The sequence below is a fragment of the Mangrovihabitans endophyticus genome (assembly GCF_014646155.1).
Taxonomy (GTDB): Bacteria; Actinomycetota; Actinomycetes; order Mycobacteriales; family Micromonosporaceae; genus Actinoplanes; species Actinoplanes endophyticus.
Window position 1 is genome coordinate 77,832 of the sequence record NZ_BMMX01000003.1, and the last position, 57,671, is coordinate 135,502.

Sequence of the window (57,671 nt, forward strand, 5' to 3'; positions counted from 1 at the left end):
TGCGCGGGTGCGCGGGTGCGCGGGTGCGCGGGTGCGCGGGTGCGCGGGTGCGCGGGTGCGCGGGTGCGCGGGTGCGCGGGTGCGCGGCTACTTGACGCCCGTGGCCCGTCCCATGGTGAAGAACAGGTCGGTCTGGTTGGTGACGCCCAGCACGTTGGCCGCCTGCGGGCCGCCGGCCGCGATGCGCACCTGGGTGCCGGTGTGCTGCTGCGAGGCGGAGATGTCCGCGGTGGCGTAGCTGATGGTCATGTCGGCGTCGTCCGCGGTGATCAGCGTCGCGGTGTAACCCATCGTCGGGGACTCGACGATCTGGCTGGTGTGACCGTGGTCGGCGGTCACCACCACCAGGGTGTCCGGGTGCGACTTCTGGTACTGCAGGACCCGCTTGACCGCGGCGTCGAAGGCCACCGTCTCACCGATCTGGCCGCACGGGTTGGCCGCGTGGTCCTGCTTGTCGATCGAGGCACCCTCGATCTGCAGGAAGAAGCCCTTGCGGCTGTACCGGGTCTGCTTGTCCAGCACCTTGATCGCCTTGTCGGCCATGTCGGCCAGGTGCGGCTGCGCCGCCGGGCGGGCGGTGTTGACCGCGCACTTGGCCGGCGCGGTGCCGGTCCGGGTCGGGGTCGGGCCGACCCACTCCAGGTCCATGTTGCCCGGTGCGAACGTGCCCAGGATCGGCTTCTTCGCGTTCGCCGACGACAGGCCCGCCGCGTCGGTGATGATCTGGTAGTCGCTCACCTGGGCCTGCTGCAGCACGGTCAGGCCCTTGTACTTGCCGGCCTTGACGGTCTGGTCGAAGTACTGCTTGCCACCGCCCAGCATGACGTCGGTACCGGAGGTGACCATCTGCTCGGCGATCGAACCCCGGCCGCCGTTCACCTTGTCGTTGACGGCGCAGTCGCCCATCGAAGCCGGGCCCTTGCAGTTGCGGCTGACCACGTGCGAGCCGAGCACCGCCGGGGTGGCGTCCTGCAGCTCCGCGGTGGTCACGTTGCCGGTCCGGAACCCGGCCTGCTTGGCCAGTTCCAGGATGGTCGGCACCGGCTTCTCGTTGGGCAGCACCGAGATCGCGCCGTTGTAGGTCTTGTGCCCGGTCGCCCAGCCGGTGCCGGATGCGGCCGAGTCCGTCACATAGTCCGGCTTGGCGGGCGCGTCCTTCTGTACGGCGTACGTGGTGTAGGCGCCGGTCAACGGGAGCTTGTCCATGGCCAGCCGGCCGTTCGCGCCCACCTGGTAGTTGCGGGCGATGGTGATCTCGCTGTCGCCCATGCCGTCGCCGATGAGCAGAATGACGTTCCGCGCCTTCCCGCCCTTGATCGCCTGGCGAGCGGCCGAAGTGTTGTCGTGATGGCCGTCAGCAGCCACCGCGACCGCCGGCAGCGCGACGATCGCAGTCGCGGCGAGGGCAACAGCCCCGCCTCGTCGGAAACGAAGATTCATGCGCGTCACGCCATCAGCCGAAAGTGAACGGTCGATGTCCGCCGGACGGTCAACTGGCAAACAAGCGAGGTCACCGGGGGCAAGGTGAACGGAGGCTGAAGACTTCAGGCCGGTAGCCGTACCTCGAACCGACAACCACCCCGCACGTTGCCGGCGCGCACCCGTCCGCCTTGCGCCTCCACCAGCCCCCGCACGATGGCCAGTCCGAGACCGCCGCCGGACTGGCCGGGGGTGCGCGCGCGGGAACCGCGGAACGCCACGTCGAAGACCCGGGGTAGATCCGACTCCGGGATGCCGCCGCAACTGTCCGAGATGGCGAACCACACGTCGCCCGCATCGCGTCCGGCGTCGATGGTGACCGTGCCGTCCGGCGGGGTGTACCGCACCGAGTTCATCAGCAGGTTGGCCACCACCCGGCTCAGCTCGGCCTCGCTGGCGGTGACCACCGGCCAGCCGGACTCGGCGGCAACGATGCGGATGCCGCGGCGCTGGGCGACCGGCGCGGCGGTGGCGATCGCGTCGGAGAAGACGTCGGCCAGCGGCACCGCCGACGGCACCAGGCGCAACGCACCGGAGTTGATGCGGGACAGCTCGAACAGGTCGTCCACCAGCCGGCTCATCCGGTCCGTCTCGACCCGGATGCGGCGGTGGTATTCGGCCACCGTGGCCGGTTCGGCGACCACGTTGTCCTCCAGCGCCTCGGCCATCGCCCGCATGCCGGCCAGCGGCGTCCGCAGATCGTGCGACACCCAGGCGACCAGGTCGCGGCGGCTCGCCTCGGCCTGCGCCGCCCACATCGCGGCGCGGGCCAGCCGCCGGCCGAAGGTCACCCCGACGGCCAGACTGACGACCGCGGCGACGGCCACCGTGATCAGCACGACCTGGAGGTCGTGTCCGGACAGGAACATCGCCCGGGCCACCGCCGCGACCCCGGCGGCCACCACGGCCACGGTGATGGCGACCAGCACGCTGATGTGCACGACGATCGACCGGCCGCGCAGCAGCCGCGCCGCACCGGCGCCGACCAGGCCCACCACGCCGCCGGCGACCAGCGCGTACAGGACGATCAGCAGCACGTCATGCATGGCTCACCGGCTCGTATCGATATCCGACACCCCAGACCGTGAGCAGCCGGCGCGGTGCCGCCGGGTCGGCCTCGATCTTCTCCCGCAGCCGCCGTACGTGCACGGTGACCGTCGACTGGTCGCCGAACTGCCAGCCCCACACCTGCTCCAGCAGTTGCGACCGGGACCAGGCGCGCGCCGGATGCCGCAGCAGAAATTCCAGCAGGTCGAATTCGCGGACCGTCAGGGTGAGCGGGCGGCCGTCCAGCTCGGCGATGCGCCGCCCGGTGTCGGCGACCAGGCCGGCGTCGCGCAGCATCACCGGCGGCGCGTCGTTCTCCGGCGGCATGGTGCGGCGCAGCACCGAACGCACCCGCAGCACCAGTTCACGCGGGGAGAACGGCTTGGTCACGTAGTCGTCCGCGCCCACCTCCAGGCCGACCACCCGGTCCGACTCCTCGCCCAGCGCAGTGAGCATCACCACGGGCAGACCGGGCCGATCCCGGCGCAGCCGCCGGCACACCTCCAAGCCGTCGATGCCGCCCAGCATCAGGTCCAGCACCACCAGGTCGGGGGTCTCCGCGTCGACCGCGGCCAGGGCGGCGTTGCCGTCCCCGACCAGGCGCACCCGGTAGCCGTCCTGTTCCAGGTAGCGGCGCACCACGTCGCTGACGGTCGGGTCGTCGTCCACGACCAGCACACGATGTTCCACACCGGTGACGCTACTCACCCGGCACACCCCGCCGTCCCGGCGCGTCCCGTCGGCCGTCCCGCCGGTGCCGGGCGACGGTGGCCGTGATTGCCACGCCGGCCCAGACCGCCGCGAGCACGGCGAGCAGGCCCCACCCGTACGGGCGCGGCAACGCGGACGGGTTGTCCGCGGCGCGGCCGAAGCCCAGCACCGGGGGTAGCCCGACCACCAGGACGGCGAGGCTGATCAGCGCGCCCGCCTGCACGGACCACCGAGCGCGGCGGGGTACGAACCGGCGCAGCGCAGCGCCGGCGCCGAGCACCGCGGGCAGGAACACCGCGTCGTGCAGCACCAGCACCACTACCAGGAACAGCGGTACGCCGAACTTGTTGACGTCGTTGTCGGTCAGCGCGCCGACCAGGGCATATCCGGCGATCGCCACCCCGGCGGCCACCAGCACCCGGCGCCACCAGCGGACACCGGCGCTCATGACATGCTCCGCAGGGTGATCCGGCTCAGCCACTTGGTCTGCATCACGCCCGGTCGGTTCGGGGCGATCAGCCGTGCCGGGTAGCCGTGGTCCAGGTGCAGGTCCGAGCCGTCCAGGCGCAGCGCGATCAAGGTCAGTGGGTCCCGCAGATGCGGCGCCGCGACCGATGACGTGCGGTACCGGCCCGCGGCCTCCAGCGACTCCACCTCGGCCACGGCATGCTCCGGGTCCACCCCGGCCATCTTCGCCAGATCGCGCAGCCGCACACCGGACCAGGTGGCCGACGCGCTCCACCCCTCCACACAGGTGATCGGGAGGGTGGCCGTGTGCTGCGGCAAGGCGGCCAGGTCGGCCAGTGACAGGGCGACCGGTCGCGGCCCGCTGATCCGCAGGCGATACCCGGGATCGAGGGCGGCGCGCCGCACCCGGGCGCCGGCGGCCGACTTGTTGACCGGCAAGCCCTGCGGGCCGGTGTCCGGGCGGCGCGGCGCGAGCAGCGAGATGCCGGACAGCGGCGCCACCGTCTGCCCCACCGTGGCCACGGTGATCACGCCGGCCGCCGCGCCGACCGCGCCGAGCAGCCGCCGACGGGTGGCGACCGGGCCGTCCGGCCCGCCTGCGTCCGGCCCGCCTGCGTCCGGCCCGCCTGCGTCCGGCCCGCCTGCGTCCGAGCCGCCTGCGTCCGAGCCGCCTGCGTCCGGGCGGTCCGCGACCAGGCCGTCGTTGGCCGACTTGGCCGGCGCCGGAGCGGGCGTCTCGGGCGGTGTGCGGCGCAGCGCCTCCCGCACCACCGGCAACTGGACACCGATGTGCGCCAGCAGGCCGCCGATCGTGAGCCAGGCGACCCAGTAGTGCGCGGCGGTGAAGAAGAAGGGCATCGGGGCGTACCAGCGATTGATGTTCAGCACGCCGCTGACCACCTGGAACAGGCCCCCGCCGACCAGCGCGACGATGCCCAGCAGTTCGATCGCCCGAGCCGGGCCGGGCACCGGCGGCCAGGAGAACAGCCGTGGATAGACCGACCACAGCTTCGCCCCCAGCAGCGGAATCATGGCGAGCCCGGTGGCCACGTGCAGGCCCTGGGTGACGCGATAGAGGCTGACCGGCCGGGACGGCCACCAGAACCAGCCCGGCGGATGCTGGATCAGGTGGCTTGTCACACCGGTGAGGAAGCAGATCGCGAAGGCGATGCCCAGCGCCACGCCGAGCTGGCTGGTCAGCCGGGTGGATCGCAACGCGGAGCCGAACGCACCGGGGCGGAACGGGCCGCGACGCAGCGTGTCCGGCGGGGCCTGCAACCAGGCGACCGCGGCGCGTGCCCGGCCGGTCACCGATGTGCCAGCGTCGCGAACCATCGTCCCGCCTCCGTCCACGTGGTCAGCGTGTGCATCGCCGCCCCGGCCGCTGCCTCCGCCACGTCGTCACGGGACAGCACGGCCCAGCGAAACGGCACCCGCGTGTCGCCCAGTGCGGCCGTGCCGGCCCAGCTACGGGTGCCCGGCATGGCGAGTTCCACATGCACCCGGCCGGTCCGGCTGATCAGCTCGCCGCAGCGCCGCAACAACGCCACCGGGTCGCCACCGATGCCCACGTTGCCGTCGGCCAGCAGCAGGTGCCGCCAGCGGCCGTGGCCGGGCAGCGGGCCGAAGACGTCGCGGCGCAGTGCGGTAGCTCCCCGCTCGCGCGCCATCCGCACGGCGGTGCCGCTGACGTCGATGCCGAGCGCGGGGCAGCCGAACCGGTGCAACAGCCGGGTCAGCCGGCCCGGCCCGCAGCCCACATCCAGGGTGGGTCCGTCGCACCGGGCCACCAGCCCGGCGTCGCCGGGCAGGTGGGTGCGGGTCCACGCGGTGGGGTCGAGCTCGTGCACGATGCCCAGGTCGTCGTGCAGCCTCAGCCGGGCCGACCGCCCACCGGCGGCGTGCCGCAGCGCGCGGTCGTAGACGGCCAGCGCCGCGGCGTCCGACCGGGAGCGGACGGGTGCCGGAGCGGTCACCGTGCGGCTCCCTGAGGCGCAGCCTCGCGCAGCGCCCGGATCTCGTTCACCGCGCGGGCGAAGCGACTGTCCGGCGGGCACAGCGCGGCCACCGCGCGGGCGTCCTGCGCGGTGTCCACGTCGCGCAGCTCGCTCAGCAGCCCGCAACGCCGGCCGGACAGCGCGGCAAGGGTGAACGCACCGGTCCGTGCGCTGGACATCGGCACCGAGCGCAGTGCCGCGGCGTCGGCCGGACGGGTCAACCCGAGCGCCCACCAGCCGCCGTCGCAGGCCGGACCGAGCAGCACCTCGCGTTCGCCCAGCCGGTTCGCGGCCTCGGTCAGCGCCGCGGTCGTGACCTGCGGGGTGTCCATGCCGATCAGCAGGCTCGGGACGCCCCGCAGGGCGCTGTCGGCGAATCCGTTGGCCAGCCGCGCGGCCAGCCCCGTGCCACGCTGCGGCACGACGTGCCAGCCGTCCGGGCACGGGTGGTCGCCGGCCAGCAGCAGGGTGCGGCGTACGACCGGAGTGGCACTGACCACGTCGAGGGTGTCCGCGAGTGACGCGGCGGCGATGGCGGCGGCCTGTTCCGGGGTGCACGGCGGGCAGAGCCGGGTCTTGACCCGTCCCGGCACCGGAGCCTTGGCGACGACGATGAGCTGGATCATCGGGCCAGCACCGCGCTCATGTCGCGGATGGCGCGGACGGTGCCGCGGACGCTGCCGGACACCTTGGACCGCGTGCCGGCGGCGCGCGGAAGGTAATCGACGTCCACTTCGCGTACCCGCCATCCGGCGCGGCCGGCCGCGATGAGCAGCTCCAGCGGGTAGCCGAAACGCCGGTCCCGCAGGTCCAGCGCGAGCAGCCGGTCGCGCCGGGCGGCGCGCATCGGCGCGATGTCGTGCACGTCCAGGCCGGAACCGGCCCGCAATCGGCGGGCCAGCACCACGTTGCCCAGCCGGGCGTGCAGCGGCCACACGCCGCGGCCCATCGGCCGGCGACGGCCCACCACCATGTCGGCCCGGCCGCCGCGAACCGGGTCGGCCACGCGCGGCAACTGGGCCGGATCGAACGAGCCGTCGGCATCCATCACGCACACCACCCCGTCGTCGGCCGCCTCGACCCCGGCATGCACGGCCGCGCCGTACCCGGGCTGCGGCACCTCGACCACGCGGGCGCCCAACGAGCGAGCCAGGTCGGGGGAACCGTCCGTGGAGCCGTTGTCGGCGACGATCGGCCGGTACCCGTCCGGCATCCGGCCCAGCAGCCACGGCAGGGCCGGCGCCTCGTTCAAGCAGGGCAACACCACATCGGTCATGTGGGGCAACGTATCGGTGCTGCGGCCTCGCAACCCTTACAGAACGCGGACGTCCACCACAGGCCTTACAAACCGCTGACGTCTGCGCCGGAACCGCCCCGCGGGAGCGTGACCGCCTCTACCGTGGGCCGCGTGACGCACATCCTCGTGACCGGCGGCGCCGGATTCATCGGCTCGCACGTGACCACGGCCCTGCTCGACGCGGGCCATGACGTGACCGTTCTGGACAGCGGCCATCCGGCCGCCCACCGGGGCCGAGCGCCGGAATCGGTGGCCGGCGTCCCGGTGCGCCGCGCCGACCTGCGGGATCGCGCCGCGGTGACGGACGCGCTGCGCGGCGTGGACGCGGTGGTCCACCAGGCGGCCATGGTGGGCATGGGGGTGGACCTGGACGACCTTCCCGAGTACGTGGGCAGCAACGACCTGGGCACCGCGGTGCTGCTGGCCGCCATGGCGCGCTCCGGTGTGCACCGGATGGTGCTGGCGAGTTCGATGGTGGTGTACGGCGAAGGCGCGTACCGCTGCCCGCGGCACGGTCCGGTGCGCCCGGCCGCGCGGGAAGTGTCCGACCTGGCCGCGGGCCGGTTCGAGCCGGGCTGTCCGTCCTGCGGCGAGGCGCTGGTCCCGGAACTGGTGGACGAGGACGCGCCGCTGGACCCGCGCAGCGTGTACGCGGCGACCAAACTCGCCCAGGAACACCTCACCGCCGCCTGGGTTCGGCAGACCGGGGGAGCGGTGGCCGCCCTCCGCTACCACAACGTGTACGGGCCGGGCATGCCGCGCGACACCCCGTACAGCGGGGTGGCGGCGATCTTCCGGTCGGCTCTGGAGGCCGGCCGCGTACCGCGGGTCTTCGAAGACGGTGCGCAGCGGCGCGACTTCGTGCACGTCGGCGACGTGGCGGCGGCCAACGTCGCGGCGCTGGCCGCCCCGGACGGATTCCGGGCCTACAACATCGCCTCCGGGCGGCCGGCCACCGTCGGACAGATGGCGCACGAGCTGGCCGAGGCGATGGGCGGCCCGGCGCCGGAGGTGACCGGGGAGTTCCGCCTCGGCGACGTGCGGCATGTGGTCGCCTCGCCCCGGCGGGCCGCCGACGAACTCGGCTTCCAGGCCCGGGTGGAACTCGCGGACGGGGTGCGCGAGTTCGCCCACGCGTCACTGCGGGCGTGACCGTGGCCTCCACGCGCACCGCCGCCGGAACGGACCGGCCGCTCGCACGGCCGCCGGCCCGGACGCGGTGGCGCGAGCACCGCGGCGACCCGGCCGCGGCGGTGGTCGCGGCGGGCCTGGTGGCGGTGGCCGCGGTGGTCGCCGTGGTGCTGCACGTGGCGGGCACGCCGGTGCACGCGTCGGCCGCGCCGCTGTTCGGTCATGTGCTGCCGCACGTGGGACCGGGCACCCCGCTGGCCGTCACGGTGGCGGCCCTGGTGGCGTGGCACGGACCGGTGGTGGCCATGCGGCTGCGCTGGTCCCGGCTTTTGATCACCGCGTACGCGGGAGCGGTCACGTGGATCATGGCGCTGGCCCTGGTGGACGGCTGGCAACGGGGGCTTGCCGGGCGGCTGACCACGCCGTACGAGTATCTCGCCGAGGTCGGGCAGCCGGTGGACCTGGGCGCCTTCGCCGGACGGATCCTGGGCGGCGCGCCGGACTCCTGGACCACGCACGTGGCCGGGCATCCGCCGGGCGCGCTGCTGGTGTTCGTCGGGCTCGACCGCCTCGGCCTGGGCGGCGGCGGATGGGCGGCGACGGTCTGCGTGCTCGCCGGGGCGTTGACCGCGGTGGCGGTGCCGGAGACGGTGCGCCGGGTGGCGGGCAGCCGGGCGGCGCGAGCCGTGCTCCCCTTCGCGGTTCTGTTCCCCGGCGCGGTGTGGATCGGCGCCTCCGCGGATGGCTTGTTCGCCGGGGTGACCGCGACCGGGATCATGCTGCTGGCGATCGCCCTGGCGAACCCGTCCGATGATCGGGGGCGGGCCGGGCGTGCGGTCGCGGTCCGGGTGGTCGCCGGGTTCGCCGGGGGGAGCCTGCTCGGCCTGGGCATCTACCTGTCGTACGGATTGGTGCTGATGGCGCTGCCGGCGCTGGCCGTGGTGCTGGCCGCCTGGCGGGCCGGGCATCGCGGGACGCCGGCCTTGCTCGCCGCCGCGGCCGGGGCCGCCACGGTGGCCGCCGCGTTCACCGCCGCCGGCTTCTGGTGGCCGGACGGCTACGAACTGGTGCAACAGCGCTACTACCAGGGCATCGCGAGCAGCCGCCCGTACGCCTACTGGGCCTGGGCGAACCTGGCCGCGCTGGCACTGTGCGCCGGTCCGGCGGTGGCCGCGGCGCTGCGCCGCGCCGGCCGGGCGCTGATGCCCCGCGGCGGGAGGCCGTGGTCGCGCCCGATGCCCGACGGTGGGGTGCCGTGGCCGCGCCTGCTGCTTGCGCTGGCGGCGGTCGCGGCGCTGCTGGCGGCGGACCTGTCCGGCCTGAGCAAGGCGGAGACGGAACGCATCTGGCTGCCGTTCGCGGTGTGGCTGCTGGCCGGGACGGCGTTGCTGCCGGCCCGGGACCGGCGGTTCTGGCTGGCCGCCCAGGCGGCGACCGCGTTGCTGGTCAACCACCTGGTGCTGACCGGCTGGTGAGCCGGCCACCCACCGCCCGCCCGCGACGCAAAGGGTGGGGGTTGCCGCTCAGTCCACCTGGACGGCCGCCTCCGCGAACTGGGCCGCATACAGCCTCGCGTACGCGCCCCCCGAGGCGATCAACTCGTCGTGGCTGCCCTGCTCGACGATCCTGCCGTCCTCCATCACCAGGATGGTGTCCGCGTCACGGATCGTCGACAGCCGGTGCGCGATGACGAAGCTCGTCCGCCCGGCGCGCAAGGTGGTCATCGCCCGTTGGATCAGCACCTCCGTGCGAGTGTCCACCGAGCTCGTCGCCTCGTCCAGGATCAGGATGCTCGGCTCCGCCAGGAATGCGCGGGCGATGGTGATGAGCTGTTTCTGGCCCGCCGAAACGTTGTCGCCCTCCTCGTCGATCAACGTGTCGTACCCGTCCGGCAGGGTGCGTACGAAGGAGTCCACGTGCGCCGCCTCCGCCGCCGCCGTCACCGCGGCCATGTCGAAGGTGTCCGCGCCGTACGCGATGTTCTCCGCGATGGTGCCCCCGAAGAGCCATGTGTCCTGCAGCACCATGCCCATGTGCTCGCGCAGTTCCTCGCGCGGCATCGTGGTGATGTCGACGCCGTCCAGCGTGATCCGTCCGGAGTCCACGTCGTAGAACCGCATCAGCAGGTTGACCAGCGTGGTCTTGCCGGCACCGGTCGGTCCCACGATCGCCACCGTCTGGCCTGGCTCGGCCACCAGGGACAGGTCCTCGATGAGCGGCTTGTCCGGCAGGTAGCGGAATGACACGTCCTCGAACGCCACCCGGCCGCGCGCCGCCGGCCGGTCTTCGCTCGCCGGCTCGGGGGACTGTTCCGGCGCGTCCAGGAGCTGGAACACCCGTTCGGCCGACGCCACACCGGACTGCACCAGGTTGGCCATGCTTGCCACCTGGGTCAGCGGCTGGCTGAACTGGCGGCTGTACTGGATGAACGCCTGCACGTCGCCCAGCGAGAGCGTGCCGGAGGCCACCCGCACCCCGCCGACCACCGCGACCAGCACATAGTTCAGGTTGCCGATGAACATCATGGCGGGCTGGATCAGGCCGGAGATGAACTGGGCACGGTAGCTCGACGTGTACAGCCGGTCGTTGTGCTCGGTGAACACCTGCGCGGCCTCGCGCTGCCGTCCGAAGATCTGCACCAGCGAGTGCCCAGTGAACATCTCCTCGATGTGCCCGTTGAGCTTGCCGGTGGAGCCCCACTGCGCCACGAACTGCGGTTGGGCGCGCTTGCCGATGCGCGTGGTGACCAGCAGGGACAGCGGCACGGTGACCACCGCGATGAGCGCCAGCAGCGGCGAGATCCAGATCATCATGCCCAGGACGCCCACGAGGGTCAGCAGTGCGGTGATCATCTGGCTGAAGGTCTGCTGCAGGGTCTGCGCGATGTTGTCGGTGTCGTTGGTGGCCCGGCTGAGCACCTCGCCGCGCTGCTGCCGGTCGAAGTAGGACAGCGGCAGCCGGGACAGCTTGGCCTCCACGTCCTGGCGCAGCCGGTAGACCGTGGTCTGCACGACGCGGGCGGTGAGCCGCCCTTGCAGCACCCCGAAGGCCCATCCGCCGAGATAGACCGCGAGGGCCCAGAGCAGCAGATGCCACAGCCGGGTGAAGTCGACGCCCTGGCCAGGGACGATGTCCATGGCGGCCAGCATGTCGGCCCGGTTGTTGTCGCCTTGGGCGCGCAGTTGCGCCACCGCCTGGGCCTTGGTGACGCCGTCGGGCAGCATCTTGCCGACCACCCCGGAGAAGACGACGTCGGTGGCGTGGCCGAGCAGCCGCGGGCCGAGCACGGTGAGGGAGACGCCGGCGACGCCGAACAGCAGCACCACCCCGACCAGCAGGCGCTGCGGCTTCATCAGGCCGAGCAGGCGCAGCATGGAACCGCGGAAGTCCTGCAGTTTCTCGGCCGGCATGCCGGCCGCCATCATCCGGCCGGGCCCGCCCATCGGCGGGCCCTGCGGCCTGCGGACCGGAGCGGTCATAGCGCAGCCTCCTGCTCGGTGAGCTGGGAGAGAACGATCTCCCGGTACGTGTCGTTGGTGTCCATGAGCTCGGCATGCGTGCCGGTGCCACACACCCGGCCGTCGTCCAGCACGATGATCCGGTCCGCGTCCCGGATGGTGCTGACCCGTTGGGCCACGATCACCACGGTGGCGTCGGCGGTGTGCTGTGTCAGCGCGGCGCGCAGGGCGGCGTCGGTGGCGTAGTCCAAGGCGGAGAAGGAGTCGTCGAACAGGTAGACCTCCGGGGCGTGCACGAGCAGCCGGGCGATGGCCAGGCGCTGGCGTTGTCCGCCGGAGACGTTGGTGCCGCCTTGGGCGATCGGCGCGTCCAGGCCGCCGTCCATGCGTTCCACGAAGTCGCGGGCCTGCGCCACGTCGAGGGCCTGCCACAACTCGTCGTCGCTGGCGTCGGGGTTGCCGTAGCGCAGGTTCGACGCCACCGTGCCGGAGAACAGGTACGGCCGTTGCGGGACCACGCCGACGGTTCGCGACAGCAGGTCCGGGTCGAGCTCGCGGACGTCCACGCCGTCCACGAGCACCGTTCCGTCGGTGGCGTCGAACAGCCGGGGCACGAGGTTGAGCAGCGTGGTCTTGCCGCTGCCGGTGCTGCCGATGATCGCGGTGACCTCGCCCGGCCGGGCGGTCAGTTCGATGTCGTGGAGCACCGGCGCGTCCGCACCCGGATAGCGGAATCCGACGCGGCGCAGGTCGAGCGTGCCGTGCTGGGTGACTTCCCGGATCGGCGACGCGGGGATGATCACCGATGACTCCGTCTCCAGCACCTCGGTGATCCGCTCCGCGGAGACCTCGGCCCGCGGGATCATGATGAACATGAAGGTGGCCATCATGATCGACATCAGGATCTGCATCAGGTAGCTGAGGAACGCCACCAACGCTCCGACCTGCATGCTTCCGGAGTCGATGCGGTGACCGCCGACCCACAGCACGGCCACGCTGGAGAGGTTGATCACCAGCATCACGGTGGGGAACATCAGCGCCATCAGGCGGCCGGCGCGCAGCGCCACGTCGGCCAGCTCCTCGTTCGCCAGGCCGTAGCGGTCGCGTTCGCGTTCGTCGCGGACGAACGCGCGGATCACCCGGATGCCGGCGATCTGCTCGCGCATCACCTGGTTCACCCGGTCGATGCGCTCCTGCATGGACCTGAACAGCGGCCGCATCCGTGTCACCACCGCGCTGACCACGGCGACCAGCACCGGGACGATGATCAGCAGGAGGCCGGACAACGGCACGTCCTGCCGCAGGGCGAGGATGATGCCACCGAAGCACATGATCGGGGCGGACACCATCATCGTGAACGTCAACAGGGTCAGAATCTGTACCTGCTGGACGTCGTTCGTGGTCCGGGTGATCAGCGTCGGCGCGCCGAACTGGCCCACCTCACGGGCGGAGAACTTCTGCACGGTGGTGAAGATCGCGGCGCGGGTGTCCCGGCCCACGCCCATCGCCACGCGAGCGCTGTAGTAGACCGCGATGACCTGCGCGACGATCTGCAGCACCGTGATGCCGAGCATGCCGGCGCCGACGTCGATGATGTAACCGATGTCGCCGACGACTACGCCGCGGTCGATGATGTCGGCGTTCAGGGTGGGCAGGTACAGCGTGGCGAGCGTTTGCAGGAACTGGAAGATCACGATGAGCGCGATCTCTTTCCGGTACGGGCGCAGGCGTGCCCGCAAGAGGCGGAACAGCACTATTCGACTCCCCGTTCGTGGGCCGGTGGAGTGACCGCGGGGCGGCCTCCGCCGGGAACAATAAGAAGGCCGTCCAGCAGAAGCGACACGATTTCGGCGGCGTCGAAGCGTGCCGGGTCGCCGTACGGCCCGTGGGTGTCCGCGCCGCAGAAGAGCAACAGCAGGCGTGCGGTGTCGCCGGCTGAGCGGCGCAGCAGCGGCGCATCCGGCTCGATGAGCCGGGTGAGCGCCGCCAGTTGCCCGCGGCGCGCCTCGATGAGCTGCTGCCGCACCTCGGGCCACTGCGGGGTGATGTACCGCCGGGCGGCGTGCATCAGCGGTGCGCCGGCGAGGAACCGGGCGTGCACCAGGTCGGCGGCTTGACGCATCCGCTCGCGCAGGTCGGCGGACATGTCGACGGCGTCCAGGGCGGCCAGTGCGGGACGCGGGTCCAGCGCCGCCATCAGCGCCGCGGCGATCAGCGAGTCCTTGTCCCTGAAGACCCCGAACAGGGTGCCCTCGGCGACGCCGGCCGCCGCGGCGATCTGCCGGGTGCTGACGTCGGGGCCGTGGTCCCGCAGCAGCGGCACGGTGGCCGCGACGATCGCGGCGCGCCGTTCCTCGGGTGCCAGCGCGGGAACCCGCCGACGGCCCTGCGGCTGGCGGCCCCGATCTTGACTGCTCGGTGAGCGCGGTGACGTCACAGCGGAGAGTCTACTGAGCGAGCGCTCACTCATCCACTGACATTTGTCACGACCGGCGGCCGGATTGTCGGCGGCACTCTCAACTGCGGCCCCGGGCTGCCGATGGACGAGCCGTGCAGGCGACCGAGAAGCAGGACACCCGGTACTGGTCCCGCCAGGTGCGGACCGGTTCGATCATCGCCGCGTTCCTCACGGCGGTGGGCGCGTTCCGGGTGGCCGTCGACTGGGACCCGGCCCTACGCTGGATGGCCCCGCCGATCCTGGTCGCCGCGCTGCTGCAGGGGGCGGCGGCGTTCCTGCCCTGGCCTCGCTATCTGCGCGTGCAGCGTGTGCGGCGATGGCTGGTGCTGTGGTGGGTCGGGCAGATCCCGTTGCTGTTCTTGTTCGCCTGGTACGACGAGAACGGCTTGATGCTGTACCTGCCCACGGTGACGCTGCTGCTGGTGACCGCGGCCGCGCTGTATCCGCCGTCGGTGGTGATCGGGCTGGGCGTCTCCTGCCTGACCGGCTACCTGTTGCTGCTGCCCGACGAGCTGTCCAACAACGTCTTCTCCCTGCTGGCCCTGATGGGCATCATGGTGAGCCTGGTCGGGATGAGTGCCGGCAGCGCCCAGCGCCGTGGCTGGCTGGACGCGCACCGCCGGTCCGCCGAGCGGCGCACCGAACTGCTGCTCGAAGCGTCCTCCGACGCGGTCTTCGCGATCGGCCCCACGTTCGATATCCGGTACGTGAGCCCGTCGGCGCACACCCTGCTCGGCATGGACCTGCGCGGGGTGGCATCGACCGATCTCGGTGCGCGGCTGCATCCGGATGACCTGCCGGCGGTACGCGCCTGGATGCAGACCCTGCGGCAGGCGCCGGACGGGCACACCGCCCGAGCCGAGGCCCGGATGCGCCGCGCCGACGGATCCTGGGTCTATCTGGACGTCATCGGCACCAGCCGGATGAACGACCCGGACCTGCGGGCGATCGTGGTCAGCCTGCGCGACATCGGCACCCGCCGGGCGCTGGAGGAGGAACTGAGCCGGCAGGCGTTCACCGATTCGCTGACCGGACTGCCGAACCGGGCACTGTTCCGCGACCGCCTGGAACAGGCCGTGGCGCGCAGCGCCGGCCGCCCGGTCACCGTGCTGCTCATCGACCTCGACGACTTCAAACTGGTCAACGACGACCTCGGGCACAGCGCCGGGGACGACCTGCTGGCCGACCTCGCCGCGCGGCTGAGCCGGCAGATGCGTCCCGGCGACACGCTGGCCCGTCTCGGCGGAGACGAGTTCGCGGTGCTCGTGGAGGATCTCGACCCCTCGGCGGCCGCCGTGCTGGCCGAGCGTCTGGTGGCCGAGGGCAAGCGCCCGATGCGGCTGGGTAGCCGGGACATCACCAGCACGCTGAGCATCGGCGTGGCCACCAGCGCCGGTGCGCAAGACGTGCCGGCCGAGCAGTTGCTGCGCAACGCCGACCTGGCCATGTACGCGGCCAAACGGGACGGCCGGGACACCTATGCGATCTTCGACCCGTCGATGTATCGCTCGGTGCTGGAGGAGGCCCAGCAGCGCACCGAGATGGAACGTGCGCTGGAGGAGCAGCAGTTCCGGGTGCTGTACCAGCCGGTGGTCGACATGGCGTCGCAGCGGGTGGTCGGTGCCGAGGCGCTGGTCCGGTGGCAGCATCCGGTGCGAGGGCTGCTCGGACCGTACGAGTTCATCGCCGGTGCGGAGGCGAGCGGCCTGATCGTGCCGCTGGGTCGGTGGGTGCTGCGCGAGGCCTGCGCGCAGCTTGCCCAATGGCAGCGGGAGAACGCCGGGGCGGCGGATCTGAAGATGAACGTCAACCTGTCGGCCCGGCAGTTCCAGTACGCCGGGTTGGTGGAGGACGTGACCGCCGCGATCGCCGACGCCGGGATCGCGTCCGCCGCGCTCACCCTGGAGATCACCGAGTCGATGCTGATGCAGGACATCGACAACGCCATCGAGACGCTGCACGCGCTGCGCCGGCTCGGCGTCCACCTGGCCATCGACGACTTCGGTACCGGCTACTCCTCGCTGAGCTATCTGAAGCAACTGCCGGTCGATGTCATCAAGATCGACAAGTCGTTCGTGGATCAGGTGGAGACCGACAGCGGCGACGTGGCCCTGGTGGACGCCGTGGTGGGACTGGGGCAGGCGCTGAACATGCGTACCGTCGCCGAGGGCGTGGAAACCGACGGTCAATGGATGACGCTGCGGCGGATCGGCTGTGATCAGGCGCAGGGGTACCTCTTCGGCAGGCCGGGGGAGGCGTCCCAGGTGAGCCGGATGCTCCAGGCGGCGACCGACACGGTCGTGCCGTCGTGACGGGTGCGGCTCAGGCCACCGTCTCCATCGCCGGGTCGGCCAGCGGCTGCGGCCGGTCGCGGGAGATCCGCAGCCACACCACGAAACCCCAGATCACGAACGCGGCATAGACGGCGTAGAGGATCGCGGACGGGTAGTACCGGAAGTGCAGCAGCTCGGGCACGCCCACCAGATCGACGGCGATCCAGCACAGCCAGAATTCGACCCAGCCGCGGGCCATCGCGTACGTGGCGAGCATCGACCCCACGAAGATCCAGGAGTCGGCGAGGTAATACCACCACGGCACCGGGAAGCCCGCCCCGATGGCCCGGAACGCGAGGAAGCAGAGCCCCACCGCGACCAACCCGGCCACCGCCAGGACCGCACGCTGGCGGGCCGTGGCCCAGTGCGGAGTGACCGCGGGTTGCTCGCCGCCGTGCCGGTTGCGCTGCCAGCGCCACCATCCGTACGCGCTGGCGGCCAGGAAGAAGACCTGGCGGGAGGCTTGCCCGTAGAGCGGGGTGCCCTGGTCGTTGCCGAGCGCCTCGCCGAGGAAGACGGTGCACAGCAGCACGTTGCCGACGATGCCCACCGGCCAGGCCCACACGCTGCGGCGCAGCCCGAACAGCGCGGATCCGAGCCCGAAAGCGTTTCCGACGATCTCCCGGTAATAGATCGCCTGATCCGCGGTGACCTGCCACTTGGCGTCGTAGAAGGCGCTCAGCAGGTGATCGATCCAGTCCATGGTGACCGGAATCGTAGCGGGACGGCGGGTATTCCCGCGGGGTGCGCGCGGAGCGGCGAAGATCGGGGCAGACTCGGGGGCATGGCGCAGACGATGACCGGCTACGACCCAGATCCGGAGACGTACCCGCCGATCGACCCGAGCGAGCCGGTGCCGGACGACCCGGGCGAGTTGTCCCCGGACGCTCCGGACACGCTGCCGCCTCCGCCGGTGGAACCCGTGCCGGGCCCCGGCCCCGAGGGACCGGACGATCCGGATGATCCGGATGATCCGGACGGGCCGGGCGGGGTGCCGGAGCCCGCCTGACGGCGGTCGGTGCTCAGCCCGCCGGTGCTCAGCCGATCAGCGATCGGATCAGCACGATCCCGAAGAACACCACGATGAAGGCGAGGTCGATGGCGACCCCGCCGAACCGCAGCGGCGGCACGACCCGGCGTACCGGCGCGAGTACCGGCTCGGTCACCGCGTGCACACCCCGGGTGATCCGGGACCGCGCCGATCCCGGCATGCTCGGGCCGGCCAGCGCGACGCTCCAGTCGAGCACGGCACGGGCGATCAAGAGCACTTGGAACACCAGCAACGCCAAGCTCACGAGGCCGAGCAGGGCGGACATCGATCACCTCCGGGGAGCGTCTCTTCTGACACCCACTGTGACCTGCTTTGTTGTGAATTAGCTGAGTGGCCGGGTTTCCCGCCGCCTGCCGGGGGTTACACCAATGGCGAAGACCATCGGTCCCGACGAGAGGAAGCCATGCGATACGTGCGCCTGACCGCCCTCGCCCTTCTGGCCGCTGGCCTGGTCCTCAGCCAGCAGGCCTGCGACACGGCGGACGAGCCGTCCGCCGGCGCATCGGGGCCGCCCTCATCCGCACCGGCGACCTCCGCATCGCCGTCGTCTGCCTCGTCCCCGTCACCCTCCGCGTCGCCCAGCGCGGGCGGATCCGATGAGGACGACATCCTGGGCGGCGATCGCAAGGTGACGATCGTCCCGGTGCAGTCGCAGGAATCCGTCCTGGCGGTGAACGACGACGGCCGGCTCAACCCCACCGACGGCCCGAGCGACAGCACGCTGTTCGTGTTGGAACCGGCCGGTGACAAATACATGATCGAGACGTACGCGGCGGGCGACGACAGCCGAACCCGGTGCATGGGCGTGCACAAGAACGGGAGCGCGCCGCTGACCGTCGAGGCCGCACCGTGCGACAGGGGCCGGGACGGTCAACTGTTCTCCATCGTCGAGCGCGAGGAGGACACCGATGCCGGCGATCCCACTTACGCGATCTTCAACCAGGGCGCCTTCCTGCAGATCGTGCCCGGTCGCGGGCTGATCGCCGAGGAACTCGGCGACTCCCGGCTGCGCACCACGTACACCTTCGCCGACAACGGCCCGGCGAGCGACTGACCGCCCCTATCGGTAGGCCAGTTCCCCGGCCTCAATCGCCGCCTCGACCCGGTTCTCCGGCGGGGCGAGCGGGCACAGCCACTGATCGTCGTAGGCGCACGACGGGTTGTAGAGGTAGTTGAAGTCCAGCCGCACCCGGTCGCCGCCGAGCAATTGCACGCCCCGCCCGTGGGTGCCCTTGACCGTGTCGGTCAGATAGCGGCCACCCCCGTACGACCGGGTGCCGCACGAACCGTCGCGGACCGGCAGGAACAGCCCGCCGCCGTACGCGGCGATCCACCACAGCGAGAGCTCGCCCCACGGGGTGTCCAGCACGCCGACGCGGTCATAGCGCACCGCGCCGTCCGGTCCGCCGGTGTCGATCTCCAGCTCGCCGGGATCGGCGCGCACCGCCACCTCGGCAACCGCGTCCGGGTTCGGCGGGAAGTAGCGCAGCCCGGTGAACGCGGTCCCGTGCACCGGCGACTGGGGATGCCGGGCGAACAATTCGTCCCGGCGGCGCCGGAATCCGGCGAGGTCGGAGGGTTCCAGATAGATCCGGGCCACCGCGGCCCGGAAGTCGGTCAGGTCGAGCAGATCCACATGATCACGGTAGCTGCGGTCCTGCCGCGCCCGCCGGATAGGCATCGGTCTCGGTGGCCTTGACCGCGGCCCACACCGCACGACCCGGCTCCAGACGCAGTTGCACCGCCGCTGCGGCGGTCACGTCGGCGGCCACCACGACCGGCCCGGACAACTCGATGCGCAGGGCGTCGCCGTGCCGGGCGACCGAGGTCACGGTGGCCGGCCAGGTGTTGCGGGGGCTGCCCGCGGGCTGCTCGGCGAACAGCGCCACCGCGGACGGCGGGAACGCGACGAACACCTCACCGCGGTGCGGGGTGCCCACCCGCAGGGTGAAGCCGCCGGGCAGACGCACCGCGGTGCCGTCCGCGCGCCCCCGGTACAGGTTCAGGCCGACCAGCCGGGCGACGTAGTCGGTGCGCGGTCGGCTGGTCAGCGTGGCCGCGTCGGCGGCCTGCACGACCCGGCCGTCCTCGACCACGATCAGACGGTCGGCCAGCATCATCGCGTCCAGTGGGTCGTGGGTGACCAGGATCGTGGCCCCCGGATGGCCGGACAGATGCCCGCGCAGGTGGGCGCGCGTCTCCAGCCGGGTCCGGGCGTCCAGGGCGGCCAGCGGCTCGTCCAGCAGGAGCAGCCGCGGCCCGGTCGCCAGGGCGCGTGCCAGTGCGACGCGTTGCGCCTGGCCGCCGGAGAGCTGACGAGGCTTCTTGCGCCCGTGCTCGGCCAGTCCCACCCGTTGCAACCAGTCCCGTGCCACGGCGCGCGCCTGCGCCGTCGAGGCACCCCGGCAGCGCGGGCCGAACGCCACGTTGTCGATTGCGGACAGATGCGGGAACAACAGATATTGCTGAAACACCACGCCGATGTGGCGGCGCTCGGGCGCGACGAACCGTCGGTGCCCGTCGTCCAGGGTCTCGCCGCCGACCACGACATGACCGTCGTCCAGGCCCCGCAGCCCGGCGATGGCCCGCAGCGCGGTGGTCTTTCCGGCGCCGTTGGGGCCTAGCAGGGCGACCACCTCGCCGGGGTCGGCGGTCAGCCGGACATCGAGCGTGAAGTCGCCCCGGCGGACGACCAGGTGCGCGTCCAGGCTCATCCGGCGCCGCCCAGCCAGCGGTCGCGCAGCCCGGCGAGGATCGCCACCGAAACCGTCAGCAGCACCAGACTGAGCACGATCGCCGCGTCCACATCTTGTTCCAGAGCCAGGTAGACGGCCAGCGGCATGGTCTGGGTGCGGCCCGGGAAGTTGCCCGCGAAGGTGATGGTGGCGCCGAACTCGCCGAGCGCGCGCGCCCAGCAGAGCACCGCACCGGCCGCCACGCCGGGCGCGACCATGGGCAGCGTGACCCGGCGGAAGACGGTCCACCGCCCCGCGCCCAGGGTGGCTGCGGCCTCCTCGTAACGGGTGTCCGCCGCACGCAGCGCGCCCTGCACGCTGATCACCAGGAACGGCATCGCCACGAACGCCTCGGCGACCACCACCCCGGCGGTGGTGAACGGCAGGCTGACGCCGAACGCCGCGTCCAGCGGCCCGCCGACCAGCCCGCGCCGCCCGAACACCAACAGCAGCGCCACGCCGCCCACCACCGGAGGCAGCACCATCGGGACGGTGACCAGCGCGCGGACCAGTCGCCGCCCGGGGAACGAACCACGCGCCAGCAGCCACGCCAGCGGCACGCCGAACACCAGGCACAGCACCGTGGCCAGGGTGGCGGTGGTCAGCGACAGGCGCAGGGCGGCCAGCACGGCCGGTTCGGCGAGCCTGCGCGGCAGCGTGGCCCACGGCGCGCGGACGAGCAGCCCGAGCAGCGGTAACACCAGGAAGGTGAGCCCGGCCACCGCCGGCACGCCCAGGGCCAGCGGTGCACGGCGGCGGGTCCGGTTCAGGGTCGTTGGAATCCGGCCGCGGCGAGCGCGGCACGGGCCGGCTCGCTCCGCACGTACGCGACGAAGGCCGCGCCGCCGGACGGGTTGGGCGCGGCGCGCAACGCCACGATCGGGTAGTCGTTGATCGCGCTCGCCGATGCGGGGAACTCGATGCCGTCCACGTCGCCCGCGGCCCGCACGTCGGTGCGATAGACCAGCGCGGCATCCACCTCGCCGAGTTTCACCTTGGCCAGCGCCGCCTTCACATCCTGCTCCTGTGACACCGGCGTGACACGGACCCCGGCGGCCCGCAGCGCGCGCTGCGCCGCGGCGCCGCACGGCACCTGAGCGGCGCACAGCGCCACCTTCCGGCCCGGCGAGGCGAGCTGGTCCACGGTGGAGATGCCTTGCGGGTTGCCCTTGGGCACGGCGATGACGAGCTGGTTGCGGGCGAAGGTGACCGGCTTTCCCGCCGCGTCGCCGGCGTCGGTCACGGTGGTCATGGTGTCCGGGTTGGCCGAGGCGAACACGTCGGCCGGCGCGCCCGCGGTGATCTGCTGCGCCAGGCCGGAGCTGCCGCCGAAGGAGAAGCGCACGGTGGCACCGGGATGCGCCCGGTGGAAGGCGGCGCCGATGCGGGTGAACGACTCGGTCAGCGACGCGGCGGCGAGCACGGTGACGGTGCCCGCAACCGGCTGCCCGCTCGGTGTGCCGCCGGCCGTGTCGTGGTCGGCCGGACCGCCGCACCCCGCCACGACCGCGGTCGCCAGCAGGGTGACGAGTAGCCTGCGCCCCATCCGTCCCCTCCTCATCCGCGCCCCCTCCTCATCCGCGCCCGGTCCTCATCCGCGCCCGGTGCGCTCGACCACGACGGTGGTGGACTTGATCACCGCGGTGGCCCGCGAACCCACCTCCAGGCCGAGGTCGTCGAGCGCCTCCCGACTCATCAGCGACACCAGCCGGAACGGGCCCGCCTGAATGTCCACCTGCGCCATCACCGTGTCGCGCGCGATGGCCGTGACGATGCCGGGCAGCCGATTGCGCGCGGACGAGTGAGCGCTCCCCGGCTCGGCGTCGTCACCGAGCGACCGGGCGAAGGCAGCCAGGTCCGCGCCCGCGATGCTGCGGTGCCCCTGGGGATCGCGGCCGGCGTCGAGGCGTCCGGCGTCAATCCAGCGCCGCACGGTGTCGGCGGAGACGCCGAGCACCGCGGCGGCTTCCCCTATCCGGTACGCGGTCACGGCCAACACCATACTCGTGGATGCGATGCATTGGGCATCCTTGGCATCGCACTTGCACCACTATTGCTGATATGAATGCCGCATGTGCGGTTCACTTCCGGGCTCCCGGCCGTCCTCGATCGGGCGCGGCAGGTGCGGACCACGCCTCGCCGGGGTACGGGAGACCACATGAGCCTGAGCAATGGTCGGCTGGGCCTGGAGGACCCGGTTCGCGCCCCAGCCACGCGCGCCGTCCCGCTACCGCGCGCGGCGGCGCCACCCCGCGGCGACGCGGATCTTCCGCGGTACCTGCGGGAGCTGACGCACCTCGCGGACCGCGACGGCCTCGAAGCGGCGCACGCCGGATGCGCCGTCGCGATGGCCGAGGCCCGCCGGTGCGCCGACCCGTCCGCGCTGGCCGCGGCGCACTCCTTGCGGGCGTCGGTGGCGCGCCGCCGCGGGGACCTGCGAGCCGCCGGGCACGATGCGACGACCGCCGCGGACCTGCTGGATGCGGCCGGCGCCGGGGACCGCGAGGACGCCGCGATGCTGCTGCTCGCGCGTCGGCTGGCGGTGCTGCTGGACATCGGCGACGTGGCCACGGCCGAGACCCTGATCGACCGGTCGGGCGGCGCGCCGGACGACTCCCCGAGTGCCCTGACCCTGCGCTATGCGCGGGGCCTGCTGCACGCCGCCGCGGGCCGCCCGGGTGAGGGGGTGTCCGAGCTGTTCGCCTGCGGTGAGCGGCTCGGCGCGCGCGGGACGGATCATCCGCTGGTGCTGCCGTGGCGGTCCGCGGCCGCGCGGATCCTCGCCGGCATCGGTGCCGCGGAGGCGGCGTCCCGGCTCGTCGACGAGGAGATCGCGCTGATCCGGCGCGGCGGCACGCGGTCGGCTCTCGGGCGGGCGCTGCGCATCCGGGCGATGGTGCGCACCGGCTCCGATGCGCTGACACTGCTTGACGAATCGGTGCGGCTGCTGGCCGCCACGCCGCGCCGCTTCGAGTATGCCCAGGTTCTGGTGGATCAGGCGGTCCTGCTCACCGCCGCGCGCCGCCGGCCGCAGGCGCGCCGGCAACTGCGCGAAGGGCTGGCCCTGGCGCGTAGGTGTGGCTCGCCGGCTCTCGAAGAGCGCGCCCGCACGGCCTATGCGGCGGCCGGCGGCAAGCCCCGCCCTGCATAGGAGAGGCTGGCTCAAGCATCCCGGAGGCGACACCGCTCAGGCGACGAGCCGGTCCCGTCCCTGGCGTTTCGCGGCGTAGAGCTGGTGATCGGCCCGGTCGAACAGGTCCGCTCCGGTCATTCCCTCGGTGTAGACCGCGGCGCCCATGCTGAGCGTCACCCGCAAGCCCGGCGCCAGGTCGTTCCAGTTCCACCGCACCACGACCCGGCGGATGCGCTGCGCGATGACCGTGGCCGCGGTCAGATCCGCGTGCAGGAAGAGGGCGAACTCGTCGCCGCCGAACCGGACCGCGGTCTCGCCGCGGCGGCAGTGCGAACTGAGGATCTCCGCGACCGCGGTCAGCACGCCGTCGCCGACCCCGTGTGAATAGGTGTCGTTGATGGTCTTGAACCGGTCGACGTCGACCAGAATCAGGGCGGTGCCGTGACGCAGCGCGCCGAGCCGCTGGTCGAAGGTGCGGCGGTTGCCGAGGCCGGTCAGCGCGTCGGAGGCCGCCACCCCTTCGGCCATCTCGCGGGCCAGCTCCAGCTCGGCGCGGCGACGGGCCTGCTGCAGCATCAGCCGCCGGTCCAGCCGCTGCCGCCACAGATGCGACACCTGCTGCTGCAACGCGGCGAGCATGGTCGTGGTGGCCTCGCCGGGCGTCCGTGCGGCGGCCAAGGTGGCCAGCTCATGGTGGATGATCAGTCGCTGGCCTGTCTGCTCGGCGAGTTGCTCGGCGGCGACGAACTCTCGATGTGCGCCGGCGAGGTCGCCGAGGTGCCGCAGCGCGGATCCGTGCGCCAGATGCAGCAGGCGCGCCTCGTGGATCTGACCGGCCTCGCGCAGCGGCAGCAGGCTGCGGTCGACCAGTTCCAGCGCCTCCCGAGCCCGGCCGGTGCGGGCCAGCCCGAGGGCGAGCAGCGCGGCGCCGAGCGGGGTGTCCGGGTGGCGTTGCCGGTACGCCGTCAAGATAGCGACGCTGCGGTTGAGGCGCAGCCATGCCTCGTCGGCGCGGCCCACCTGTTCCAGCCGCAGCCCCCACTCCAGCAGCATCTCGGCGTGCTGAAGCTGGCCCGCGGACCGGAACAGGTCGTCCACGGCGAGCGCGTCGGCGGCTTGGCGTGCGCAGTCGTCGGCCAGTTCGTAGAGGTCGGCGGCCTGCGCGGCGTCACCGACCGAGCACAGCGCGGAGAAATATCGCAGGCTGCCGCGTGGCGTCGTCTCCAGCGCCGCGGTGGCGCGGGCCAGCCAGTGCAGCCCCTCGTCCACCCGGCCGAGCCGGATGAGCAACTCGGCCAGGTCGGCCTGGGCCTTCGCGGCGCTGGCACGCGGGCCGGTGCCCTGCCGCCGCTCGGCCAGCTCGTGAGCGATCACCAAGGCCTCGTTGAGCCGGCCGAGCGCGAGCAACGCGTACATCCGCCCCTGGCGGGCCACCATCGCAACCTGCCGGTCCCCGAGGATCGCCGCGACCGCTTCGGCCTCGTCGGCCAGGCGCAGCGCCTCCCGGTGGTGACCGTTCATCGTCCGGTCGTGCACCCCGCGACCCAGGTCGGTGAACACGCCGTACGGGTCGACGGGCACCGGCAGTCGGGAGGTCACGGCCACCATCATCGTCCATGACGGGCACCGGTTGAGGGCTCGCGCCCGATCGGGGCGACGGGGAGCCCGGTCAGTGCGCCGCGGCCACCGCCGGTGCCGACGCGTCGTCGGTCAGCGCCGAGGGCCGCACCACGAACAGCAGCACCGCGACCGCGGCGAGCATGCCACCGGCGATCACCGTGGCCATCGCGGTGGCACCGGTGCCCAGGGCGCCGACCAGCGGCGCGGCGACCGCACCCACGCCGAACTGCACCGCGCCGAGCAGCGCCGCTGCGGTGCCGGCGGCCTCGCCGTGCCGGGACAGGGCCAGCGCGGGCGCGTTGGGCAGGGCCAGCCCGGCCGAGGCGAGGACCAGCCACAGCGGCACCAGCACGCCCACGATGCCACCGGCGCCGGTGGCCGCCACCGCCACCAGCGCCAGACCCGCGACGCTGCCGGTGGCGAGCGCCAGGGTGAGCACCCGGGCCGGGCTCAGCCACCGCAACAGGCGCACGTTCAGTTGGGTGGCGGTGATCAGGCCGACCGCGCCCGCCCCGAACACCAGCCCGAACTGTTGCTCGTCGAGACCGTAGTGCTCCTGAAAGACGAACGAGGAGCCCGCCACGTAGGCGAACAGGGCCGCCATCGCCAGGCCGGCGACGAGGATGAGTCCCACGTAGGCCCGGTCGGTGAGGAGGCGGCCGTAGTCGCGGATCGTCCCCACCACCCCGCCGTTGCGGCGACGGGTGGCCGGCAGCGTCTCCGGCAGGGCCAGCGCGGTGGTGGTCCAGATGGCGACGCCGAAGATCGCGAGCACCACGAACACGCCGCGCCAGGACGTCACGCCCAGCACCAGGCCGCCGAGCGTCGGGGCGAGGATCGGCGCGGCGCCCATCACCAGCATCAGCCGGGACAGCAACCGGGCCGCCGCGAGGCCGGTGAACCGGTCGCGCACCACGGCCATGGCCACCACGGCCGCCGCAGCCGCCCCGAGCCCCTGCAAGACGCGCAGCGTGCCGAGGGCGACCAGATTGGGCGCCACGGCGCTGAGCAGCGACGCCGCGATGTGCACCGCGACGCCGGCCAGCAACGGACGCCGCCGGCCGAGGGCGTCGGACAACGGGCCCACGAGCAGTTGACCGACCGCGAGGCCGACGAGCGTGCCGGTCAGCGTGAGCTGTGCGGCGGCGGCGCTGATCTGCAGGTCGTCGGTGATCGAGGGCAGCGACGGAAGGTACATGTCGATGGTCAGTGGACCGATCGCGATCAGGAAACCGAGCACCAGGACGAGGCGCACGGCAGGCGTGGTCGGCGTGGTCGCAGCCGGTGTCGCGGCCTCCGGGATGGCGGCGGGTGGCGGACTGTCGGTGTCGGGCCCGATGAGTCGTTGTGGCGCTTGCGTCATGAGGGCCCCCAGTGTCGTCGTCCGTGCCGATGCGGTCAGCGTCCGGCACGGGTACGACAAGTTTCGCCCGCCGCGGGCCATTCCCCGCCGCCGATGATGGTGGGTGCCGTCACAACATGCCGGACGGCCATCTCGGCGACATCCGGAGGGCCACCTCGGCGACGCGACGGACCGCCGGCCGTTGCACGGCCGGCGGTCCGGAGGAGCGATGTCAGGCGGCGCGGGCGACTATCCGCGGTGCCACTTCTGGTTCGCGGTGCCCGCGCAGTCCCAGAGCTGCACCTTGGCGCCGTCGTTGCCGTTCCAGTCCTTGATGTCCAGGCACTTGTTGGCCTGCGGGTTCACCAGGTCGCCCGCGGCGCTGAGCACCCACTGCTGTGCCGGGTTGCCGCTGCACGTGGCGATCTGAATGATCGCGCCGTTGGCGGTCGAGCCCCACGGCACGTCCAGGCACTTGTTGTTGCTGGTCTGCAGGGTGCCGTTGACCGCGTTCCACTTCTGCGCGCCGGTGCCGTTGCAGCCCCACATCTGGACCTGGACACCGTCGGAGAAGTTGGAGCTGGGCACGTCCAGGCACTTGCCGTTCCAGTCGCTGATGACGGCATTGCCGCCACCGCCGCCGCCCCCACCGGTGGTGGTCAGGGTGAGGCCGAAGGCGCCGAGGATCTCGTTCACCGGCTGGAACCACATGGTGCCGCCGGACGTGCAGTTGCCGGAGCCGCCGGAGGTGACGCCCTGCGCCTGGTTGCCGGAGATCCACGAGCCGCCCGAGTCACCCGGTTCGGCGCAGGCGTTGCTGCGGCTGAGGCCGGAGACCGCGCCCTGCGAGTAGTTGACGGTCTCGTTCTTGCCCAGCAGGGTGCCGCAGCGCCAGCCGGTGGTGCGGCCGGACCGGCAGATGGAGCTGCCGATCGCTGCCTCCTGCGAGCCGCTGACCAGCACGTTGCCGCCCTGGTAGTTGTTCACCCACGGCTGTGGGGTCCAGTTGCTGTTGGTGCGGATCCACGAGTAGTCGTTGCCGGGGAAGGACGATCCGGCGAACGTGCCCTGGGCGACGTTGTTGTAGCCCAGGGTCGGGCTGCCGGTGCCGCCGCAGTGCCCGGCACTGACGAAACCACCGGAGACCGCGAAGCCGACCGAGCAGAGCGTGTTCCCGTTGATCACGTACTGGTCGCCGCCGCGGATGTCGTACATCGTCTTCGGCTGCTCGGCGAGCGTCTGCACGGTGATCGACCCGGCGCCGCTGGCCTTCGCGAACGCCTTCGCCTTCGCCTCCGCCCCGGGCTTGGCGTTGATCACCACGCTGTTGCTCTTCGGGTCGACGTACCAGCTACGGACCGCGTCGTCGGCCTTCTTGCTGTTCTTGTCCAGCTTCGCGCGATCGGCGTTCAGGTCGCTCTCGCCCCGCTTGACCAGCTTCGCGTCGGCACCCGCGGCGCGGACCTTCGCGGCGTCCTTGGCGCTGGTCACCGCGACGGTCAGCCGGGCGCTGCCGTCGGGGATCCAGGCACCGCCGAACTTCTTTCCGAGCTGCTGGCGCAGCCGCTTCTCGACCACCGGAGCGGCCGCTTCGGTGCGCAACCGGGTGGCGATCTCTTTGTCGTCCATGTGCAGGTCGCGACGCATCGCGGCGAGCATGCCGGGCGCCATGTCGAGTGTGGTGACGGCGGGGGCGGATTTCGCCGGGTCGGGTTTGTCGGCGGCGAAGCTCACGAACGGCGTCATGCCGACGGCGGCGAGGGCCACCGCGCCGACGACGATCGCCTTGACGGGCGGGCGAGGCATGAGAGGGGTCCTTTCCAAGGCACGCCTCGCGGCGCGTGCGGCGATGCCGGACGCGTCATGCGGACGTGCTGACGGGGATCAGCGGGGGACGGAGAGCGCTCTCGCGATCGGAGTCTCTCGATCGCCTGTAACACTGTCAAGAAAGTTCAGAGAAGCTTGCACTTTTCTCTCCGCCGGTACCGGTTCCGGACGGTACACACGGCGCAGTCGCCACTGGCGCGTCGGCGTGCAAGGCTGAACGGCGGCGGAGGGGGATTCATGGGAATGGTCAAGGTGGTCGGCCTGGTGCTGCACCCACGGCGCGACTGCGGGGCGGCGATCGAGGCCATCGTGCGGTGGGCGGCGGAGCGCGAGGTGACCGTGCTGGGGCTGCACGACGAGATCGATCGGATCGACTGCGCGGCCGAGCCCGTCTCCACGGCGGACATGGTCGACCGCGCCGGGCTGCTGGTAAGCCTCGGCGGCGACGGCACCATGCTGCGCACCATGCGCCTCGTGGAGGGTCGCAAGACCCCGGTGCTCGGGGTGAACGTGGGCCGCCTCGGCTTCCTGGCCGAGGTCGACCTGCCGGATCTGAGCACCGCGCTGTCGGCGATCGACCGGCACGACTTCATCATCGAGTCGCGCACCGCGGTGCGCGCCGTGCTGCCGGACGGCGAGGAGGTGTCCGCCTTCAACGACATCGCCATGGTCCGGGTGCCCGGCGACGGGCTGGCCGCCGTCGGCATCACCGTGGAGGGCAGCAACTTCGTCAACTACGCCGCGGATGCGGTGATCGTGGCCACCCCGACCGGCTCGACCGCGTACAGCTTCTCGGCGGGCGGACCGGTCGTCTCGCCGAACGTCGAGGGCCTGCTGGTCAGTGCGGCGGCGGCGCACTCCTCGTTCAACCGTTCGCTGATGCTGTCGGTGGACGAGAAGTTGCGCCTGGACGTGCTGCCCAGCAGCGGACGACTGGCGGTCGAGGTGGACGGCATCATCCAGGGGTACGCCAACCCCGGCGACCAACTGTCCATCCTGCCGATCCGCTCGGCCGCACAGGTGATCCGGTTCGGGCGGTCCACCTTCTATGAGCGCGCCCGCCGCAAGCTGCGCGTCGAGGGCAGCGCCCAGGTCGGCGTGCCGGACTTCGCCGAGGCGGTGGTGGTGGACAGCTTCGAGCAGTCACGGTACGAAATCCTGCTCGGCGGGGACGTGGCCGGCCGGCTCTATTACCACCGCGACGGCACCGACGTGGAACTCGCGCACACCGAGATCGACCAGGCGTTCGAGGGCCGGGGACTGGGCGGCCGGCTGGCGACCGCCGCCCTGGAGGACGCCCGCGCGCGGGCCACCCCGGTGCGGGTCAGTTGCCCGTTCGTCCGGGGCTATCTGCAGCGGCACCCGGAATATCACGATCTGCTGGCGAACAGGGAGATGTTCGGATGACCGCTTCGCTCTGCACCCACCTGGACCAGGCGCACGAGGTGGAGCCGTCCGGGCCGGGAGAGGACTGGTGGTGGTTCTACTTCGATGAGGTGACCTTCCGCGTCGGCGGGACGCCCTCGCACTCGTACCGCCGAGGTAGATGACATGGGCCATGCCGCGATCCTCACCGTCGATGACGACCCTTCGGTGTCCCGGGCCATCGCCCGCGACCTGCGCCGCCGCTACGGCGAGCAGTACCGGGTCATCCGTGCCTCCGCGGCCGCCGACGCGTTGCAGGCGCTCAAGGAGATCAAGCTGCGCGGCGGCCGGGTGGCGGTGATGCTTGCCGACTACCGGATGCCGCAGATGAACGGCATCGAGTTCTTGGAGCAGGCGATGGACCTGTTCCCGAACGCGCGCCGGGCGCTGCTCACCGCGTACGCGGACACCGACGCCGCGATCCGGGCGATCAACGTGGTGGACGTGGACCATTACCTGCTGAAGCCCTGGGACCCGCCGGAGGAGAAGCTCTATCCGGTGATCGACGCCCTGCTGGACGCCTGGCAGGCCACCGGCGACCGGGAACTGGAAGACATCCGGGTGGTCGGGCACCGGTGGAGCGAGCCGTCGTACCAGATCCGCGACTTCCTGGCCCGCAACCTGGTGCCGTACCGCTGGATGACCAGCGACGGTCCGGAGGGCCGTCGGCTGCTGGAGGCGGCCGGATGCGGCCCGGAGGCCATCCCCCTGGTGGTCACCGCCGACGGGCGGGCGATGGCCCGGCCCAGCAACCAGGAGGTGGCCGAGGCGGCCGGGTTGTCCACCGCACCGGGCCGAGACTTCTACGACCTGATCATCGTGGGCGGTGGCCCGGCGGGTCTGGGCGCCGCGGTCTACGGCGCGTCCGAGGGCCTCAAGACGCTGCTGGTGGAGCGGCAGGCGATTGGCGGGCAAGCCGGGCAGAGCTCCCGGATCGAGAACTATCTCGGGTTCCCGGACGGGATCTCCGGCGTCGACCTCACCACCCGCGCGCGCCGCCAGGTGGGCAAGTTCTCCGCCGAGGTGCTCAACACCCGCGAGGTGGTGGGGATGCGCGCCGACGGCTCCGCGCGCACGCTGCGCTTCGCCGACGGCGGCGAGGTCTCGGCGCACGCCATCGTGCTGGCCACCGGAGTCGCGTACCGGCCGCTGCCCGCCGAGGGCATTGCCGCGCTCACCGGGTCCGGCGTCTACTACGGCTCGGCCGCCACCGAGGGCCCGTCCTGCTCAGGCGAGGATGTCTACATCATCGGCGGGGCCAATTCCGCAGGTCAGGCCGCACTCTTCTTTTCCCGGTACGCGCGAAGCGTCACCCTGCTGGTCCGCGGCGACTCGCTGGAGTCGTCGATGTCCTTCTACCTGATCCAGCAACTGACCCAGACCGGCAACATCTCGGTGCGTACCCGAAGTGAAGTTGTCGCCGCGCACGGCAATGGCCATCTGGAGGCCATCACCATCTGCGATGGTAAGGATGCGACGCAGTCCACGGTCGGGTGCGGATCGCTGTTCGTCTTCATCGGCGCCGAGCCGCGCACCGACTGGCTGGGCGACGCGGTGGCGCGTGACGAGCGGGGTTTCGTCTTCACCGGCCCGGACCTGCTGAGCAACGGAAACCGGCCGGCGGGATGGGATCGCGACCGCGATCCGTTCTACCTGGAGTGCAGTGTTCCCGGCATCTTCGCCGCCGGCGATGTCCGGGCCAACTCGGTCAAACGGGTGGCCTCGGCGGTCGGCGAGGGCGCGATGGCCGTCACGCTGGTCCATCGGTACCTGGAGGCACAGTAGATGACTGACACCGACGAGGTGCGGCTCGAACCCTGCGAGCCGGGCACGTTGACGCCGGACGAGCTGCGGACACTCTTCCTCTTCGAGAAGCTCACCGAGGAACAACTGCGGTGGATCGCCGACCACGGCTGCACCCTGCACGCCCCCGCCGGGTCGCTGGTGCTGCGCGAGGGCGAGCCGGCCGAGCAGTTCTTCGTCCTGCTCAGCGGCACGATCGCGCTCACCCGCCGGGTCGGCCGGGACGACGTGCAGACGGTACGCACCGAGCAGCGCGGCGTGTACATGGGCGCGACGCAGGCGTACCTGCGCGACGACGGCGTCCCGCGCACCTACCAGGCGACCATGCGTGCCCTCGACGACGCGGACTTCTTCGTGCTGACCTCGGAGGAATTCGGCACCCTGATGCGCGAGTGGTTCCCGATGGCGATCCACCTGCTGGAGGGGCTGGCGCTGGGCATGCGCAGCTCCCAGGCGGCGATCGGGGAACGGCAGCGCCTGGCCGCCCTCGGCGCCCTGTCCGCGGGGTTGATGCACGAGCTCAACAACCCGGCTGCGGCGGCCTCGCGGGCCACCGGTTCGCTGCGGCAGCGGGTCGCCGGGATGCGCCACAAGCTCGGCATGCTGGCCGTCGGGAAGGTGCCCGCGGCCCAGTTGAACGCCCTGGTCGCGCTGCAGGAGGAGGTCATCGAGCGGGCCGCCAAGGCGCCCGCACTGACCGCCATGCAGGCCGCCGACCGGGAGGACGAACTGGGCGAGTGGATGGCGGACCACGGCGTCACCGGGAGCTGGGACCTGGCGCCCGTCTTCGCGCAGGGCGGCCTGGACATCGACTGCCTCACCGACATCGCGCAGAAGGTGGACACCGGCCTGCTCGACCAGGCGGTGCACTGGCTCGGGTACGCGTTGGAGACCGAGCAGTTGATGACCGACATCGAGGACGCCACCAGCCGGGTCTCGTCGCTTGTCGCGGCGGCCAAGCAGTACTCGCAGATGGACCGGGCGGCGCATCAGTGGATCGACGTGCACGCGGGGCTGAAGAGCACCCTGGTGATGCTCCACCACAAGATCGGCGACGGCGTGCAGGTGGTCAAGGAATTCGACCGCAGCCTGCCGGAGATCCCCGCCCACCCGGCGGAACTGAACCAGGTGTGGACCAACCTGATCGACAACGCGGTGCAGGCGATGCAGGGCGCGGGGACGCTCACCGTGCGGACCTACCGCGAGGACGACCACGTGGTGGTGTCCATCGGGGACACCGGTCCGGGCATCCCGGACGAGCTGAAGAAGCGGATCTTCGAGCCGTTCTTCACCACCAAGCCGGTCGGCGAAGGCACCGGCCTGGGCTTGGACATCTCCTACCGGATCGTGGTGAACGGGCACGGCGGCGACATCACGGTGTCGTCGCAGCCCGGTCACACCACGTTCGCGGTACGGCTGCCGACCCAGGAGCCGTCCTCCGCCTGACCGGCGGCGGGGGTGGTTCCCCGGCGGTCGTCCGTCAGCGGGGGAGCAGCCCGCGCACGTACGCCGCCTGACCCGCGTGCTGCACGTCGTCGTCGACGATCGACACCAGGCGCACGCCGCGAGTGACCGGCGGATCCCACGCCTCGTCGATCACCGCGTCCAGATCGTCGTCGGACAGCCCGGACAGATAGTCCGCGGTACGCGCGTGCACCGCGTGGTAATAGTCCGTGAGCGCCGTCCAGCTCTCCGGCGCCACCGCCGCCACCTGCGCGGCCGTGGCGCCGTAACCGGTGTCCGAGGGGCTGGGCTTGAGCCCGAACCGGGGTGCCCATTCGCCGCTGATGTAGACCTGCTCGGCATCCAACAGGTCGGCGATGTGGCTGTCCTGCACCCGGGCCAGGTGCCAGACCAGCCAACCGATGCTGTTCGCGCCGTCGGCCGGCACCCAGCGCAACTGGTCCGGTGTCAGGTCACGCACCGCCTGGCGGACCAGGCCGGGCAGGCGGCCGTGCGCTTCGGCGAGAACGGCGACGGAGTTCACGATGGCACTCTCCTCAGGCTGGGTCCTTCTGTCACTGGTCGCCCGTCGGCTGGGCCTGATCGCCATCGTGCGCCGCTTCGCCCTCCGGCGCCACCGGATCGGCTTGCGGCGACGTGGCCCCGGAGCCGTCCGCGTCCGGTGCGTCGCCGGTCGACGGGGTGTCCGGCTCGCCGGTCGCGCTCGCGGTGGGCGAGGTGTCGCCGGTGGAGCCGGTTCCTTCGCTGGGTGCTGCGGCACCGTCCGGGCTCGTCGAGGCGTCCTGCTCGGCGGAGCCGGTCGGCGTGGCCGTGGCCGGCGTGGCGGACCCGGTCGGCGCGGTGTGCTCGGCCGGCCGGGTCGGCCGGGGTGCCGGGGTCTCCTGTCCGCCGCGGAAGACCACGCCGAGCGTGGTGCCGCCGGACGGCCCGTGCCCGGTGGTCGACGCCACCGTGGTGCCGGTGACCAGTTCGGCGATCGTCAGCGATCCCATGGCCAGCACGAAGACCGCGCCGGCCAGCACCGCGACGCGTCGCCAGCGAAGCCGGTGCAGCAGCGGCGCGACCGTCGTGTCCGGCTGACTCGCGTCGGGCCGGGCCGTCTCAATCGGCGCGGTCTCAGGCTCATCCGCGTCGGGCCGGGACCCGCCTGCCGGGATCGCGTCGGCCTGATCGGCGCTCGCCGTCCGTGTCGCCGTGGCGTCCTCCGGCGTACCGGCGACGGTGTGCGACGGCGAGTCCACGGCCTGCGCCGCAGCCACCGCTGGGGTGCCCACCGCAGCCGGCGCGCGGACGAAGACCGGCGCGATGGTCCGGAGCTTCCGCGTGCCCTTGCGCAGCGAGCGGCTGTAGATCTCGGTGCCCACCGACCCGACGATGCTGAACAGCGCCGCTCCGATCACGGTGCCCGCCACACCTAGGTACGATCCGGCGAACGCGGCGCACACGGCTGCCAGGGCGCCGCCGACGGTCTTGGTGATGTCGATGCCGGACCAGATCCGGTCCGGGCTCTTCTCGGTCATTTCCCCCTCGGTCTTGCCTTGTCCGACGGTGATCCGGCGCGTCCCCCGCGCGTGCCGCGGCGGAACATTCCCCGGCGTGATTCGGTCTAACCTCGCTTTTGGCTGAGAACCTCACGGATCGGGCGGACCACGATACCTTCCTCCGCCAGTCGTTGCCGGGCGAGCCGACGGCTCCGCAAGATGCCCAGCACGCCGACGGCACCGACCAGGTATTGCACCGCCATCGCCACCCGGAAGTCCGACAGTTGATAGTCCGTGCCGCCGCCGGTGCGCAGGTCCAGAATCATCCCGACGAGCATGATGGTCAGCAGCGAGGCGGTGAACCCGCCGACGTTGACGATGCCGGTGGCGGTGCCCAGCCGGTGCGGCGGATTGAACGTACGGGCGAACTCGAACCCGATCATCGATCCCGGGCCGCCCAGTCCCAGCGCCACCACCAGCGTCACCAGCACGGGCAGCGGCGCCCGGCCGGGCCAGAGCAGCACCACACCCCACGCCGCCGCGTTCACCGCGATCACGCCGAGGACCAGCCAGGAACGCCGTAGTGGGTGACGTTGCACCAGGACACCGATCACCGGCCCGGCGGCCATGCCGGTCACCACGAACACGGTCAGCAGGGCGCTCGCGGTCGCGCGCGACACCCCCTCCCCGGCCAGCAGGAACGGGAAACCCCACATCAGCGCGAAGACCGTACCGGTGAATTGGGTGGTGAAATGCGACCACAAGCCGAGCCGGGTGCCCGGATGCCGCCAGGCGCCGCCCAGATCGGAACCTAGCTGCCGGACCGTGATGACCGGACCGGAGGTGACCCGCCGCGCGGGCGTGTCCCGCAGCAGCGTCACGGCGAGCACGGCGACGAGGACACCGGTGGCCGCGGCCGCGCCGAACGCCGTCGACCAGCCCGGCCCGGCGAGCAGGGCGGCCAGCGGCACCGCGCTCAGCACCTGACCGAGCTGGCCCATGATGCCGGTAAGCTGCGTGATCACCGGAACTCGACGCGCCGGGAACCAGTGCGGGACCAGGCGCAGCACACTGATGAACGTCATCGCGTCGCCGGCACCCACCATGACCCGGGCGACGATCGCGCCGGGCATGTCCGTGGTGACCGCCATCAGCGCTTGACCGGAGGCCATCAGCAACGCGCCGCAGACCACCAGCCGCGTCGACCCGAACCGGTCGAGCAGGAGTCCCACGGGCACCTGCAGCCCGGCGTACACGACGAGCTGCAGCACCGCGAACAACGCGAGCGCGCCGGCGCCGGCTCCGAAACGTGCCTGAGCGTCGAGTCCGGCGACACCGAGCGAGGTGCGATGCAGCACCGCGACGACGTACGCCGCGAGCCCGACCGCCCACACGGCCCAGGCCCGATCACCGGGTCGCAGAGCCATGTCCCGCCTTTCGCCGATTGCCGCCAGACGAATCCCAGCCTGGCTTTCCGGCCGGGGCATCGACAACGACGGCGATCACATCAGTGGCGTGTCCTATGCCACCTCACCCGATCGTGGCGGGTTGGGGGGTTGGGTTGTCGGCTGGGTGGGTTGTCGGCTGGGTGGGTTGAGACCTTGGAGACTTGGCGTGCCGTGGAGTCAGCAATTCTCCAAGGTCTCAAGATGGGCGGCGGTAAGCGGCGATAAATGGTTGGTGGCTGGACCGGTTGGTGGCTGGGCCGGCTGGTGGCTGGGCCGAGATCTTGGAGAGTTGATGTGTCGTCGAACCAGCAACTCTCCGAGGTTCAGTGAAGTCGGCACCACCAGCCCGCCAGCCCCGCTTGAGCGCTAGCACGCCTGAGCGCCTGACAGCTTGAATGTTGCCCAACCCCGCTGTTGACCGTCTGAGCGCCGGTCCGCCGGAGCGCGCCGACCTTACTGCTCGATCCGAGACTGCTCGATCCGAGACTGCTCGATCCGAGACTGCTCGATCCGAGCATGTCGATCTGAACGACCGCCGGCACATCGGGGCCGGGCCGGCCGGTCCGTCGGAGTGGGACGCCACGATTATCCACAACTGGTCGGTATCCACAGGCCGTACCGCAAAGGTCGGGGTGTTCTGCCACCGTCGTCGCGTGCGAATTCCCTCCGACGACGCCAGTGAGCTCGAATGGATCGCCTTCGAGCAGGCGCAGGTCATCACCACCCGCCAAGCCGGTGCCCTCATGAGTCCCGCTGCGATGCGCAGCGCCCTGCGCATCGGGCTGTGGCGGCGCCTCTGCCGTGGCGTGCTCATCATGCACAACGGGCCGTTGACGTATGAGCAGCGGCGCTGGGCGGCCGTGCTGGCCGCCGGGCGGGGCGCGCTGCTCGCCGGGTCCACCGCGGCGGCTGCCTCAGGGATGCACGGCCTGCCGCAACAGCCGTTGCACCTGCTGATTCCGGACAGCCGCCGGACGACTGCCACCGCGTCCCGGCTCGTCTCCGAGGTGGGGGCGATACGGATTCACCGGACCACGGTCATGCCGGTGCATCATCGGCGCTCGGGGAGCCCGCCGCGCACGACTGTCGCACGATCGCTGATCGACGCGGCGGCGTGGGCGCGCGCCCCGGACGAGGTGCGGTTTCTCCTTGCCTCGGGGTGCCAGCAGCGGCTGGTCACGCCGGCCGAGCTGGTCGTAACACTGGCGGAACTGCGCCGGATCCGGCGCCGGAGACTGATCGCTACCACCATCACCGATCTCACCGGTGGTCCGCTCGCGCTGTCCGAGATCAACTTTGTGAGGTTGTGCCGGGCCTCGGGCCTTCCTCCGCCGGACATGCAAGAACGCCGCGTGGATGCGGGCGGCCGGGTCAGATATCTGGACGCCTACTGGAAGCGGTGGCGCCTGCACGTGGAGGTGGACGGCAGTTGCCACATGGAGGTTCGGCAGTGGGCGGCCGACATGGCGCGGCACAACGCCTTGGCGGCCGATGGCGATCGGTTACTCCGGTTCTCTGCTTGGCAGGTGCGGAACTGCCCGCAAGCGGTCGCCACGCAAATCTACGAAGCGCTCGTGTCGCTCGGCTGGCATCCGGACGGACGGCGGCCGCAGAGCCGCCCGCCGCCTGACGCGGATCAGCCAACGATGCGCGGACGTGCATCAGATGAACGCCGGCTCCAACAGGTGGTTGCTCAGCCACTGCACCGTCTCGCGCAGGAACTCCGCCCGGGCGCCGCGATGCAGCAGCTCGTGCCCCTCTCCCGGGAACAGCAGGTACCGATGGGGCACGCCGCGCTCCCGCAGCGCCGCCACCACCTGTTCGGCCTCGACGACCGGCACGTTGCTGTCGTTCTCGCCGTGCACCACCATCAGCGGCGTGCGCAACCGGTCGATCCGGGTGATCGGCGACAGGTCGCGCAGCAGGGCGGCGTCGGCCACCGGATCGCCGTACTTGGACACCGCCGCGGAGGCGATCCACGGCTCGGTGTGCTCATAGAAGGTGGCAAAGTTCGACATCCCGCAGACGTCCACCCCGACCGCGAACATGTCCGGGAAGGCGGTCAGCGCGGCCAAGGTGAGGTATCCGCCGTACGAGCGGCCCATGCACCCCACCCGCGCCGGGTCGGCGACGCCGGTGTCGACCAGGTGCGCCACGCAGGACTCGACGTCCCGGATCGCGTCGTAGCGTCGGGGACCGTTGTCCGCGTTGACGAACGTGCGCCCGAAGCCGGACGAGCCGCGCACATTGGGCGCGAACACCGCGATGCCCCGGTCCACCAGCGACTGGAACAGCGGGCCGTGGCCGGGACGCTCCTGCGCCTCGGGGCCGCCGTGGAACCACAGCACGGTCGGGTGCGGCCCGTCGCCGGCCGGGCGGAACAGCCAACCGGTGAGCTCCAGGCCGTCGTGCGCGGCGAACCGTTCCAGGGTGGGCCGGGCGGCCTCCGGCGCGGCCGGGTCGGCCGACACCTCGTGCAGCCCGGCGTCGTCGTACGTCCAGGTGCCGTGCGGCTGCCCGGGCCCTTCGGCGGTGAAGGCCAGCGTGGTTCCGTCGGTCGACCACGACGGACCACTGATCACGCTCCCGGGCAGCGGGGTGACCAGGGTGCTGCGCCCGCCCTCGATGACGGTCAGCTCGGACAACCCGCCACGGACGTTCCACAGCACCGCGGTGCGCCGCCCGTCCGCGGTGAGTGCGAACGACTCCACCTCGGCGTGGTCCGCGGACGTGACCACCTCGGCGTGCCCGTCGAGCACCCGGAGCAGCACCGCGTACTCGCCGGCGTCGCTGCGTGCCCACACCGCGCCGTCCGGGCCGAACACGGCCTGCTCGCCGCTGGTGACGTCCTCCTCGGTGCCGGTGGTGAGATCGCGGACCACGATGTGCCGGTCGCCGCGGGCTCCGCGCCGCAGCAGCGCCCGGGTGCGGTCGCCGCTGACGTCGAACAGCGAGATCTGCTCGCCTTCCGCGATCGTCCAGCGCTCGCCGGTGACCGGGTCCACCAGCAGTGCGGTGGTCAGGTTCTCGGTGACCGCCAGCAGCGACCGGCCGGGCAGCCAGCGCATGTTGTCCGCGGTGTCGGTACCGAACCCGGCGACCTGGTGCAGCTCGGACCCGTCCGGGCGTACCAGCCATACCTCGTGGCGCGGTGCCCCACCGGGGGCGAGCTGGCAGGCCAGCCAACCGCCGCCGGTGGACCATTGCACCGCGGTGACCGGATGTTCCCCGGTGTCGACCAGGAACGCCAGCTCGCTGCCGACCGGCTGCACCCAGACCTGCGGGACGCCGCTGCGGTCGGAGACGTACGCCGCGTGCCGCCCGTCCGGTGACAAGCCGGGCGACCAGCTACCGGAGATCTCGCTCGCGAGGGACCCGGCGCGCAGATTCGTCCAGCCGAGGGGCAGTACGGTGACGTCGACACGGTTGAGCTGACCGGTCATACGGGTCCTCCTTCGTTTGCTAGATCCCTTTGTCCTGAAGCCACATCTCCAGGAGCGCAAGCTGCCACAACTGGTTAGCACCCAGCGTGGTGCGTGGAGTATTCGGGTCGGCGAGGAGCGCGTCAACGTACTCCGCCCGGAAGAGCCCGCGCGCCCGCGCCGCCGGCGCATGCAGCGCGTCCCGCACCTTCTCCAGCATGGGGCCTTCCAGGTGCCGGATGCCCGGAACCGGGAAGTAGCCTTTCGTGCGATCGATCACCTCATCGGGCACCACGCCGCGGGCGGCGTCCTTCAGCACGCCCTTGCCGCCCTGCGCCAGCTTGAGGTCCGGCGGGCAGGCGGCGGCCAGCTCGACGAGTTCGTGGTCCAGGAACGGTACGCGTGCCTCAAGCCCCCAGGCCATGGTCATGTTGTCCACCCGCTTCACGGGATCGTCGACGAGCATGACCTGCGAGTCCAGGCGCAACGCCGCGTCGACCGCCTCGGTGGCTCCGGAGCGATCGAAGCTGCTCGCCACGAACGCGCGGCTGACGTCGGAGTCGATCAGCCATTCGGGGGACAACTGGCGGGCCAGCTCGGCGTGCGGCCGGTCGAAGAACTCTCGCGCGTACGCGTCCACCGCCTGGTCGCGGGACACCTGGGCGAGCGGCGGGTACCAGCTATAGCCGGCCAGGATCTCGTCCGCGCCCTGGCCGGACTGGACCACCTTGACGTGCTGCGACACATCCTCGCTGAGCAGGTTGAAGGCGATGCAGTCGTGACTGACCATGGGTTCGCTCATCGCCGCGACCGTACGTTCCACCGCGGGCAGGAAGCGGTCCGCGCCGATCCGGATCTGGTGATGCCGGGTGTCGAACTGCTTGGCGATGATGTCCGAGTAGGCGAACTCGTCGCCGCTCTCGCCGCCCGCCGCCTCGAAGCCGATGCTGAAGGTGGTGAGCCCGCGCTGACCGTGCTCGGCCAGCAGGGCCACGATGAAGCTGGAGTCGATGCCGCCGGACAGCAACACCCCGACCGGCACATCGGCGACCATCCGGCGTTCCACCGCGATGCGCAGCTTCTCCTGGAGCGCGGCGGCCCACTCCTGGCGGCCGGACGGGCCGTCGCCGCGGGTGAAGGACGCCTCCCAGTAGACCCGGTCGGTGCTGGTCCCGTCCGCCCGCACGATCCGCACCGTCGCGGGCGGCAGCTTGCGCACCCCGGACACGATCGTGCGCGGCGCGGGCACCACCGAGTGGAACGTCATGTAATGCTGCAGCGCGACCTTGTCCAGCCCGGTGTCCACGTCGCCCGCGGCCAGCAGCGCCGGCAGGGTGGAGGCGAAGCGCAGCCGTCCCGGCGTCTCGGCGAGGTACAGCGGCTTGATGCCGAGCCGGTCGCGGGCGAGCATGACGGTGCCGCTGCCGTGCTCCACGATCGCGAAGGCGAACATGCCCTGCAGATGGGTGACGCAGTCGGCACCCCACCGGTGGTACGCCTTGAGGATCACCTCGGTGTCCGAGGTCGAGAAGAACGTGTAGCCGTACCCGCGCAGCTCCTCGCGGAGCTGCTGATAGTTGTAGATGCAGCCGTTGAAGACCATGGTGAGGCCGAGCTGTTCGTCGGTCATCGGCTGGGCGCCGGTCTCGGTCAGGTCGATGATCCGCAGCCGTCGGTGCCCGAGCGCGACCGGCCCGCGCTGCCAGAACCCGGCGCCGTCCGGACCCCGCGACTCCAGGCACGGCAGCATGCGGCGGACCGCATCGCCGTCCGCCGCCGCGCCGTCGAACCTGAGTTCGCCGCCGATTCCACACATGGTCCGAACCTCCTTGAGTGCAGGAGGAGACGCACCCCAAGATTCACCAGGGTGTGCCTCCCATATTTCATCGGTATGTCCTGGCCGTAACCTTCTTCAGCGGCCGGCCACGCGGGCGCGGCGGCGGTCACCCCATGAGCCACGTGTCCTTGGAGCCGCCGCCTCGCGACGAGTTGACGATCATGCTGCCCGCCGGGGCCACCCGGGTGAGCGCCGCCGGGGCGACCGTCGACGTGGTGCCGGTGAACACGAAGGCCCGCAGGTCCACGTGACGCGGAGCCAACTGGTGACCGTCGAAGACCGGATGCGTGGACAGGTTCACCACCTCCTGCGCCACCCAGCGATGCGGCGCCGCGTCGATCTGCCGGCGGACCGCCGCCAGATCCTCCGCGGAGGCGTGCGGCCCGATCACGATTCGGTCGCCGCCGTAGCCGTCGACCGGCTTGCAGACCAGCTCATGCAGCCGGTCCAGCACCTCGGCCCGTTGGTCCGGGATGCCGCACAGGTAGGTGGGCACGTCCGCCAGCAACGGCTTCTCACCCAGGTAATACTCGATCAGGTCATGCACGTACGCGTAGACCGCCTTGTCGTCGCCGATGCCGTTGCCGAGCGCGTTGGCCAGCACCACGGCATCCGAATGCAGCGCGGTGACCAGGCTGGGGCCGAGCGGCATGCCATCCCCGCCGGGGGAGTGCACCAGGCTGTCCTCGCCCATCCGCAGATAGATCACGTCGACCGGGGACTTCTTGCCGTGCTGCAGCCGGTGCACCCGGCCCCCGTCGACCAGCAGGTCGGTGCTGCGCACCAGCGGCACGCCCATCTCCTCGGCCAGCATCCGGTGCTCGAACCAGGCCGAGTCGTCCGGTCCTTGGCTGAGCACCACCACCGCCGGATCGTCGCCGGCCGCCGGTCCCGCCGCCTCCACCAGCGCCCGCTTAAGCAGCGCCGGCGTCGATTCGACGCTGATCAGGTCGTCCGGGCGGGGCAGTTCGGGCAGCACCGACCGGGTCAGCCGGCGGTTCTGCATCGCGTACGCGATCCCGGACGGCACGCGCAGGTTGTCCTCCAGCACGCACCAGCGCCCGTCGCCGTCGCGCACCAGGTCCACGCCCGCGACTTGGGCGCGGACGCCGTGCCGGCTCATCAACGCGCCGCTGGGCCGCAGCTCGGGAGAGTTGTCGATGACCCAGTCGGGCACCACGCCGTCCTTGACCACCTGCCGGGCGCCGTACACGTCGTTGACGAACGCGTCCAGCGCCCGCACCCGCTGCACCAATCCGGTCTGCAGTTGCGTCCAGTCCTCGGCCGGCACGACCCGCGGCACCAGGTCGAAGGGGAACAGCCGGGTGGCCGCCTCACCGGCGACGCTGAAGGTGATGCCACGGGCGCGCTGCTCGTCGTCCTTGGCGTCCTCGCGGCGGCGCAGCCCGGCCGGGCCGAGCGCGGCCAGCACGTCGACGATTCCCCGGTACGCGGAAAGCACCTCACCGGAGGGGAAGGCCTCGTCGCCGTCCGCCGCGTAGGGGGTGAGCCCGGCGGGCACGGTCTGCCCGTCCGGACCGATCCCGGTGGCTCCGCCCCGGGTGTCGGCGACCACCAGGTCGACCACGTCGGACAGCCGGCCCCGGCGGACCATCGCGCGCCGCTGCCGCGCCGCCGAGCTGCCCCGGCTCAGCGCGTGCACCGACAGGTCGAAGACCTGCTCCCAGTCGCCCAGCTCCTCCAGTTGCGGGCGCAGGTCGCCGATCAGCCGTTCCACCGCGACCGCGGCCGGCACCGGGACGGGGGAGCGGGGCAGATCCAGCAGATCGCCTTCCAGCCCGGAGCGCGCGGCTCGCCACATGGCCGCGCGGTGCAGCGGCGGCGGCGTACGCCGCACCGGCTCGCCCGCCCGGTGTTCTTGCCGGGCGCGCAGGGCCAGGGCGCGGAACAGGCCCGCGAGCAGCACCACGGTGTCCACATCCGGGCAGGAGTCGGTGACCCGCAACTCGACGGTGGGCAGGTGCGCGGAGGGGCGTACGTCGAAATAGACCATCTTGGGGTCCGTGATGGTGCCGGACGCGAGCAGTTCCTCCACCAGCGCGTCATAGTCGGCGGCCGAGGTCAGCCGGCCGCTGTCGCCGGCGGTGGGCCAGCGCAGCCAGATCAACGAGCGGGTGCTGGCGTACCCGGAGTCCTCGCCCATCCAGTACGGCGAACTGGCGGACAGGGCGAGCAGCACCGGCAGGGAGGGGGCGACCCGTTGCGCGACAGCCACCGCCTCGTCCCGGTCCGGAACGCCGACGTGCACCTGCGTGCCGCAGATCAACTGCTCGCGGACCAGGAGCTGATAGTCGTCCAACATCCGCCGGTACCGCGAGGTGGGCGTCACCGGCAGGGTGTCCAGGTCCACCAGCGGCACCGTGCCGGCCGCGATCAGGCCCAGGCCGAGCGACTCGGCGACGCCGATCGCCTCGCGACGCAACGCCACGATCGCCTCGCGCAGGCCGTCCAGCGTCGGCGCCACCGTGGTGTTGGTCTCCACCACCGAGCGGTGCAGCTCCGCCGAGAAGTGCCGGCCGTCGAGGCGGTCCAGCACGTCCGGCGCGCGCGGCACCAGCTCCCGCGTCTTCAGGTCGACGACATGCAACTCCTCCTCGACGCCGAGGTTGAGATCCACGTCGACAGCTCCATCGTCCTCGGTCACCGGCAGTGACTCCGTCATGAGACCGCCCATTCCGTCGTCGGTTGTGTCATATCCCTACCGCCGGAGCCTCGCCAGTCCGTATGCCATTCATGTGTCGTGCCCATTACCGGCGTCCACCAAGCACGATCCGCCGCACGTCCGCGGCCTCTCGTGCGCCTCGCCGACATGCCCGCCGGGACGTGCGGGCAGCAATCCGGCATATCGTCGCCGATCTTCGCTTCTTGTTGGGTTCGAGCAGGTCAGAGCGGTACCGTCCGACGCTGCTCGGATCATGACGAGGAGGGTTCCAGGCATGCCGCAGATGTCCCGGCGAGGCTTGCTCACACTCGCGGCACTTGCCGCACTCCCCGCGGGCTGTTCACGTGATTCGTCCGCTCCGTCGGCTTTGGCGCCATCTTCTCGGCAGCCCGGCACCGCGCTCGGCTCGGCAACATCCATCGCCTCGCCGCCCGTCGCTTCGCCATCCGCCTCGCCGTCGCCGTCACCGTCCGTATCGCCCGGCACGGCATCCTCCGGCACAGTGTCGTCCGACCCGGCCACCACCGGGCGCTCGGCCGGCTCCGATCGGGGCGGACCGGTGCCGGCCGAGCCCGGTCAGGTGATGCTCGGCGCCTACCTCGGCCTGAGCGGACACTCACTGGCGCAGAGCCTGGCGCTGCGGCGTTCCCAACTGGGCCGCGACCAGCGCATCGTGCACCAGTTCTGGGGCTTCGGCGAGACGCTGCCCCGGCGCCGCCCGGACATCGGCGGCGCCACCCTGATGATCTCCTGGCATGGCGTGCGCTACGCCGACATCACCGGCGGAGGATCGGACCGGCGAATCGCCGCGGCGGCCCGCAACCTGGCCGCCCAGGGCAAGCCGCTGCTGTTGCGCTGGGGATGGGAGATGAACGGAGACTGGTTCGCCTGGGGCGGCGCGGCCAACGGCAAGGACCCCGGCGGGTACGTGACGGTGTGGCGGCGTCTGCATCGCATCTTCCGCGAAGAGGGAGCGGACAACGTGGCGTGGGTGTGGAGCCCGAACTGGAACTCCAGCCCGGACGCATCATGGAACCGGATGCAGCGGTACTACCCGGGCGACGACTACGTGGACTGGGTGGGTGTGTCCGGCTACGACTTCTACCGTGAGTCGCCGTCCACGCTGTTCGACCCGGTGGTGAACACGTACGGCGACGACAAGCCGATCATCATCACCGAGACGGCGGGCATCGACTTCGGCGGGGACAGCAAGGCACGTTGGATCGACGACCTTTCCGGGTACGTGCGTCGCACGTCCCCGATCGAGGCGGTGGTGTGGTTCGACACGGACACCCACAACGACACGAATTTCCGGATCGACAGCACGGCGGGGGCGCTGGCGGCGTACCGGAAAATGGCGCGCAACGCCCGTTTCCAAGGCTGACCCACCCACCCCCTCCGACCCGCCGCCCCCCTCGGCCGCGCCCGCCCCCTCGGCCGCGCCCGCCCCCTCGGCCGCGCCCGCTCCCCTCGGCCGCGCCCGCTCCCCTCGGCCGCGCCCGCTCCCCTCGGCCGCGCCCGCTCCCCTCGGCCGCGCCCGCTCCCCTCGGCCGCGCCCGCTCCCCTCCGACGCGCCGCCCCCTCCGCCTCGCCGATCTTGTACTTTGTGTGCCCGATCAGCACGTATATACGGTGATTTTCCCGACCCTAAACCTCAAGATCAGCGCAGGCGCCCGGGGTCAGCCCGTCGATCTTGGACTTCCGGGTCGGACAAGTCGGTTTCGGCGGGTTGAATCGGCCACCCAATGTCCAAGATCAACTGGGCGGGGGCGGCGGCGGGGCGGGGCGGGGTGGGGCGGGGTGGGCAATCGCTGGCACTGACGGCACGGGGGTTGCTGCTCATTCGGGATATCCACAATGAGCGGCCGTCCACAGGGCTGATGGCGTGACACCGTAGCTTGCGAAGATGCTGTCGCGGTGAATCAGCCACTGTGGACTAGGCGTCAATTGTGTGCGGAGATCGGCGCTGAATCGCTGCGCGGTCGCGTCAGGTCGGGATCCGTCGTGCGGTTGGTCAGGGCGGTATATGCGGCGCAGGCACCCACCGTGGATGACCACTTGCGAGCCGTTCTCCTTCGTGCGCCCGAGCATGCACTGCTGACGCTGCATACGGCCGCCGGCTTGTTCGGGATGTACGCCCCGACGACGGGAGTTGTCCATGTCCTGGTGCCGCCCGGCAGTCCTAAGCCACGCATTCCCGGGGTGCAGATACACGAAGGTGTTCTCGGTGCCGGTCAGGCACATCTCGTACGTGGCCTGCCGTGCGTGTCCCCGGAGCGCTGTGCGATCGACCTGGGGCGGTCGCTCTCACGTTCGGATGCCGTTGGCGTACTCGACTCGGCGGTACGCCTCGACGGCGTGACGCAGGAGTGCTTGACGCTGGAGGCGCTCCGTCACCGTGGCCTTCGTGGTGTTCGTCAGGTCCGTGATCTCTTACCGCTGATCGACGGCGGTGCCGAGTGCGCGCAGGAAAGCCAGCTTCGTCTGCTGCTTGTCGATGGCGGATTGCCCCGGCCGGAGTCGCAGATAAGGGTGTGCGACGAAGGCGGCGTTGTTCGATATCGGCTCGATATGGGTTACCGAGAGCAGCGTGTGGGCGTCGAGTACGACGGTTCCAGTCACCTCGACCTTCGAGCGTTGGCTCATGATCGGGCGCGGAGCAACTTCCTGGCGATGCAAGGATGGAAAATGCGCCACTTCACGGCCTATGACATATATCGGCGTCCGGGCTATGTGGTGTCGACGGTCCGCGCTGCGCTCGGCGGCTGACCAGCTTGCCGGGTATCAACACGCAAGGGGTCTCGACGCGTCGATCTTGAACTTCTGGCCACCGAATAGAGAGATAAGAGGCGTACGTCCGCCCAGCAACCTCAAGATCGCCGAGCCGGGCCGGGCCGAGCCGAGCCGGGGTGGGGTGGGGCCGGGGTGGGGGCGGGCCGAGCCGGGGTGGGGTGGGGGCGGGGCGATCTGCGTCGATCTTGAGCTTTCGGTGGCCTTTTCGTTCTGGAAAGTGGCTTTTGTGGGCCCACGAATTTCAAGATCGGCGTGGCGTGGCGTGGCGTGGCGTGGCGTGGCGTGGGGGGCGGGGTGCGGCGCGGCGTGGTGGTGTGCGGCGTGGGGGCGGGGTGCGGCGCGGCGTGGTGGTGCGGCGTGGTGGTGCGGGGCGGGGTGCGGCGGTGCGGGGCGGTGCGGCGTGGGACGGGGGTGCGGCGGGGCTGGGTGGGGGCGTGGGGTGATCGTGGGCTGAAAGTGTGGTCATCTATATGTCGATCACTGCAAGGGCCCGTACAACTTTTGCAGTGGTTTGACGTAGGATTCCGACGTGACTAAACGTCTGGCTGAGGTGGCCAAGAAGGCCGGCGTGAGTGAGGCGACCGTCAGTCGCGTGCTCAACGGGCGCAATGGCGTGTCCGAGTCCACCCGCGCTTCGGTGCTCACCGCCCTGGATGTGCTCGGCTACGAGCGGCCCACCAAGCTGCGTGGCGAGCGCGGCCGGCTGGTCGGCCTGGTGCTGCCGGAGTTGCAGAACCCGATTTTCCCGGCGCTCGCCGAGGTGGTCACCGCCTCGCTGGCGCAGCGCGGATTCACCCCGGCGCTGTGTGCGCGCACCATCGGCGGCGTGCCGGAGCGGGACTACATCGAGATGCTGTTGGATCATCAGGTGTCCGGGGTGGTCTTCGCGGGCGGGTCGTACGCGCTGGCCGAGGCCGAGCACGATCACTACCGGCAGCTACTGGACCGCCGGATGCCGGTGGTCATGGTGAACGCCGGGGTGAATGCCGGCTTCCCGCACATCTCCACCGATGACGCGGTCGCCGTCGAGCAGGCGTACGGACATCTGCGCAGCCTGGGTCATGACCGGGTGGGCCTGGTGATGGGCCCGGCCGATCATGTGCCGTCGCGCCGCAAGTTGACCGCGCTCGCCGAGGTGGCGGGCTGGGAGGGCGCGGAGGCGCAGTGGCCGGTCGAGCGGACCAACTTCTCCATGGAGAGCGCGCGGCTGGCCGCGTCGCGGCTGATTCAGCGTGGCGTGACCGGGATGATCTGCGCGAGTGACGTGCTGGCCCTGGGTTCGATCCGGGCCGCCCGGCGGCTGGGCCGGGATGTGCCGGGGGACGTATCGATTGTCGGCTACGACGACAGTGCGCTGATGACGTGCACCGACCCGCCGCTGACCACGGTGCGTCAGCCTATCGAGCTGATGGGCCAGGCGGCCGTGGACATCCTGGTGAATCAGATCGAGGGCGCCGCGGCGACGACCGACGAGCTGCTGTTCGAGCCGGAGCTGGTGGTCCGTGGGTCCACCGGGCCGGCGCCGGTGGGCGCCCCGGGCTGAGTCCCGCTGTCCGCTGCTGACCAGGAGATTTATCGCCATGAAAGGGCGGGCCGTGACGGCCCGCCCTTTACTGTGTGTGCCCGGTCACTGCGGTCGTGTTTTTTCTGCTGCTCGTTCACTTCTTGCGTGCAACGGTTTGACTTTGTATCGTCATCGCCACGAAACATCCGAGAGTCAGGTCACATTCTCGCCACGCGCGCACTCCTTACCCCTCCAGGAAGGGCGATATCTCCATGTTCAAATCCAGGCTGCGCAGCGCCCTCGGGGTCCTGCTGGTCGCCGGCATCGGGTTGTCGACCGCCGCGTGCGGCGACGACGCCGACAGCTCGAACAGCGACGGTCCGGTCACCCTCGTCATCAACGGTCTGCCGCCGGCCACCGAGAAGGCCAACCACGACCGATTCCTCGCCAACGTCGCGGAGTTCGAGAAGGCGAACCCGACCATCAAGATCGACGCCCGCGAGGGCAAGATGGACCCGCAGACCTTCCCGGCCAAGCTCGCCGGCGGCCAGTTGGAGGACGTCTTCTACGTCTACTTCACCGACCCGGCCAACCTGATCGCCAAGCACCAGGTGTCGGACGTCAGCGACTACCTCAAGGACTTCCCGATCACCTCGCAGATCAAGCCCGAGGTGCTGCGCGTCTTCCAGGACGGCGACGGTCACACGTACGGCTTGCCGTACAAGAACTACTCGATGGGCCTGCTCTACAACCGCGACGTGTTCAGCAAGGCCGGACTGGATCCGGAGAACCCGCCCAAGACGTGGGCGGACGTGCGGACCGCGGCCAAGAAGATCTCCGACCTGGGCGACGGCTACATCGGGTACGGCGACTACAGCAAGAGCAACACCGGCGGCTGGCACTTCACCACCGAGATGTATTCCATCGGCGGTGACGTCGCGGTCAACCAGGACGGCACGTGGAAGGCCGCGTTCAACAACGCCAAGGGCAAGCAGGTCCTCCAGCAGTTGAAGGACATGCGCTGGACGGACAACTCGATGGGGCAGAAGCAGCTCTTGGAGTGGGCCGACCTGCTGCAGCAGATGGGCTCCGGCAAGCTCGGCATGTACCTGGCGACCGCGGACAACATCCCGACGATCGTCAACCAGTACAAGGGCAAGTACGAGACGTACGGGCTGGGCCCGATCCCCGGTGGGCAGGGCACCCTCGGCGGCGGCGAGGGCTACATGTTCAAGGCCGGCCTCAGCCCGGCCAAGATCAAGGCCGGCCTGAAGTGGCTGACCTTCTGGTTCACCTCGGCCGACCGGTACGCCGCGGAGGACAAGTGGTCGAGCGAGAACGATCTGCCCGTGGGGCTGCCGGAGCCGGCCATCTTCACCGGTGACGCGGCGCAGATCCAGGCCAAGGCGGACAAGCAGTACGCGAACGTGCCGCAGGAGAACTACGCGCCGTTCGTGGCGGACATGGGCTCCATCCCGGTGAAGCTGGAGCCGCCGAACGCGCAGCAGATCTACGCGGTGCTCGACGTCCCGATGCAGAAGGTGCTGACGGACAAGAACGCCGACATCGACCAGTTGCTGGCCGACGCGGAGAAGCAGGTCAACTCGATCCTCGCCGGCGTCAAGTGACGTGCGGTCGCCGGCGGGTCGAACCCGTCGGCGACCACAGCCGGCACCCTCATCCACCCCGATCACTTGTGACAGAGAGGGAAGCACGCGCATGGCGGTTCTCACGGCGGCACCGGCTCGCGAGTCGCGTACGGCCCGCCTGCGCCGGAGGATCAACGACAACCTCATGGCGTACGCGTTCATGGCGGCGGGCATTGCCTGCTTCGCCTTCTTCTCGTGGTACCCGCTGGTCAAGGGCGTGATCCTCAGCTTCCAGCAGGACAACTTCGTGATCCCGCCGTACTGGGTGGGCCTGGAGAACTACCGCACCCTGTTCGACGACCCGTTGTTCTGGACGGCGTGGAAGAACACGCTCTACTTCACCGTCCTCGCCCTGGTGTTCGGCTACGTCCTACCGTTCTTCCTGGCCGTGCTGCTGAACGAGTTCCGCCACTTCAGCGGCTTCTTCCGGGTGCTGGTCTACCTTCCGGTGATGCTGCCGCCGATCGTCAGCGTGCTGCTGTGGCGGTACTTCTACGACCCCGGCAACGGCCTGTTCAACACGGTGCTGCACGGCGTCGGCCTGCCCGGTTCCCAGTGGACCCAGTCGTCGCGCACCGCGATGATCTCCCTGGTCCTGGTCTCCACCTGGGCCAACCTGGGTGGCGCCACGCTGATGTACCTGGCCGCCCTGCAAGGCATCCCGGGCGACCTCTACGAGGCGGCCGAACTGGACGGGGCCGGCATCTGGCAGCGGCTGCGGCACGTCACCTTCCCGCAGATGCGGTTCATCATGCTGGTCCTGCTGCTGCTCCAGATCATCGCCACCATGCAGGTCTTCATCGAGCCGTTCGCGCTGACCGGCACCTCCAGTCCGGACACCATCACGGTGATGGTGCTCATCTATCGGTACGCGTTCACCGTCAACAACGACTTCGGCCTGGCCGCCGCGATGAGCGTGCTGCTCTTCGTGGTGCTCGGCGCCTTCTCCGCGCTGTACCTGCGACTCACCCGCAGCGGCGACTAGAGGAGCTGACATGACCCTGACCGCCCCGGCGACCGACAAGACCGGCACGGTTCCCGCCGCCCCGCCCGCGCCGCGCAAGCGTGCGACGCGCCTGAACACGACGCATGCCGGCGCCCGCACCCTGATATCCACTGTGGACCTTCAGCGGCACCGGGTGCGGTACTTCGTGGTGCTCGGGCTGACCATCGCCGTTTTCGCGCTGGTCTTCCTCTTCCCGCTGTACTGGATGGTGACCGGCGCGGTGAAGACGCCGCGGGAGTTCGCGCTCAACCCGCCGACCTTCGTTCCGCACTCGTGGCACCCGGAGAACTACGCGACCGCGTGGGGCAACATGCGGATCGCCAAGTACTTCACCAACACCGTGCTGTACGCGCTGGGCGGGTGGCTGTTCTCGCTGATCGTGGACATCGGCGTGGCGTACGCGCTGAGCAAGCTGCGTCCCGTGTTCGGCAAGATCGTGCTCGGGGCGATGCTGGCGAGCCTGATGCTGCCGGCCACCGCGCTGCTGGTGCCGGCCTACCTGACCGTCACCGACGTGCCGATCTTCGGCTGGAATCTGCTGAACACCCCGTGGGCGCTGTGGCTGCCGGCCGCCGCCAACGCGTTCAACGTGTACGTGCTCAAACGGTTCTTCGACCAGATACCCAACGACCTGCTGGACGCGGCGGCGATCGACGGCGCCGGACGGTTCCGGGTGCTGACGTCGGTGGTGCTGCCGCTGTCCCGGCCGGTGCTCGGCGTGGTGTCGATCTTCATCATCGTGGCCCTCTGGAAGGACTTCCTCTGGCCGTTGCTGGTGATGCCGGACCCGGAGAAGCAGACCATCAGCGTGGCGCTGGCCCGGCTCGCGAACACCAGTCAGGTGCCGCCGACGGACTTCATGGCCGGCCTGGTCATCGCCTCGGTGCCGATGATCGTCATCTTCCTGATCTTCCAGCGCAGCATCATCGGCGGCCTTTCGGCAGGCTCCATGAAGGGCTGACCGCACCCGCACGCCCCGGCGATCACGCCCACGACCGCCCGGCCCCGTGCGCCCGAGAACAGCCGGTGCATCCCCCTTTGCGGGCACGCTGAACAGCATGAAAGCAGGTAACAGTGGCTAACCCTTCCCCGTGGTGGCGCGACGCGGTGATCTACCAGGTCTACCCGCGAAGCTATTCCGACGGCGACGGTGACGGCATCGGAGACATCGCCGGCATCCGCGATCGCCTCGGCCACCTGCAGGACCTGGGGGTCGACGCGATCTGGATGAGCCCGTGGTACCCGTCCCCGATGGCCGACGCCGGATACGACGTCGCCGACTTCCGGGACATCGACCCGGTGTTCGGCACGCTGGCCGAGGCCGAAGTGCTGATCACCGAGGCGCATGCGGCCGGCATCCGGATCATCGTGGACATCGTCCCGAACCACATCTCCAGCGCGCATCCGTGGTTCCAGGCGGCCCTCGCCTCCCCGGACGCCCCGGAACGCGACTACTTCTGGTTCCGCCCCGGCAAGGGCCCAGACGGGGCGCAGATGCCCACCGCGTGGCGGGGCGAGTTCGGCGGCACCACGTGGACCCGCACCACCAACCCGGACGGCACCCCCGGCGACTGGTACCTGCATCTGTTCACGCCCGAGCAGCCGGACCTCAACTGGGACCACCCGGACGTCCGCGCGGAGTTCGAGGCGATCCTGCGCTTCTGGTTCGACCGCGGCGTGGACGGCATCCGCATCGATTCGGCCGCGTTGCTGCTCAAGGACCCGGCGTTGCCCGAGGTGCTGGACGAGGCGCCGCACCCGTTCCACGACCTGGACGGGGTGCACGACGTCTACCGCTCCTGGCGCCGGGTGGCCGAGGAGTACGGCGGTGACCGCGCGCTGATCGGCGAGGTGTGGATGCCGGAGGTGGAGCGGTTCGCCAACTATCTGCGCGCGGACGAACTGCACGCGGCGTTCAACTTCGACTTCCTGGGCTGCGCCTGGGATCCGAAGCTGATGCGGGCCTGCATCGAGCGCACCCTCGCCGCGCACGCCGCGGTCGGTGCGCCGGCCACCTGGGTGCTGTCCAATCACGACGTCACCCGGCATGTGACGCGGTACGGCCGGGCGGAGACCACGTTCAGCTTCGAGCTCAACCTCGACGGCACGCCGGTGGACGTGGAACTCGGCACCCGGCGGGCGCGGGCCGCGGCGCTGCTGTCCCTGTCGCTGCCCGGCGGGACGTACATCTATCAGGGCGAGGAGCTGGGCCTCTGGGAGAATGAGAACATTCCGCCCGAGCAGTTCCAGGACCCGATGTGGGGCCGCCGCGGGCACAGCCGTGACGGCTGCCGGGTGCCGCTGCCCTGGCGCGGCGACGAGCCGCCGTTCGGCTTCTCCCCGCCGGACAGTGCCGCGCCGTGGCTGCCCCAGCCGCCGGAATGGAAGGACCGCACGGCCCAGGCACAGACCGGCGACCCGAACTCGATGCTGGAGCTGTACCGATCGGCCATCACGCTGCGCCGCGCCGAACCGGGATTGCACACGGACGCGATGGGCTGGCTCGACGTCGGCCCGAAAGCCATCGGATACACCCGCGGACCGGCGTTCGCCTGCATCGTCAACATGTCCGGGGCGCCGCTGGCGCTGCCGGAGTTTCAGACCTGTCTGCTCGCCAGCAGCCCCCTCGACGGCGTCCTTCTCCCCCCGGACACCGCGGTGTGGCTGCGCCTGACCACCGAGGGCTGACAGGCACCGCACCACCGGGGGTTTGGCCACCTACGAAAGGATCCCCATGGCCAACCGCACCACCTCCGCCAGAAGAACCCGTGCGCGCCGGCCGCTGGCCGTGCTCGCCGGCACCGCCGTCGTCGCGGCGGCGGCCACCGCGGTCACCTGGGCGGCGTCGCCGGCCAGCGCGGCCGGATTGTCCCCGTTCGACATCGCCGGGCGGGGCGCCACCGTCCCCTTCACCGAGATCGAGGCGGAGAACGCCGCCACCAACGGCACCACCACCGGCACCAGCCGGTTGTACGGGACCCTGTCCTCGGAGGCGTCCGGCCGGGAGGCGGTCACCCTCGACGCGGTCGGCGAGTACGTGGAATTCACGCTCACCAAGCCGGCCAACGCGGTGACCTTCCGGTACAGCATTCCGGACAACGCCGCCGGCACCGGCCGGGACGCCTCCCTGGACGTACGTGCCAACGGGTCGGTGGTGAAGTCCGTCCCGGTCACGTCGAAATACGGGTGGTACTACGGCTCGTACCCGTTCACCAACACCCCGGGCAAGGACCCGCACCACTTCTACGACGAAGCCCGGACCATGTTCGGCACGACGTACGGGGTCGGCACCAAGATCCGGCTGCAGGTCAGCTCGACCGCCCAGTCGCCCAGCTTCACCATCGACCTGGCCGACTTCGAGAATGTGGCGGCCCCGATCGGCAAGCCGTCCGGGGCGATCGACGTGGTCGCCGATTACGGCGCCGACCCGACCGGTGCGACCGACTCCACCGCGAAGTTCCAGTCCGCGGTGAATGCCGGTGCCTCATCCGGGCGCACGGTCTATGTCCCGCAGGGCAACTACACCCTCTACAGCCACGTCATCGTCGACCGGGTGACGCTGGCCGGCGCCGGCCCCTGGTACACCGTGCTCGGCGGCCGGCATCCCACCCAGCGCAACCAGGCGGCGGGCATCTATGGCAAGTACAACAACGAGGGCGGCCCGAGCCAGAACGTCACGGTGAAGGACCTGGCGGTCATCGGCGACATCCGGGAACGCGTCGACGAGGACCAGGTGAACGCGTTCGGCGGGGCCATGTCCAACTCCACCATCGACGACGTGTGGATGCAGCACACCAAAGTCGGCGCGTGGATGGACGGACCGATGGACCACTTCACCATCAAGAACAGCCGGATCCTGGACCAGACCGCGGACGGAGTGAACTTCCACATCGGCGTCACCAACTCCACGGTCACCAACACGTTCGTCCGCAACACCGGCGATGACGGCCTGGCGATGTGGGCGGAGAACACGCCCAACGTCTCCAACTCGTTCACGCACAACACCGTGGTCGCCCCGATCCTGGCGAACAACCTGGTGAGTTACGGCGGCCGGGACATCACGATGACCGACAACGTGGTCTCGGACACCGTCACCAACGGCGGCGGCATCCACGTGGCCAACCGCTATCCCGGCGTGCAGGGCGGCGGCCCGACCGGCGTGCACGGCACCTGGACCCTGGCCCGCAACACCCTGATCCGCGCCGGGAACTCCGACTACAACTGGAACTTCGGCGTCGGCGCGATCTGGTTCGACGCGTTGCAGGGCAACTTCACCGACGCCACCATCAACATCACCGACACCGACATCCTGGACAGCTCGTACGCGGCGCTGGCCTGGATCGAGGGACAGACCAGCGGCATCAACCTGTCCAATGTGAACATCGAAGGCGCCGGGACGTTCGCGTTGCAGGTGCAGGCGCCCAGCCAGGTGACCTTCAACAACGTGCGGGCCAGCGGCATCGCGCAGGCCAACCCGTTCTACAACTGCGTCGGCTCGGCCTTCCAGGTCACCCGCACCGGTACCAACACCGGCTGGTACACCGACAATCCGTACTGCGGGCCGTGGCCGGACCCGAAGTGGGGCAACGGCCCCACCACGCCGCCGACCACCGGGCCGACCACCCCGCCGACGACGCAGCCGACCACTCCGCCTACCACGCCACCGGCCGACGGGAACCTGGCGCAGGGCCGCCCGGTCAGCGCCTCCAGCACCAACGCGCCGTACACGGCGGCCAACGCGGTGGACGGCAACGCCGGAACCTATTGGGAAAGCACCAACAACGCCTTCCCGCAGACCTACACCGTCGATCTGGGGTCGGCGCGCAACGTGGGGCGGCTGGTGCTGAAACTGCCCAGCGGCTGGGAGTCGCGCACGCAGAACATCGCGGTCGCCGGCTCCACCGACGGCAACTCGTGGACCACCCTGTCCGCGGCGGCCAACCGCACCTTCAACCCGAACGCCACCATCACCCTGCCCTCGGGCAGCCGGCGCTACCTGCGGCTCACCTTCACGGCCAACTCGGCCTGGCCGGCCGCCCAACTGTCCGAACTGGAGGCGTACGCCGACGGCGGGAGCAACCCGACCACGCCGCCCACCACCACGCCGCCGACCACGCCGCCCTCATCCGGCAACCTGGCCGCCGGGCGGCCGGTCAGCGCGACAAGCCACTCCGACGTCTACACCGAGGGCAACGTGGTGGACGGCAACGCCGGCACGTACTGGGAAAGCGCGAACAACGCGTTCCCGCAGTCGCTCACCGTCGACCTCGGCCAGGCCCGGTCGGTGTCCCGGGTGGTGCTGAAACTGCCGCCCGCGACGGCCTGGGAACGGCGCACCCAGACGCTGTCGGTGCTGGGCTCGACCGACGGCTCGTCGTACTCGACGGTCAAGGCGTCGGCGGGCTACACCTTCGATCCCTCCTCCGGCAACACGGTCACCGTCTCGTTCGCCGCCACTTCCCGGCGCTACCTGAGGCTGACCTTCACCGGCAACACCGGCTGGCCCGCGGGCCAGATCTCCGAGTTCGAGGTCTACGCGTCCTAGCCCCGCCGGGCGCGGGCCTCGTCACACCGGCGGGGCGGGCGGAGACCACCGACCTTCGTCCGCCCCGCCATCCACCGCCGCAGAAAGGGCGTGCTCCCACATGTCCAGATCAGTCCTGCCCCGCCTCCGACGATCCGCCATAGCCGTGGCGTCGGCCTCCGCCGTCGCCGCCGCGCTCCTGGCCGCCCCGCAGGCGGCCCAGGCCGCCGGTCCCAATTTGGCCGCCGGGAAGACCTTCACCGCCAGCAGCTACACCGACGTCTACCCGGCCGGCAACGCCGGCGACGGCAACGCGAGCACCTACTGGGAAAGCCGCAACAACGCCTTCCCGCAATGGCTACAGGTGGACCTGGGCTCCTCGGTCAGCGTCAACCAGGCCGTGCTCAAGCTGCCGCCGCCCAGCTCCTGGGAGACGCGTACCCAGACCCTGGCCGTGCAGGGCAGCACCACCGGCACCACCTTCACCGACCTGGTGGCCGGCACCGGTTACACGTTCAACCCGGCCACCGGCAACACGGTGACCATCAACTTCGGCGCCGCGACCACGCGCTATCTGCGGCTCGCCTTCACCGGCAACACGGCCTGGCCGGCCGGGCAACTGTCCGAACTGGAGGTGTACGGTCCGACGGCGGGGGACACCACCGCGCCGAGCGCACCCACCGGGCTCGCCTTCACCCAGCCGGCCTCCGGGCAGATCCGGCTCACCTGGAACGCCGCCACCGACAACGTCGGCGTCACCGGATACGACGTCTACGCCAACGGCCAGCTACGCACCAGCCTGGCCGGCAACGTGCTGACCTACACCGACAACCAGCCGGACAGCGCCACCGTCGCGTACTACGTGCGGGCCCGGGACGCCGCCGGCAACCAGTCGGGCAACAGCAACACGGTCACCCGCACCGGGCAGAGCGGCGACACCCAGGTGCCCACCACGCCGGGCACGCTCACCTACACCCAGCCTGCCAGCGGTCAGATCCGGCTGGCCTGGGGTGCGTCGAGCGACAACGTCGGCGTCACCGGGTACGACGTCTACGCCAACGGTTCGATACGCGCCAGCGTCGGCGGCAACGTGCTGACGTACACCGACAATCAGCCGGACAGCGCCACCGTGGCGTATTACGTGAAGGCCAAGGATGCGGCGGGCAACCAGTCGGCGGCGAGCAACACCGTCACCCGCACCGGAAGCCAGACCAACGGGACGAACCTGGCGGTGGGCAAGCCGATCGAGGCGTCCTCCAGCGTCTACACGTTCGTGGCGGCCAACGCCAACGACAACGACACCGCCACGTACTGGGAAGGCAGCGCGTACCCGGCGAACCTGACGGTGAAGCTCGGCGCGAACGCCACCACCGGGTCGGTGGTCGTCAAGCTCAACCCCGACCCGGTGTGGAGCACCCGCACGCAGACCTTCGCCATCCTGGGCCGGGAGCAGAGCGCATCCGGCTTCACCACGTTGAAGAGCTCGGCGACCTACACGTTCAACCCGTCCACCGGCAACACGGTCACCATCCCGGTCGCCGCCAC

The 57,671-nt window shown here is 71.0% G+C and carries 46 protein-coding genes and 1 pseudogene (1 of these 47 only partly in view); 20 read left to right on the forward strand and 27 right to left on the reverse strand.

All coding sequences use genetic code 11. The features are described from left to right. Positions 1-87: 87 nt before the first annotated feature. The 8 genes from phoA to IEY73_RS06620 all read right to left on the reverse strand — a co-directional run bounded on the left by phoA (position 88) and on the right by IEY73_RS06620 (position 6,987). Positions 88-1,440, reverse strand: coding sequence for an alkaline phosphatase (gene phoA, locus IEY73_RS06585; RefSeq protein WP_189078178.1), 1,353 nt, complete (start codon positions 1,438-1,440; stop codon positions 88-90). Between the two features lie 104 nt (positions 1,441-1,544). Next, complete coding sequence (locus tag IEY73_RS06590) at positions 1,545-2,525, reverse strand: sensor histidine kinase (RefSeq protein WP_189078179.1); 981 nt, start codon at positions 2,523-2,525, stop codon at positions 1,545-1,547. Further along, positions 2,518-3,216 carry a response regulator transcription factor gene (locus IEY73_RS06595; protein ID WP_189078376.1) on the reverse strand — a complete coding sequence of 233 codons (699 nt, stop codon included), beginning with the start codon at positions 3,214-3,216 and terminating at the stop codon, positions 2,518-2,520. Before IEY73_RS06595 ends, IEY73_RS06590 begins: the two co-directional genes overlap by 8 nt. A gap of 10 nt (positions 3,217-3,226) precedes the next feature. Beyond that, positions 3,227-3,685, reverse strand: a complete 459-nt coding sequence (locus IEY73_RS06600) for a hypothetical protein (RefSeq protein ID WP_189078180.1) — start codon at positions 3,683-3,685, stop codon at positions 3,227-3,229. After that, positions 3,682-5,040 (reverse strand): molybdopterin-dependent oxidoreductase, encoded by a 1,359-nt coding sequence (locus tag IEY73_RS06605; protein ID WP_189078181.1) that lies wholly within the window; start codon positions 5,038-5,040, stop codon positions 3,682-3,684. Before IEY73_RS06605 ends, IEY73_RS06600 begins: the two co-directional genes overlap by 4 nt. Next, positions 5,013-5,681: a class I SAM-dependent methyltransferase gene (locus IEY73_RS06610; protein WP_229715623.1), complete on the reverse strand. Its 669-nt coding sequence runs from the start codon at positions 5,679-5,681 to the stop codon at positions 5,013-5,015. Before IEY73_RS06610 ends, IEY73_RS06605 begins: the two co-directional genes overlap by 28 nt. Then, positions 5,678-6,328: a TIGR04282 family arsenosugar biosynthesis glycosyltransferase gene (locus IEY73_RS06615; RefSeq protein WP_189078182.1), complete on the reverse strand. Its 651-nt coding sequence runs from the start codon at positions 6,326-6,328 to the stop codon at positions 5,678-5,680. Before IEY73_RS06615 ends, IEY73_RS06610 begins: the two co-directional genes overlap by 4 nt. Continuing rightward, positions 6,325-6,987 carry a glycosyltransferase family 2 protein gene (locus tag IEY73_RS06620; RefSeq protein ID WP_229715624.1) on the reverse strand — a complete coding sequence of 221 codons (663 nt, stop codon included), beginning with the start codon at positions 6,985-6,987 and terminating at the stop codon, positions 6,325-6,327. The genes IEY73_RS06615 and IEY73_RS06620 overlap by 4 nt, the downstream gene beginning before the upstream one ends. Positions 6,988-7,110: 123 nt before the next feature. Here IEY73_RS06620 and IEY73_RS06625 point away from each other — a divergent pair, with 123 nt between their 5' ends. Together IEY73_RS06625 and IEY73_RS06630 are read left to right on the forward strand one after the other, a co-directional pair. Further along, positions 7,111-8,151 (forward strand): NAD-dependent epimerase/dehydratase family protein, encoded by a 1,041-nt coding sequence (locus IEY73_RS06625; protein WP_229715625.1) that lies wholly within the window; start codon positions 7,111-7,113, stop codon positions 8,149-8,151. Further along, complete coding sequence (locus IEY73_RS06630) at positions 8,148-9,605, forward strand: hypothetical protein (RefSeq protein ID WP_189078184.1); 1,458 nt, start codon at positions 8,148-8,150, stop codon at positions 9,603-9,605. The genes IEY73_RS06625 and IEY73_RS06630 overlap by 4 nt, the downstream gene beginning before the upstream one ends. Positions 9,606-9,653: 48 nt before the next feature. On the opposite strand, the gene IEY73_RS06635 is transcribed toward IEY73_RS06630, so the two are convergent. Genes IEY73_RS06635 through IEY73_RS06645 form a run of 3 tightly spaced genes read right to left on the reverse strand, consistent with a single transcriptional unit; the run spans position 9,654 to position 14,025 of the window. Then, complete coding sequence (locus IEY73_RS06635; protein WP_189078185.1) at positions 9,654-11,609, reverse strand: ABC transporter ATP-binding protein; 1,956 nt, start codon at positions 11,607-11,609, stop codon at positions 9,654-9,656. Further along, positions 11,606-13,342 carry an ABC transporter ATP-binding protein gene (locus IEY73_RS06640; RefSeq protein ID WP_189078186.1) on the reverse strand — a complete coding sequence of 579 codons (1,737 nt, stop codon included), beginning with the start codon at positions 13,340-13,342 and terminating at the stop codon, positions 11,606-11,608. The genes IEY73_RS06635 and IEY73_RS06640 overlap by 4 nt, the downstream gene beginning before the upstream one ends. Continuing rightward, positions 13,342-14,025, reverse strand: a complete 684-nt coding sequence (locus tag IEY73_RS06645; protein WP_229715626.1) for a TetR/AcrR family transcriptional regulator — start codon at positions 14,023-14,025, stop codon at positions 13,342-13,344. The genes IEY73_RS06640 and IEY73_RS06645 overlap by 1 nt, the downstream gene beginning before the upstream one ends. 113 nt (positions 14,026-14,138) lie before the next feature. On the opposite strand from IEY73_RS06645, the gene IEY73_RS06650 reads away from it, so the two are divergent. Then, a complete protein-coding gene (locus IEY73_RS06650; RefSeq protein ID WP_189078188.1) occupies positions 14,139-16,358 on the forward strand; it encodes a putative bifunctional diguanylate cyclase/phosphodiesterase in 2,220 nt (739 codons plus the stop codon). 10 nt (positions 16,359-16,368) lie between these two features. Here IEY73_RS06650 and IEY73_RS06655 read toward each other — a convergent pair whose 3' ends face one another. Continuing rightward, the gene (locus tag IEY73_RS06655) at positions 16,369-17,082 is read right to left on the reverse strand and encodes a nicotinamide mononucleotide transporter family protein (RefSeq protein ID WP_189078189.1); all 714 of its coding nucleotides are present in this window, start codon (positions 17,080-17,082) and stop codon (positions 16,369-16,371) included. A gap of 81 nt (positions 17,083-17,163) precedes the next feature. Between IEY73_RS06655 and IEY73_RS06660 the strand changes: the two genes are divergently transcribed. Further along, a complete protein-coding gene (locus tag IEY73_RS06660; RefSeq protein WP_229715627.1) occupies positions 17,164-17,388 on the forward strand; it encodes a hypothetical protein in 225 nt (74 codons plus the stop codon). Between the two features lie 28 nt (positions 17,389-17,416). Here the strand turns inward: IEY73_RS06660 and IEY73_RS06665 are convergent, their stop codons facing one another. Further along, positions 17,417-17,695: a YggT family protein gene (locus tag IEY73_RS06665; RefSeq protein WP_189078190.1), complete on the reverse strand. Its 279-nt coding sequence runs from the start codon at positions 17,693-17,695 to the stop codon at positions 17,417-17,419. Positions 17,696-17,833: 138 nt separating this feature from the next. Here IEY73_RS06665 and IEY73_RS06670 point away from each other — a divergent pair, with 138 nt between their 5' ends. Further along, positions 17,834-18,484 (forward strand): hypothetical protein, encoded by a 651-nt coding sequence (locus tag IEY73_RS06670; RefSeq protein WP_189078191.1) that lies wholly within the window; start codon positions 17,834-17,836, stop codon positions 18,482-18,484. 6 nt (positions 18,485-18,490) lie between these two features. Here IEY73_RS06670 and IEY73_RS06675 read toward each other — a convergent pair whose 3' ends face one another. Genes IEY73_RS06675 through IEY73_RS06695 form a run of 5 tightly spaced genes read right to left on the reverse strand, consistent with a single transcriptional unit; the run spans position 18,491 to position 22,155 of the window. Next, on the reverse strand, positions 18,491-19,066 hold the full coding sequence (locus IEY73_RS06675) for a DUF1684 domain-containing protein (protein ID WP_189078192.1): 576 nt from the start codon (positions 19,064-19,066) through the stop codon (positions 18,491-18,493). 4 nt (positions 19,067-19,070) lie between these two features. Continuing rightward, the gene (locus tag IEY73_RS06680; protein ID WP_189078193.1) at positions 19,071-20,144 is read right to left on the reverse strand and encodes an ABC transporter ATP-binding protein; all 1,074 of its coding nucleotides are present in this window, start codon (positions 20,142-20,144) and stop codon (positions 19,071-19,073) included. Further along, positions 20,141-20,935 carry an ABC transporter permease gene (locus IEY73_RS06685; RefSeq protein WP_189078380.1) on the reverse strand — a complete coding sequence of 265 codons (795 nt, stop codon included), beginning with the start codon at positions 20,933-20,935 and terminating at the stop codon, positions 20,141-20,143. Before IEY73_RS06685 ends, IEY73_RS06680 begins: the two co-directional genes overlap by 4 nt. Further along, entirely contained in the window at positions 20,932-21,711 is a 780-nt protein-coding gene (modA, locus tag IEY73_RS06690; RefSeq protein WP_189078194.1) for a molybdate ABC transporter substrate-binding protein, read from the reverse strand. The genes IEY73_RS06685 and modA overlap by 4 nt, the downstream gene beginning before the upstream one ends. 45 nt (positions 21,712-21,756) lie before the next feature. Continuing rightward, positions 21,757-22,155 (reverse strand): TOBE domain-containing protein, encoded by a 399-nt coding sequence (locus IEY73_RS06695; RefSeq protein WP_189078195.1) that lies wholly within the window; start codon positions 22,153-22,155, stop codon positions 21,757-21,759. A 168-nt stretch (positions 22,156-22,323) separates the two neighbouring features. Between IEY73_RS06695 and IEY73_RS06700 the strand changes: the two genes are divergently transcribed. Then, the gene (locus IEY73_RS06700) at positions 22,324-23,316 is read left to right on the forward strand and encodes a hypothetical protein (protein ID WP_189078196.1); all 993 of its coding nucleotides are present in this window, start codon (positions 22,324-22,326) and stop codon (positions 23,314-23,316) included. A gap of 36 nt (positions 23,317-23,352) precedes the next feature. On the opposite strand, the gene IEY73_RS06705 is transcribed toward IEY73_RS06700, so the two are convergent. The 3 genes from IEY73_RS06705 to IEY73_RS06715 all read right to left on the reverse strand — a co-directional run bounded on the left by IEY73_RS06705 (position 23,353) and on the right by IEY73_RS06715 (position 28,066). Further along, positions 23,353-24,897, reverse strand: coding sequence for a GGDEF domain-containing protein (locus tag IEY73_RS06705; protein WP_229715628.1), 1,545 nt, complete (start codon positions 24,895-24,897; stop codon positions 23,353-23,355). 70 nt (positions 24,898-24,967) lie between these two features. Then, positions 24,968-26,281 (reverse strand): multidrug effflux MFS transporter, encoded by a 1,314-nt coding sequence (locus IEY73_RS06710; RefSeq protein ID WP_189078198.1) that lies wholly within the window; start codon positions 26,279-26,281, stop codon positions 24,968-24,970. A 228-nt stretch (positions 26,282-26,509) separates the two neighbouring features. Then, on the reverse strand, positions 26,510-28,066 hold the full coding sequence (locus tag IEY73_RS06715; RefSeq protein WP_229715629.1) for a ricin-type beta-trefoil lectin domain protein: 1,557 nt from the start codon (positions 28,064-28,066) through the stop codon (positions 26,510-26,512). 258 nt (positions 28,067-28,324) lie between these two features. Between IEY73_RS06715 and IEY73_RS06720 the strand changes: the two genes are divergently transcribed. From IEY73_RS06720 to IEY73_RS06735, 4 genes are read left to right on the forward strand one after another with little or no spacing between them, the layout of a single operon-like run. After that, positions 28,325-29,494 (forward strand): NAD(+)/NADH kinase, encoded by a 1,170-nt coding sequence (locus IEY73_RS06720; RefSeq protein ID WP_189078199.1) that lies wholly within the window; start codon positions 28,325-28,327, stop codon positions 29,492-29,494. Further along, positions 29,491-29,637 carry a hypothetical protein gene (locus IEY73_RS06725; protein WP_189078200.1) on the forward strand — a complete coding sequence of 49 codons (147 nt, stop codon included), beginning with the start codon at positions 29,491-29,493 and terminating at the stop codon, positions 29,635-29,637. Before IEY73_RS06720 ends, IEY73_RS06725 begins: the two co-directional genes overlap by 4 nt. A 1-nt stretch (position 29,638) precedes the next feature. Next, complete coding sequence (locus tag IEY73_RS06730) at positions 29,639-31,297, forward strand: NAD(P)/FAD-dependent oxidoreductase (RefSeq protein WP_189078201.1); 1,659 nt, start codon at positions 29,639-29,641, stop codon at positions 31,295-31,297. Next, positions 31,298-32,761 (forward strand): sensor histidine kinase, encoded by a 1,464-nt coding sequence (locus IEY73_RS06735; protein ID WP_189078202.1) that lies wholly within the window; start codon positions 31,298-31,300, stop codon positions 32,759-32,761. Between the two features lie 34 nt (positions 32,762-32,795). Here IEY73_RS06735 and IEY73_RS06740 read toward each other — a convergent pair whose 3' ends face one another. The 3 genes from IEY73_RS06740 to IEY73_RS06750 all read right to left on the reverse strand — a co-directional run bounded on the left by IEY73_RS06740 (position 32,796) and on the right by IEY73_RS06750 (position 35,687). Continuing rightward, on the reverse strand, positions 32,796-33,302 hold the full coding sequence (locus IEY73_RS06740; RefSeq protein WP_189078203.1) for a mycothiol transferase: 507 nt from the start codon (positions 33,300-33,302) through the stop codon (positions 32,796-32,798). A gap of 31 nt (positions 33,303-33,333) precedes the next feature. Then, entirely contained in the window at positions 33,334-34,299 is a 966-nt protein-coding gene (locus IEY73_RS06745; RefSeq protein ID WP_189078204.1) for a hypothetical protein, read from the reverse strand. 86 nt (positions 34,300-34,385) lie between these two features. Further along, the gene (locus IEY73_RS06750; protein WP_189078205.1) at positions 34,386-35,687 is read right to left on the reverse strand and encodes an MFS transporter; all 1,302 of its coding nucleotides are present in this window, start codon (positions 35,685-35,687) and stop codon (positions 34,386-34,388) included. A gap of 1,358 nt (positions 35,688-37,045) precedes the next feature. Here IEY73_RS06750 and IEY73_RS34060 point away from each other — a divergent pair. Further along, positions 37,046-37,270, forward strand: a pseudogene (locus tag IEY73_RS34060) (DUF559 domain-containing protein); the annotation flags it as partial. Between the two features lie 99 nt (positions 37,271-37,369). Here the strand turns inward: IEY73_RS34060 and IEY73_RS06760 are convergent. The 3 genes from IEY73_RS06760 to IEY73_RS06770 all read right to left on the reverse strand — a co-directional run bounded on the left by IEY73_RS06760 (position 37,370) and on the right by IEY73_RS06770 (position 43,632). Next, the gene (locus IEY73_RS06760) at positions 37,370-39,151 is read right to left on the reverse strand and encodes a S9 family peptidase (RefSeq protein ID WP_189078206.1); all 1,782 of its coding nucleotides are present in this window, start codon (positions 39,149-39,151) and stop codon (positions 37,370-37,372) included. Between the two features lie 19 nt (positions 39,152-39,170). Then, positions 39,171-40,946, reverse strand: coding sequence for an N-acetylglutaminylglutamine amidotransferase (locus IEY73_RS06765; RefSeq protein ID WP_189078207.1), 1,776 nt, complete (start codon positions 40,944-40,946; stop codon positions 39,171-39,173). A 127-nt stretch (positions 40,947-41,073) separates the two neighbouring features. Next, positions 41,074-43,632, reverse strand: coding sequence for a carboxylate--amine ligase/circularly permuted type 2 ATP-grasp protein (locus tag IEY73_RS06770; RefSeq protein WP_229715630.1), 2,559 nt, complete (start codon positions 43,630-43,632; stop codon positions 41,074-41,076). Positions 43,633-44,152: 520 nt separating this feature from the next. Between IEY73_RS06770 and IEY73_RS06775 the strand changes: the two genes are divergently transcribed. The 9 genes from IEY73_RS06775 to IEY73_RS06815 all read left to right on the forward strand — a co-directional run. Further along, a complete protein-coding gene (locus IEY73_RS06775) occupies positions 44,153-45,034 on the forward strand; it encodes a glycoside hydrolase family 26 protein (protein ID WP_189078209.1) in 882 nt (293 codons plus the stop codon). A gap of 533 nt (positions 45,035-45,567) precedes the next feature. Further along, on the forward strand, positions 45,568-46,419 hold the full coding sequence (locus IEY73_RS06780) for a type IV toxin-antitoxin system AbiEi family antitoxin (protein ID WP_189078210.1): 852 nt from the start codon (positions 45,568-45,570) through the stop codon (positions 46,417-46,419). A 553-nt stretch (positions 46,420-46,972) separates the two neighbouring features. Beyond that, positions 46,973-47,986 carry a LacI family DNA-binding transcriptional regulator gene (locus IEY73_RS06785; RefSeq protein WP_189078211.1) on the forward strand — a complete coding sequence of 338 codons (1,014 nt, stop codon included), beginning with the start codon at positions 46,973-46,975 and terminating at the stop codon, positions 47,984-47,986. Between the two features lie 233 nt (positions 47,987-48,219). Then, positions 48,220-49,575 carry an ABC transporter substrate-binding protein gene (locus tag IEY73_RS06790; RefSeq protein ID WP_189078212.1) on the forward strand — a complete coding sequence of 452 codons (1,356 nt, stop codon included), beginning with the start codon at positions 48,220-48,222 and terminating at the stop codon, positions 49,573-49,575. 91 nt (positions 49,576-49,666) lie between these two features. Next, entirely contained in the window at positions 49,667-50,581 is a 915-nt protein-coding gene (locus IEY73_RS06795; RefSeq protein ID WP_189078213.1) for a carbohydrate ABC transporter permease, read from the forward strand. Positions 50,582-50,591: 10 nt separating this feature from the next. Further along, positions 50,592-51,563 carry a carbohydrate ABC transporter permease gene (locus IEY73_RS06800; RefSeq protein ID WP_189078214.1) on the forward strand — a complete coding sequence of 324 codons (972 nt, stop codon included), beginning with the start codon at positions 50,592-50,594 and terminating at the stop codon, positions 51,561-51,563. A gap of 113 nt (positions 51,564-51,676) precedes the next feature. Further along, the gene (locus tag IEY73_RS06805; protein WP_189078215.1) at positions 51,677-53,290 is read left to right on the forward strand and encodes a glycoside hydrolase family 13 protein; all 1,614 of its coding nucleotides are present in this window, start codon (positions 51,677-51,679) and stop codon (positions 53,288-53,290) included. Between the two features lie 46 nt (positions 53,291-53,336). Continuing rightward, on the forward strand, positions 53,337-56,147 hold the full coding sequence (locus tag IEY73_RS06810; RefSeq protein WP_189078216.1) for a galactose-binding domain-containing protein: 2,811 nt from the start codon (positions 53,337-53,339) through the stop codon (positions 56,145-56,147). Between the two features lie 100 nt (positions 56,148-56,247). Beyond that, positions 56,248-57,671, forward strand: the 5' end (the start) of a protein-coding gene (locus tag IEY73_RS06815; protein WP_189078217.1) for a discoidin domain-containing protein. It continues 2,425 nt past the right edge of the window; the window shows 1,424 of its 3,849 coding nt (coding positions 1-1,424); its start codon is at positions 56,248-56,250; its stop codon lies beyond the right edge, outside the window.

Coding starts and splice junctions, on each gene's coding strand:
- IEY73_RS06590 (WP_189078179.1), bottom strand. CDS start 2,525: ATGCATGACGTGCTGCTGATCGTCCTGTACGCGCTGGTCGCCGGCGGC.
- IEY73_RS06720 (WP_189078199.1), top strand. CDS start 28,325: ATGGGAATGGTCAAGGTGGTCGGCCTGGTGCTGCACCCACGGCGCGAC.
- IEY73_RS06715 (WP_229715629.1), bottom strand. CDS start 28,066: ATGCCTCGCCCGCCCGTCAAGGCGATCGTCGTCGGCGCGGTGGCCCTC.
- IEY73_RS06710 (WP_189078198.1), bottom strand. CDS start 26,281: ATGACGCAAGCGCCACAACGACTCATCGGGCCCGACACCGACAGTCCG.
- IEY73_RS06745 (WP_189078204.1), bottom strand. CDS start 34,299: ATGACCGAGAAGAGCCCGGACCGGATCTGGTCCGGCATCGACATCACC.
- modA (WP_189078194.1), bottom strand. CDS start 21,711: ATGGGGCGCAGGCTACTCGTCACCCTGCTGGCGACCGCGGTCGTGGCG.
- IEY73_RS06700 (WP_189078196.1), top strand. CDS start 22,324: ATGAGCCTGAGCAATGGTCGGCTGGGCCTGGAGGACCCGGTTCGCGCC.
- IEY73_RS06600 (WP_189078180.1), bottom strand. CDS start 3,685: ATGAGCGCCGGTGTCCGCTGGTGGCGCCGGGTGCTGGTGGCCGCCGGG.
- IEY73_RS06750 (WP_189078205.1), bottom strand. CDS start 35,687: ATGGCTCTGCGACCCGGTGATCGGGCCTGGGCCGTGTGGGCGGTCGGG.
- phoA (WP_189078178.1), bottom strand. CDS start 1,440: ATGAATCTTCGTTTCCGACGAGGCGGGGCTGTTGCCCTCGCCGCGACT.
- IEY73_RS06680 (WP_189078193.1), bottom strand. CDS start 20,144: ATGAGCCTGGACGCGCACCTGGTCGTCCGCCGGGGCGACTTCACGCTC.
- IEY73_RS06760 (WP_189078206.1), bottom strand. CDS start 39,151: ATGACCGGTCAGCTCAACCGTGTCGACGTCACCGTACTGCCCCTCGGC.
- IEY73_RS06605 (WP_189078181.1), bottom strand. CDS start 5,040: ATGGTTCGCGACGCTGGCACATCGGTGACCGGCCGGGCACGCGCCGCG.
- IEY73_RS06795 (WP_189078213.1), top strand. CDS start 49,667: ATGGCGGTTCTCACGGCGGCACCGGCTCGCGAGTCGCGTACGGCCCGC.
- IEY73_RS06655 (WP_189078189.1), bottom strand. CDS start 17,082: ATGGACTGGATCGATCACCTGCTGAGCGCCTTCTACGACGCCAAGTGG.
- IEY73_RS06735 (WP_189078202.1), top strand. CDS start 31,298: ATGACTGACACCGACGAGGTGCGGCTCGAACCCTGCGAGCCGGGCACG.
- IEY73_RS06790 (WP_189078212.1), top strand. CDS start 48,220: ATGTTCAAATCCAGGCTGCGCAGCGCCCTCGGGGTCCTGCTGGTCGCC.
- IEY73_RS06730 (WP_189078201.1), top strand. CDS start 29,639: ATGGGCCATGCCGCGATCCTCACCGTCGATGACGACCCTTCGGTGTCC.
- IEY73_RS06615 (WP_189078182.1), bottom strand. CDS start 6,328: ATGATCCAGCTCATCGTCGTCGCCAAGGCTCCGGTGCCGGGACGGGTC.
- IEY73_RS06810 (WP_189078216.1), top strand. CDS start 53,337: ATGGCCAACCGCACCACCTCCGCCAGAAGAACCCGTGCGCGCCGGCCG.
- IEY73_RS06660 (WP_229715627.1), top strand. CDS start 17,164: ATGGCGCAGACGATGACCGGCTACGACCCAGATCCGGAGACGTACCCG.
- IEY73_RS06635 (WP_189078185.1), bottom strand. CDS start 11,609: ATGACCGCTCCGGTCCGCAGGCCGCAGGGCCCGCCGATGGGCGGGCCC.
- IEY73_RS06765 (WP_189078207.1), bottom strand. CDS start 40,946: ATGTGTGGAATCGGCGGCGAACTCAGGTTCGACGGCGCGGCGGCGGAC.
- IEY73_RS06665 (WP_189078190.1), bottom strand. CDS start 17,695: ATGTCCGCCCTGCTCGGCCTCGTGAGCTTGGCGTTGCTGGTGTTCCAA.
- IEY73_RS06725 (WP_189078200.1), top strand. CDS start 29,491: ATGACCGCTTCGCTCTGCACCCACCTGGACCAGGCGCACGAGGTGGAG.
- IEY73_RS06800 (WP_189078214.1), top strand. CDS start 50,592: ATGACCCTGACCGCCCCGGCGACCGACAAGACCGGCACGGTTCCCGCC.
- IEY73_RS06670 (WP_189078191.1), top strand. CDS start 17,834: ATGCGATACGTGCGCCTGACCGCCCTCGCCCTTCTGGCCGCTGGCCTG.